The organism is Phycicoccus jejuensis, assembly GCF_000720925.1.
Classification (GTDB): domain Bacteria; phylum Actinomycetota; class Actinomycetes; order Actinomycetales; family Dermatophilaceae; genus Phycicoccus; species Phycicoccus jejuensis.
In genome coordinates, this window is record NZ_JOEE01000001.1 from 729,354 (window position 1) to 785,252 (window position 55,899).

Consider the following 55,899-nt stretch of genomic DNA (forward strand, 5'->3'; position numbering starts at 1 on the left):
GGGCGAGCCCGTCACCGTCGAGGCCCCGCCGGCCAGCGAGGTCGGCACCTTCGAGATGCCGACGAGCTGACCGCTCGACGCGAACCGCACCCCCGCACCACCCGCCGCGGCGCCCCGGGACCTCCCGGGGCGCCGCGGGCGTGCGGGGACCCGGGACGGCCCCGGCCGCGATTTGGGGCGGGGCGCGACGTCCCGTACGCTGGTGCACGACCACAGACCGCCGGTCGTCGCGTGCACCCGCACGTGACCGAAGGTTCCACCGCGAGTGGGCGACCAGCGCAGGCCACGAAGTTCCGGAACGCCACGACCCGTCGTGCTGCCCGAGCCCCGTGCCCTGCGCCGGGGCTCGTTCTCGTTCCTGGCCCTTCCCGTGCGGTCCGACCCGACGGAAGGAGGCCCGAATGTCACGTCCCGACAAGGCCGCGGCGATCGCCGAGCTCTCGGAGAAGTTCCAGAGCAGCAACGCCGCCGTCCTCACGGAGTACCGGGGACTCTCGGTGAAGCAGATCACCGACCTGCGCAACACCCTGCGTGGCAACGCGACCTACGCCGTGGTCAAGAACACGCTGACCCAGCTCGCCGCCAAGGACGCCGGGGTGACCGCGTTCGACGGTCAGCTCGTCGGCCCGTCCGCCATCGCCTTCGTCGAGGGCGACCCGGTGGAGGCGGCCAAGGGTCTGCGCGACTTCGCCAAGGCCAACCCCCTCCTGGTGATCAAGGGCGGCGTGCTCGAGGGCAAGACCCTCTCCGCCGAGGAGATCACCAAGCTCGCGGACCTCGAGTCCCGCGAGGTGCTCCTGGCCAAGCTGGCCGGCGCCATGAACGCGTCGCTCAGCCAGGCCGTCTACCTCTTCGCCGCTCCGCTCTCGAAGGCCGCTCGCACGGTCGACGCGCTGCGGGCCAAGGTCGAGACCGAGGGCCCGGTGGACACCGCCGCTGCCCCGGCCGCGACCGAGGAGACCCCCGCCGAGGCTGACGCCCCGGCCACCGACGTCGCCGAGGGTGGCGACGAGAGCTGACCCCCGCGGGTCCGCTCACCACACAATCCGCCACTCACGGCACAGTGCAGCAACGAAAGGACGCCATCATGGCCAAGCTCAGCACCGACGAGCTCCTTGACGCCTTCAAGGAGATGACCCTCATCGAGCTCTCCGAGTTCGTCAAGGAGTTCGAGGACACCTTCAACGTCACCGCCGCCGCGCCCGTCGCGGTCGCCGCCGCCGGCGCCCCCGCCGGTGGTGCGGGCGACGCCGCCGCCGCCGAGGAGCAGGACGAGTTCGACGTCGTCCTCGAGGCCGCCGGCGACAAGAAGATCGCCGTCATCAAGGAGGTCCGCGCGCTGACCTCCCTCGGCCTCAAGGAGGCCAAGGACCTCGTCGACGGCGCCCCGAAGCCCGTCCTCGAGAAGGTCGACAAGGCCGCGGCCGAGAAGGCCAAGGAGCAGCTCGAGGGCGCCGGCGCCACCGTCACCCTCAAGTGAGCCCGTCCCCGTGAGGGGACTCGCTTCGCACCAGCGGGGCCCGACCGTTCGCGGTCGGGCCCCGCTCGCGTGTCCGCACCCATCCGCCCGGGGGGAGGGCTCCGAACCCGTCTGCGTGGCCGGGTCCGGGCGCCGACGCGGGCATTCGTCCACCTGAGAAAACCCATAGGTGCTCAAAGCGCCGACCTCGTCCCTCCCATGGTCTGATGGTGCGGCGCCGGGGGCCTACCACTGGGTAACTTCGGCGCCCACGCACGGAAGCGCCACACGACGAAGGGCCGACATGGGTGTCGAGATCGCGGTGAGCGGCCTGACCAAGAGGTTCGGGAGCCAGCTCATCTGGGACGACGTGACCCTCACCCTCCCCGCCGGCGAGATCTCCGTCCTCCTCGGCCCCTCGGGTACCGGCAAGTCGGTCTTCCTCAAGACCCTCGTCGGCCTCATCCGTCCGGACCGCGGTTCGATCGTCATCGACGGCCGCGACGTCGTGCAGCTGCGCGGCGACGACCTCTACGAGGTGCGCAAGCTCTTCGGGGTGCTCTTCCAGGACGGCGCGCTCTTCGGCTCGATGAGCCTGTTCGACAACGTCGCCTTCCCGCTGCGCGAGCACACCCGCAAGAGCGAGAAGGAGGTCGCCTCCATCGTGCGCGAGAAGATGGAGCTCGTCGGCCTCGCGGGCGCCGAGGAGAAGCTCCCCGGAGAGATCTCCGGCGGGATGCGCAAGCGCGCCGGCCTGGCCCGCGCCCTCGTCCTCGACCCGCAGATCCTCCTCATCGACGAGCCGGACTCCGGCCTGGACCCGGTGCGCACCAGCTACATCAACCAGCTGTTCGTCGACCTCAACGCGCAGATCGACGCGACGTTCCTCATCGTCACGCACGACATCAACACGGCCCGGACCGTGCCGGACAACATCGGGCTGCTCTACCACAAGCACCTCGCGATGTTCGGGCCCCGCGAGATGCTCCTGTCCTCGGAGGAGCCGGTCGTGCGGCAGTTCCTCAACGCGCAGACGGTCGGCCCGATCGGGATGTCCGAGGAGAAGGACGCCGACGAGCTCGCGGCCGAGTCCGGCCAGGAGCTGCCGCCGCTGCCGCCGATCCCGCTCCAGCTGCCGACGAGCGACGGCCGACCCCGCCGCGCCGAGCGCACCGCGGGGGAGTGGTGCCGCGCGCACGACGTCACCCCACCGCCCGGCAGCTTCGCCTCGACGACGGCCGGCATCGTCGGCGTGCGCCCGGGGGCGGACGCATGACGGTCGTGACCAACGGCCTGCGCCAGGCCGGGTCGTTCTTCGGGCTCGTGCTCGACGTCGCGAAGGCGCTGCCCAAGCGGCCCTTCCAGCTGAAGGAGCTCATCCAGCAGGCCTGGTTCGTCGCGTCGGTGACGATCGTGCCGACCGCGCTCGTCTCGATCCCCTTCGGCGCCGTCATCGCCCTCCAGCTCGGCACGCTGACCCGCCAGCTCGGGGCGCAGTCCTTCACGGGGGCGGCCTCGGTGCTCGCGGTCGTGCGCGAGGCCTCGCCGCTCGTCACCGCACTCCTCGTCGCCGGCGCCGGCGGCTCGGCCATCTGCGCCGACCTCGGCTCGCGCAAGATCCGCGAGGAGATCGACGCGATGGAGGTGCTGGGCATCTCGCCGATCCAGCGTCTCGTCGTGCCGCGGGTGCTCGCGACGATGCTCGTCGCCGCCCTCCTCAACGGCCTCGTGTCGGTCGTCGGGGTCGCCGGTGGCTACGTCTTCAACGTCCTGGTCCAGGGCGGCACCCCCGGCGCCTACGTCGCGTCGTTCACCGCCCTCGCGCAGACGGCCGACCTCGTCACGGCCGAGATCAAGGCCCTGCTCTTCGGGATGCTCGCAGCCCTCGTCGCCTCCTACAAGGGGCTCACCGCCGGGGGCGGCCCGAAGGGCGTCGGCGACGCCGTCAACCAGGCCGTCGTCATCACCTTCATGCTCCTGTTCGTCGTCAACTTCGTCATCAGCGCCGTGTACTTCCAAGTCGTCCCGCAGAAGATCTGACGCCGATGTCCCGTCTCTCCTCCGTGACGCGCGCCCCGCTGCGGCTCCTCGACGAGCTGAGCGGCCAGATGCGCTTCTACGTGCAGTCCGTCGGCTGGGTCCCGCGCACCCTGCGCCGCTACCGGCGGGAGGTCGTCCGCCTGCTCGCGGAGGTCTCGCTCGGCACCGGAGCGCTCAGCGTCATCGGCGGCACCGTCGGCGTCCTCACCTTCCTCGCCTTCTTCACCGGCAGCCAGGTGGGCCTGCAGGGGTACAGCTCGCTCGACCAGCTCGGCACCGGCGCGTTCGCCGGGTTCGTCTCGGCCTACCTCAACACCCGCGAGATCGTCCCGCTCGTCGCCGGGCTGGCGCTGGCCGCGACCGTCGGCTGCGGCTTCACCGCGCAGCTCGGCGCCATGCGGATCAGCGAGGAGGTCGACGCGCTCGAGGTCATGGGCATCCCGAGCCTGCCCTTCCTCGTGACGACCCGGATGATCGCCGGTTTCGTCGCGGTCATCCCGCTCTACGTCCTCGGGCTGCTCTCGTCGTACGCGGCGACCCGCTTCATCGTCACCGACTACTTCGGGCAGTCCAAGGGGACCTACGACCACTACTTCCACCTGTTCCTGCCCCCCGGAGACATCCTCTGGTCCTTCGCCAAGGTCCTCGTCTTCGCCGTCGTCATCATCGGCATCCACTGCTACTACGGCTACACCGCGAGCGGCGGCCCGGCCGGGGTCGGTGTGGCCGTCGGCCGGGCGGTGCGCACCTCGATCGTCGCCGTCAACGTCATCGACTTCTTCCTCAGCCTCGCGATCTGGGGCGCCACGACGACGGTGAGGATCGCCGGATGAGTGGCGGGTTCCTCGCGGGGCTGCGGGAGCGGGCGTACGGCGTCGCGTTCCTGCTCGTCGCCGTGCTCGGTGTCGCGGCCTCCGTGGCGACCTTCGAGAAGGTCTTCACGAAGGTCGTGACCGTCACCCTGCGCACCGACCGGATCGGCAGCCAGCTCCAGGAGGCCGCCGACGTCAAGATCCGCGGCGTCGTCGTCGGCGAGGTCCGCTCGATCGCCTCGAGCCCGCAGGGCGCGACCCTCACCCTGGCGCTCGACCCCGCCTCCACCGACCTCGTCCCCGCGTCGGTCAGCGCCCGCCTCCTGCCCAAGACCCTCTTCGGCGAGCGCTTCGTCGACCTCGTCGCGCCGAGCGGCGACCCCGGCCGCGCGATCCGCGACGGCGACGTCATCCCGCAGGACCGCACGTCCGTCGCCATCGAGCTCGAGCGCGTCTTCGACGAGCTGCTCCCGCTGCTGCGCACCGTCAGGCCGGAGAAGCTCGCCGCCACCCTCAATGCGCTCGCGACCGCGCTGGACGGCCGCGGGACGAGGCTCGGCGAGAACCTCGTGCTCGTCAACCGCTACTTCACCGAGCTCAACCCGAGCCTGCCGCTCATCCAGGAGGACATCAGCGGGCTGGCCGACCTCGCGAGCACCTACGCCGAGGCGGCTCCCGACCTCCTGCGCGCCGCGAACGCGCTGCGCACGACGAACACGACGATCGTCGAGAAGCAGGACCAGCTCTCGGGCTTCCTCGCCGGCACGGCCGGCTTCGCCAACACCACGGCGTCCTTCCTCGAGCAGAACGAGGACCGGATCATCCAGGTCGGCCGCGTCCAACGCCCGACGCTGCAGGTCCTCGCCAAGCACGCGCCCGTCTACCCCTGCCTCGCGCGAGGCCTCGTCGCCTGGATCCCGCGGGCCGAGGGGATCTTCGCGGGCGGCCAGTTCCACATCACCGTCGAGACGCCGCCGCAGCGCAGCGCCTACCGGCCGGGGCAGGAGCCGGCCTGGCAGGACGACCGCGGGCCGTCCTGCCGCGGCCTGCCGTCGCCCGGCGGGAGCCAGAAGGACCCGCGCCGCGCGGTCACCTTCGCCGACGGCACCGGGGGCAGCGCCCGCTCCGCCCTGCCCTCGGCCCTCCTCGCGCCCGGTGGGGTCGCCGTCGGCAACGTCGACTCCGGCCTCGCGGGGACGCAGGCCGAGCAGGAGGTCGTCGCCATCGCGCTCGCCTCCGAGGGGCACGGCGAGCCGTCGGCGCTCACGACCCTCCTCGCCGGGCCGATGCTGCGGGGGGCGGTGGTCGACCAGTGAGGACCGGACCCAGCCTCGTCAAGCTCCTCGCCTTCGTCGTCGTCACCGTGCTCGCCACGGGCGTGCTCGCGGCGACGATCGCCAACGTCCTGCCGGGCGACAAGGCCACCTACCGCGCGCTGTTCACGGACGTCACGGGCCTGAGCAGCGGCCAGGACGTCCGCATCGCCGGCGTGCGCGTCGGGACCGTGAGGGACATCCGGGTCGCGACGGACCGGGTCAGCGCCGAGGTGACCTTCGAGGTGCTGCGCAGCTCGACATTGACGCAGGGGACGGCGGCGACCATCAAGTACCGCAACCTCGTCGGCGAGCGGTACGTCGCGCTGACCCAGGAGCCCGGGGACGCCACGCCGCTGCCCGAGGGCGGCACGATCCCCCTGGCCCGCACCCACCCGGCGCTCGACCTCACCGTCCTGTTCAACGGGTTCAAGCCGCTCTTCGCCGCGCTCTCGCCGCAGGACGTCAACGAGCTCTCCGCGCAGATCATCTCCGTCCTCCAGGGCGAGGGCGGTGACATCAACAGCCTCCTCGGCCAGACCGCGTCCCTGACCAAGGCGCTCGCGGACCGCGACGCGGTGATCGGCCGGACGATCGACAACCTCAACACCGTGCTCGGGAGGGTGGAGTCCAACGACACCGCGTTCGCCGACCTCCTGCGCCAGCTCCAGCGGTTCGTGTCCGGGCTCGCCGAGGACCGCACGGCCATCGGCGACTCGCTGACGAACATCAACGCGCTGACCGGTGACACCGCGAGCCTCCTGCAGGCGGCCCGGCCCGACCTCCGGAGCGACATCGCGAACCTCGGGGACCTCGCGAGCACGCTGAACGAGCCGGCCAACACGAAGGAGTTCGAGCGGTTCATCGGGCAGGCGCCGACGAAGATCTCGACGATCACCCGGACGGCCACCTATGGCTCGTGGTTCAACTTCTACCTTTGCCGCTTCGACGTGCAGAACCTGCTGCTGCCGACCGGCAAGACGCCCGGCGGGCTGGGGTACGACGTGGCGGCGGCGAGGTGCCGGTCGTGAGGGCGCCCCGGCTGCGGGTGCCGCGCCTGTCCGCCCGCCACGCGCGGTCCGGGCGACCCCCGCGCGACCGCAACACGCTGCGCCTCGGCCTCGCCGGCATCACCGCCATGGTCGTGCTCATGGTGCTCGCGTTCAACGCGTCGAGCCTGCCGTTCATCGGTGGCGGTGACGACTACAGCGCGGCCTTCACCGAGGCCGGCGGGCTGCGCGACGGTGACGACGTCCGCATCGCCGGCGTGACCGTCGGCAAGGTCACCGGCGTCGACCTCGAGGGCTCGCACGTCCGCGTGGACTTCCGGATCACCGAGGACGTCGCCTTCGGCCCCTCGACCGGGGCGTCGGTACGGATCAAGACCCTGCTCGGCGAGAAGTACGTCGGCCTCGAGCCGCGGGGGACCGGGCGGATGAAGGTCGGCGCGCAGATCCCGCTGTCGCGCACCGTCTCCTCCTACGACGTGGTCACGGCGTTCTCCGACCTCACCCGCACGACCGAGCGGATCGACACCGACCAGCTCGCGCGTTCCCTCGACGTCCTCGCGACCGAGTTCAGGGACACCCCCGAGAACGTCCGGGGCGCGCTCGACGGCCTGGGCCGGCTGTCCTCGACCATCGCGAGCCGGGACGAGAAGCTGCGCGAGCTGCTCCGGGCCGCCGACTCCGTCACCGGGACCGTCGCCGAGCAGAACGCGGTCGTCGACAAGCTCATCAAGGACGCCGACCTCCTCGTGGCCGAGCTCGAGACGCGGCGCGAGGCCATCCACACCCTCTTCACGAACACGAGCGCCCTCGCGGAGCAGGTCACCGGCCTGGTCGAGGACAACCGGGCCGAGCTGCGGCCGGCGCTCGAGCAGCTCAAGGGCGTCCTCGCGACGCTCCAGGCCCACGAGCAGGACCTGCGCGACACCATCCGCGCGATGGCCCCGTTCACCCGGCTCTTCGCGAACACGCTCGGCACCGGGCCGTGGTTCGACACCTACATCCAGAACCTCACCAACCCCGTCGGGGGGGTGGGGCGCGGATGACCCGACGCACGCTCCCCGGTGGCGCCCGCCTGGCCGCCGTCGCCCGCCGCACTCCCCGCCGCGTCGCGCTCGCGGCCGGCGTCCTCGTCCTGGCGCTCGTCGCGGTCGTGGCGGTCGCCTGGCCACGGCCCCAGCCGATGCACCTGAGCGCCGAGTTCGTCCGGGCCGTCGGGCTCTTCCCCGGCTCGGACGTCCGGATCCTCGGCGTCAAGGTCGGCCAGGTGACGGCGGTCGAGCCGCGCGGCGAGACCGTCCGGGTCGACCTCGACGTGACGACCGACCACCCGGTGCCCGCCGACGCGCAGGCCGCGATCGTCGCGCCCTCGCTCGTCAGCGACCGGTACGTCCAGCTGCTGCCGGTCTGGACCGACGGACCGCGGATGCGCGACGGCGCACGGATCCCGTTGGAGCGCACCGCCGTCCCCGTCGAGCTCGACCGCGTGAGCCAGAGCCTCGATGACCTGATGGTCGCCCTCGGGCCGCAGGGGGCCAACGCCGACGGCGCGCTCTCGCGGGTGCTCGAGACCGGCGCCGTCAACCTCGACGGCAACGGGCAGACGCTGCACGACACGACGGTCGACCTGTCGCGCGCCGTGCAGACGTTCGCCGAGGGGCGCGGCGACCTGTTCTCGACCGTGAAGAACCTCAACACCTTCACCGAGACGGTCGCGGCCAACGACAAGCAGGTGCGGCGGCTCAACGACAACCTGGCCTCGGTCACCACCGCCCTCGACGACGAGCGCGACGACCTCGCCTCGGCGCTGGCCAACCTCGCGGTGGCCCTCGACCAGGTCACCTCGTTCGTCCGCGACAACCGGGCCGTGCTCACGGACGACGTCGGGCGCCTCACCGACGTCACCTCCGCCGTCGCGCAGGAGCGCAAGGCGCTCGCCGAGACCCTCGACGACGCCCCCGTCGCGCTCTCCAACCTCCAGCTCGCCTACGACGAGAGGACGGGCACGCTCGACACCCGGGCGACCATCCAGGGCACCGACCGGCCCGGCCTGCTGCTCTGCTCGCTCATCACCGGGCCGACGGGGACCGGCAACACCGACCTGTGCAAGAGCTCCGGCCTCCTCGACCTGAAGCTGCCCGACGTCCTCGGCGGGCTCACCGGCTCGCGGGGCGAGACGGGCGGGCTGCTCCGCGGGGCCGACCCCACCCTCGGAGGGCTGCTCGGATGACCACGACCCGCCGCCGCCTCACCGCCGCCGTCGGCGCGCTCACCGCGCTCGTCCTCGCGGGCTGCACGAGCGTCTACGACCTTCCGCTGCCCGGGGGTCCGAAGACCGAGGGCCGCCAGATCACGGTCCGGGCCGAGTTCGCCGACGTCCTCGACCTCGTCCCGCGCTCGTCGGTCAAGATCGACGAGGTGACCGTGGGGGAGGTGACGGCCATCGATCTCGACGGCTGGACCGCCCGCGTGACGATGCGGGTGCCGGCCGCCAGCGACCTGCCCGACGACACCCGCGCCGAGCTCAAGCAGACCTCGCTGCTCGGCGAGAAGTACGTCGCCCTCGAGCGTCCCGAGGGTGGTGGCACCGGCCGGCTCGGCGACGGCGACCTCATCCCGCTCGAGCGCACCGGGCGCAACCCCGAGGTCGAGGAGGTGCTGGCCGCCCTCTCGATGCTGCTCAACGGCGGGGGAGTGGGCCAGCTCAAGGTCATCGAGACCGAGCTGAACAACGCCCTGCGCGGCCGGACCGACGACATCCGCAGCCTCGTCACGCAGCTCGACACCTTCGTCGGCGGCCTCGACGACCAGAAGGCCGAGATCGTCCGCGCCATCGACGGCATCGACCGGCTGAGCGCGAGCCTCGCGCAGCGCCGCGGCGAGCTCGAGGGCGTGCTGCGCGAGCTGCCGAAGGGTCTCGCGATCCTCGCCGACCAGCGCGAGCAGCTGACGACGATGCTCACCTCCCTCGACCGGCTCGGGAAGGTCGGCACGCGGGTCGTCCGGGCCTCGCGCGAGGACACGCTGGCGAACCTCGCCGCGCTGAAGCCGGTTCTCGCGCAGCTGAACGAGGCCGGCGACGACCTGCCGAAGAGCCTCCAGCTGCTCCTCACCTACCCCTTCCCCGACTCCTCGCTCCAGGCGATCAAGGGCGACTACACGAACCTGCACGTGACGGCCGACCTCGACCTCCGGGGCCTCACCCTGCCCCTGCCGACCGCGCTGCCGACGATCCTCCCGACGTCGCTGCCGACGGTCCTGCCGACGTCGCTGCCGACGGTCCTGCCGACGTCGCTGCCGACGGTCCTGCCGACCGTCACGGTGCCGGTGCCGACCATCCTCCCAAGCCTGCCGCTGCCGACGCGCTCGGGCGGCCCGCTCTGCCCGCCGGTCTGCCTCGGGGGCGGCGCGGCCGACGACGCCTCGTGGACGACGCTCTACACCGGGGGGCAGCCGTGATCCGTCGCCTGACCCGGGTCCAGCTCGGGCTCTTCCTCGTCATCACCGTCGTCGCGACGTCGATCCTCTCGGCGAGCTACGTCGGGCTGACCGAGCGCGTCTTCGGCACCGGTCCCACCGTCGTCATCGACCTCGCGAGCTCCGGCGGCATCTTCGAGGGCGCCGAGGTGACCTACCGCGGCGTGCGGGTCGGCCGCGTCGAGGACCTGACGCTCAGCGCCGACGGCGTCCGCGCCCACGCGAAGCTCGAGAGCGGGGTCGAGGTGCCGACCGACACCCGCGCCGTCGTCGAGAACCGCTCGGCGGTGGGGGAGCAGTACCTCGACCTCCAGCCGCGGGCCGAGGGCGCCCCCTACCTCGCGGACGGCGACGTCATCGCGCGCGACGACACCGCCACCCCGCTGCGCGTCGACCAGCTGCTGCTTGACGTCGACCGCACCGTGCGCTCGGTGCCCAAGGACGACCTCTCGACCGTGGTCGACGAGCTCGGCACCGGCTTCGAGGGCACCGGCGACGACCTCGGCCGGCTCATCGACGGCGGGGACGCGTTGACGCGCAGCGCGATCGAGGCGCTGCCCGACACCGTGGCCCTCCTGCGCTCCGGCAAGGTCGTGCTCGACACCCAGCGCGACGGCGCCTCGCAGATCAGGACGTTCTCGGGGAACCTGGCCCGGATCTCCGAGACGCTGCGCGACTCCGACCCCGACCTGCGTGTCGTCCTCGACCGCGGTGCGGTGGCGTCCGCCGAGCTCGAGGCCGTCGTCGCCGAGAACCGCACCTCGCTCGCCACGCTCCTCGCCAACCTCGTGACGGTCGGGCAGGTGACGAGCGCCCGCGTCGACGGCATCGACCAGCTGCTCATCACCTACCCGGAGGTCGTCGCGGGTGGCTACACCGTCGTCCCCGGCGACGGCACCGCGCACTTCGGGCTCCAGCTCTCGCAGTCGCCCGGCCCGTGCACGCAGGGCTACGGGGGCACGACGAGGACCGACCCCAACCGGACGAGCGGGCTGCCGAAGGCCAACACCGACGCCCGGTGCTCGCTGCCGCGCGGCTCGGCCTCGACCGTCCGCGGCGCCCAGAACGCGCCGGGGGCCCGCCCGACCGGCAGCGCGAGCTACGCCATGGCGTACGGTTCCGAGCCGGTCCCGCTGGGGACCACCGCCTACGGGGCGCCGGCCACGGTCTCGGCGCCCGTCGCCCCGGCCGCCGGCGGCGGCCTGTCCTGGATCATGGAGGAGGCCACCCGATGACCCGCACCGTCCGCGTCCTGTGGGCCCTCGTCGCGCTCGTCGTCGTCGCGACGGTCGTGCTCGGCGCGACCCGCGGCCGCGCCTGGTACGAGGGCCGGCAGCTCGAGCAGGCCCAGCGCGACGCGCTCGCGGCCGGCCGGCAGCTGGCCGTCAACTTCGCGACGCTCGACTACCGGCAGGTCGACGCCGACACCAAGCGAGTGGAGGACGGGGCCACGGGGGAGTTCCTCGACAGCTACGGCAAGAGCCTCGCCGACCTGCGCAGCGTCGTCGTCGAGAACAAGTCGACCTCACGGGTCGAGCGGGCCGAGGCCGCCCTGGTCTCGGGAGACCGCGACTCCGCGCAGGTCATCGTCGGCATCGTCGCGCCGACGACCAACACCAACGTCCCGGACGGCGAGACCAAGACCTACCGGGTCAAGCTCGGCCTGCGGGAGCTCGGCGGCACGTGGAAGGTGGAGCGCCTTGAGTTCGTCGGATGACCGTCGTCGCCCCCGGGTCGCGGGCCAGCGCCGCCGGCACGGCCGCCCGTCGGGGAAGCCGCCCGCGCCCGCGACGACACCGGCCCAGGAGCCCGAGGTCGTCGAGCCGGAGGTGCTCGGGCCCCAGACCGTCGAGCCGGAGGTCGTCGAGCCGGAGGTGCCCGAGGCCTCGGCGGAGCCCGAGCCGGCCGACCCGGTCGGGACGGTGGGGCCCGACGACGACGCCGGGCGCCGCGGCCGCCTGCTGGCCGGTGCGGCGACCCCGCTGACCCTCCTCGTCCTCGCCCTCGTCGCCTTCGCGCTCGTCCTCACGGTGTCGCTGCGCGACCCCGGGGACCGCGAGCGCGACGCCCGCGCGGCGACCGCGGCCGCGCGCACCTCCCTCGAGCAGCTGCTCTCCTACAGCTGGAAGACCCTCGACGCCCAGGCGCAGCGCAACGCCGGCCTGCTCACCGGCTCGTTCCGGACGGAGTACGCCACGACGATGGCCGGGGCCATCGCCCCGGTCGCCGAGAAGCAGAAGGTGACGGTCCAGGCGCGCAGCTACGAGGCCGGCGTCATGGGGCAGACCCCGGACACCGTCACCGTCCAGGTCTTCCTCAACCAGGCCAAGACGGCCGAGGGCGAGGAGCAGCCGTCGGTGGACCAGAACAGGGTCATCGCGACGATGCGCAAGGTCGACGGACGCTGGCTCGTCGAGCGGCTCTCGGCCTACTGACACGACCCGCCGGGGCGCCCTGCGGGCCCGTCCGGCGCGGCGCGGCACGCCGGGAACGGCGGTTTCGCTTGACGCGGGCACCCGGCGGCGTCATCCTGTTGCGCGTCACCCGCTCACGCGGGGGGCCGCACCGGGAGCCTGGGGGCTTGACGCGGTTGGACGGTGCTGCCTTCTTCGGGTATGCTATCTCTTTGCGCTGCCCCTAACCTTCCCTCGCTCGTCGTCGAGTCGTCTCATCGCCATGCCCCCGGCTGTCCCGGGTGGACCCGCGTGGGCACGGCACACGGTGGTCGGAGGGGTCGGGAGCGGCCAGTTCGCACAACAGACCAGGCCCGTGGAAGGAACCCTCCTTGGCTGCCTCGCGCACCACGTCCAAGATGACCACCGCTCTGACGGCTTCGGGCCGTCTCTCGTTCGCCAAGATCCGTGAGCCGCTGGAGGTCCCGGACCTCCTCGCCCTGCAGACCGAGAGCTTCGACTGGCTGCTCGGCAACGAGCGCTGGCAGGAGCGCGTCGCCGCCGCGCTCGAGGCCGGCCGCGACGACGTCCCGGAGCGCTCCGGCCTCGAGGAGATCTTCGAGGAGATCTCCCCGATCGAGGACTTCAGCGGCTCGATGTCGCTGAGCTTCCGCGACCACCGCTTCGAGGACGTCAAGTACTCGATCGAGGACTGCAAGGAGCGCGACCAGACCTACTCCGCGCCCCTGTTCGTCACCGCCGAGTTCATGAACAACACGACCGGCGAGATCAAGAGCCAGACGGTCTTCATGGGCGACTTCCCGCTCATGACCGAGCGCGGCACCTTCATCATCAACGGCACCGAGCGCGTCGTCGTCTCGCAGCTCGTCCGCTCCCCGGGCGTGTACTTCGAGCGCACCCCGGACAAGACCTCCGACAAGGACGTCTACTCCACCAAGGTCATCCCGAGCCGCGGCGCCTGGCTCGAGTTCGAGATCGACAAGCGCGACATGGTCGGCGTGCGCGTCGACCGCAAGCGCAAGCAGTCCGTCACGGTCCTCCTCAAGGCCCTCGGCATGTCCGAGGCCGAGATCCTCGAGGAGTTCGGCGACTACGAGTCGATGCGCATGACCCTCGAGAAGGACAACACGACGGGTCAGGACGACGCGCTGCTCGACATCTACCGCAAGCTGCGCCCGGGCGAGCCGCCGACCAAGGAGGCCGCGCAGACCCTGCTCGACAACCTCTACTTCAACGGCAAGCGCTACGACCTCGCCAAGGTCGGCCGGTACAAGATCAACAAGAAGCTCGGCCTCGACACCGAGCTGTCGACCTCGACCCTCGGGCTCGAGGACATCGTCGCCACGATCAAGTACCTCGTCGCGCTGCACGCCGGCGAGGAGACGATGCCGGGCACCCGCCGCGGCGAGACCGTCGACATCCGCGTCGAGACCGACGACATCGACCACTTCGGCAACCGCCGCCTGCGCAACGTCGGCGAGCTCATCCAGAACCAGGTCCGCACCGGCCTGTCCCGGATGGAGCGCGTCGTCCGCGAGCGCATGACGACGCAGGACGTCGAGGCGATCACGCCGCAGACGCTCATCAACATCCGCCCGGTCGTGGCGTCCATCAAGGAGTTCTTCGGCACCAGCCAGCTCTCCCAGTTCATGGACCAGAACAACCCGCTCGCGGGCCTGACGCACAAGCGGCGTCTGTCGGCCCTCGGCCCGGGTGGTCTCTCCCGTGACCGCGCCGGCATGGAGGTCCGCGACGTCCACCCGTCGCACTACGGCCGCATGTGCCCGATCGAGACCCCTGAGGGCCCGAACATCGGCCTCATCGGCTCGCTCGCGTCCTACGGGCGGATCAACTCCTTCGGCTTCATCGAGACCCCGTACCGCAAGGTCGACAAGGGTCGCGTGACCGACGACGTCCACTACCTCTCCGCCGACGAGGAGGACGAGCACGTCATCGCCCAGGCGAACGCGACGCTCTCCGAGGACGGCACCCACTTCGCCGACGAGCGCGTGCTCGTGCGCGTCAAGGGTGGCGAGGTCGAGTACGTCCCGGCGGCCGAGGTCGACTACATCGACGTCTCCCCGCGCCAGATGGTGTCCGCGGCCACTGCGCTCATCCCGTTCCTCGAGCACGACGACGCCAACCGCGCGCTCATGGGCTCGAACATGCAGCGCCAGGCCGTCCCGCTTGTGCGGGCCGAGGCCCCGCTCGTCGGCACCGGCATGGAGTTCCGCGCCGCGGTCGACTCCGGTGACGTCGTCGTCGCCGAGAAGGCCGGTGTCGTCACCGAGGTCTCCGCCGACCTCGTGACCGTCGCCGCCGACGACGGCACCTCGCGCACCTACCGCATCGCGAAGTTCGACCGCTCCAACCAGGGCAACAGCTACAACCAGGTCGTGCGCGTCGACGAGGGCCAGCGCCTCGAGGCCGGCCAGCTCATCGCCGACGGTCCCGCGACCGACGGTGGCGAGATGGCGCTCGGGCGCAACCTCCTCGTGGCGTTCATGCCGTGGGAGGGCCACAACTACGAGGACGCGATCATCCTCAGCCAGCGCCTGGTCCAGGACGACGTCCTCTCCTCGATCCACATCGAGGAGCACGAGGTCGACGCCCGCGACACCAAGCTCGGCCCCGAGGAGATCACCCGGGACATCCCGAACGTCTCCGAGGACGTCCTCGCCGACCTCGACGAGCGCGGCATCATCCGCATCGGTGCGGAGGTCCGCGACGGCGACCTGCTCGTCGGCAAGGTCACGCCCAAGGGCGAGACCGAGCTGACCCCGGAGGAGCGCCTGCTGCGCGCGATCTTCGGCGAGAAGGCGCGCGAGGTCCGCGACACCTCCCTCAAGGTCCCCCACGGCGAGACCGGCACCGTCATCGGCGTCAAGGTCTTCGACAAGGACGAGGGCGACGAGCTGCCCCCGGGCGTCAACCAGCTGGTCCGCGTCTACGTGGCGAACAAGCGCAAGATCACCGACGGCGACAAGCTCGCCGGCCGCCACGGCAACAAGGGCGTCATCTCCAAGATCCTCCCGGTCGAGGACATGCCCTTCCTCGAGGACGGCACCCCGGTCGACGTCGTGCTCAACCCGCTCGGTGTCCCCGGCCGCATGAACGTCGGGCAGATCCTCGAGCTCCACCTCGGCTGGGCCGCCAGCCGCGGCTGGGAGATCGAGGGCAAGCCCGAGTGGGCCGAGCTCATCCCCGAGGACGCGCGCCAGGCCCCGGCCGGCACCCGCGTCGCCTCGCCGGTGTTCGACGGTGTCCGCGAGAACGAGATCGTCGGTCTGCTCGACAGCACGCGCAAGACCCGCGACGACGTCCGCCTCATCGCCGGCTCGGGCAAGGCCCGCCTCTTCGACGGCCGCTCCGGCGAGCCGTTCCCGGAGGCCGTCTCGGTCGGCTACATGTACATCCTCAAGCTGCACCACCTCGTGGACGACAAGATCCACGCGCGCAGCACCGGTCCCTACTCGATGATCACCCAGCAGCCGCTCGGCGGTAAGGCCCAGTTCGGTGGCCAGCGCTTCGGTGAGATGGAGGTCTGGGCCCTCGAGGCCTACGGCGCGGCCTACGCGCTGCAGGAGCTGCTCACCATCAAGTCCGACGACGTCAACGGCCGCGTCAAGGTCTACGAGGCGATCGTCAAGGGCGACAACATCCCCGAGCCCGGCATCCCCGAGTCCTTCAAGGTGCTCATCAAGGAGATGCAGTCCCTCTGCCTCAACGTGGAGGTCCTGTCCAGCGACGGGTCCACCATCGAGATGCACGACGCGGAGGACGACGTCTTCCGCGCCGCCGAGGAGCTCGGCATCGACCTGTCCCGGCGCGAGCCGAGCAGCGTCGAAGAGGTCTGACAGGTGCGGGGCCGGGGCGCCGTGCGCGCCCCGGCCCACCACCCGCTCGACACACCACCTGACAGACCACGACTGACGTAAGAAACGAAAGAAGGAACCACGTGCTCGACGTCAACTTCTTCGACGAGCTCCGGATCGGCCTCGCCACCGCGGACTCGATCCGCGCCTGGAGCCACGGTGAGGTCAAGAAGCCCGAGACGATCAACTACCGCACCCTCAAGCCCGAGAAGGACGGCCTCTTCTGCGAGAAGATCTTCGGCCCGACCCGGGACTGGGAGTGCGCCTGCGGCAAGTACAAGCGGGTCCGCTTCAAGGGCATCATCTGCGAGCGCTGCGGCGTCGAGGTGACCCGCGCTGCCGTGCGTCGTGAGCGGATGGGCCACATCGAGCTCGCCGCCCCCGTCACCCACATCTGGTACTTCAAGGGTGTCCCGAGCCGCCTCGGGTACCTGCTCGACCTCGCCCCGAAGGACCTCGAGAAGGTCATCTACTTCGCGGCCTACATGATCACGTCCGTCGACGAGGACCAGCGGCACGCCGACCTGCCCTCGCTCGAGGCCCAGATCCAGGTCGAGAAGAAGGAGATCGAGAACCGCCGCGACGCCGACGTCGAGGGCCGCGCCAAGAAGCTCGAGGACGACATCGCCGCCCTCGAGGCCGAGGGCGCCAAGTCCGACGCCAAGCGCAAGGTCCGCGACTCCGCCGAGCGCGAGATGAACGCGATCCGCCGTCGCGCCGACCAGCAGGTCGAGCGCCTCGAGCAGGTCTGGGACCGCTTCAAGAACCTCAAGGTCCAGGACCTCGAGGGCGACGAGGTCCTCTACCGCGAGATGCGCGACCGCTTCGGTCTCTACTTCGAGGGCGGGATGGGCGCCGCGGCGATCCAGAAGCGCCTCGAGACCTTCGACCTCGACGCCGAGGCCGAGGCGCTGCGCGAGATCATCGCCACGGGCAAGGGCCAGCGCAAGACCCGCGCCCTCAAGCGCCTCAAGGTGGTCTCCGCCTTCCAGACGACGACGAACCAGCCGGCCGGCATGGTCCTCGACGCGATCCCGGTCATCCCGCCGGACCTGCGCCCGATGGTGCAGCTCGACGGTGGCCGCTTCGCGACCTCGGACCTCAACGACCTGTACCGCCGCGTCATCAACCGCAACAACCGCCTCAAGCGGCTGCTCGACCTCGGTGCGCCCGAGATCATTGTCAACAACGAGAAGCGGATGCTCCAGGAGGCCGTCGACAGCCTCTTCGACAACGGCCGTCGTGGCCGCCCGGTGACGGGCCCCGGCAACCGTCCGCTCAAGTCGCTGTCCGACATGCTCAAGGGCAAGCAGGGCCGGTTCCGCCAGAACCTGCTCGGCAAGCGCGTCGACTACTCCGGCCGCTCGGTCATCGTCGTCGGCCCGCAGCTCAAGCTGCACCAGTGCGGCCTGCCGAAGCAGATGGCGCTCGAGCTCTTCAAGCCCTTCGTCATGAAGCGGCTCGTCGACCTCGACCACGCCCAGAACATCAAGTCGGCCAAGCGCATGGTCGAGCGTCAGCGCCCCCAGGTCTGGGACGTCCTCGAAGAGGTCATCACCGAGCACCCGGTGCTGCTCAACCGTGCGCCCACGCTGCACCGCCTCGGCATCCAGGCCTTCGAGCCGCAGCTCGTCGAGGGCAAGGCCATCCAGATCCACCCGCTCGTCTGCACCGCGTTCAACGCGGACTTCGACGGTGACCAGATGGCCGTGCACGTGCCGCTGTCGGCGGAGGCCCAGGCCGAGGCCCGCATCCTCATGCTGTCCTCGAACAACATCCTCAAGCCGGCCGACGGCCGTCCCGTGACCATGCCCACCCAGGACATGATCATCGGCCTCTACCACCTCACCTCCGAGGTCGAGGACGGCAAGGGCGCCGGTCGGGCGTTCTCGACGGTGTCCGAGGCCCGCATGGCCTTCGACGCCGGCCAGATCGAGCTCGGTTCGCTCGTGAAGATCCGTCTCGAGCACCTCGTGCCCACGCCGATGACCGAGCTGCCCGAGGGCATCGAGCTCGACGCCGAGGGCTACGTGCCGGCGATGACGGTCGAGACCACCCTGGGTCGCGCGCTCTTCAACGAGACGCTTCCGATGGACTACCCGTTCGTCAACGACCAGGTCGACAAGAAGCGCCTCTCGACGATCGTCAACGACCTCGCCGAGCGCTACAGCAAGGTGCAGGTCGCGGCGAGCCTCGACGCGCTCAAGGAGTACGGCTTCCACTGGGCGACCCGCTCGGGCACCACGGTCGCCATCTCCGACGTCGTGACGCCCCCGCGCAAGCTCGAGATCCTCGACGGCTACGAGACCAAGGCCACGAAGGTCCAGACGCAGTACGAGCGCGGTCTGATCACCGACGACGAGCGCCGCCAGGAGCTCATCGAGATCTGGACGCAGGCCACGAACGAGGTCGCCAAGGAGATGGAGGCGAACATCCCGAGGACGAACACCATCTTCAAGATGGTCTCCTCCGGTGCGCGCGGTAACTGGATGCAGCTGCGCCAGATCGCCGGCATGCGTGGCCTGGTGTCGAACCCGAAGGGCGACATCATCCCGCGGCCGATCCGCGCGAACTTCCGCGAGGGCCTCACCGTGCTCGAGTTCTTCATCTCGACCCACGGCTCCCGCAAGGGCCTGGCCGACACCGCGCTGCGCACGGCGGACTCGGGCTACCTGACCCGTCGTCTCGTCGACGTGTCGCAGGACGTCATCATCCGCGAGGACGACTGTGGCACCGAGCGTGGCCTCAAGATGCCGATCGCGAGCACCGACGAGCGCACCGGCGCCCGCGCGGTCCACGACGACGTCGAGACCTCGGTCTACGCCCGCTCGCTCGCCGAGGACGTCGTCAAGGACGGCGAGGTCCTCGCCGAGGCCGGCATCGACCTCGGGGACGTCGTCATCGGCGCGCTGTTCGCGGCCGGTGTCGACTCGGTCAAGGTCCGCTCGGTCCTCACCTGCGACTCCAAGGTCGGGACCTGCGCGAAGTGCTACGGCCGCTCGCTGGCCACCGGCAAGCTCGTCGACATCGGTGAGGCCGTCGGCATCATCGCGGCGCAGTCCATCGGTGAGCCCGGCACCCAGCTGACGATGCGTACCTTCCACACCGGTGGTGTGGCCGGTGACGACATCACGCAGGGTCTGCCGCGTGTCGTCGAGCTCTTCGAGGCCCGCACGCCCAAGGGCGTCTCGCCGATCGCCGAGGCCTCCGGCCGCGTGACGATCGAGGAGACCGACAAGGCGCGTCGACTCCTGCTCACGCCGGACGACGGCTCCGAGGAGCACGCCTACCCGGTGACCAAGCGTGCGCGCCTGCTCGTGCAGGACGGCCAGCACGTCGAGGTCGGTGCGCAGCTGACGCAGGGGTCCATCGACCCCAAGCAGGTGCTGCGCATCCTCGGCCCGCGCAAGACGCAGGAGCACCTCGTCGACGAGGTGCAGAACGTCTACCGCCAGCAGGGTGTGTCCATCCACGACAAGCACATCGAGGTCATCGTCCGGCAGATGCTGCGCCGGATCACGATCATCGAGTCGGGCGACGCGGACCTGCTCCCGGGCATGCTCGCCGAGCGCGGGCGCTTCGAGGAGGAGAACCGTCGCGTCGTCGCCGAGGGCGGCAAGCCGGCCTCGGGTCGTCCCGAGCTCATGGGCATCACCAAGGCCTCGCTCGCGACCGAGTCGTGGCTGTCGGCGGCCTCCTTCCAGGAGACCACCCGCGTCCTCACCGAGGCCGCCATGGAGGGTCGTTCCGACTCCCTCCTCGGCCTCAAGGAGAACGTCATCCTCGGCAAGCTCATCCCGGCCGGCACGGGGCTGACCCGCTACCGCAACATCGCGGTGGAGCCGACCGAGGAGGCCAAGGCCGCCATGTACTCGATGCCGAACTACGAGGACTACGCGTTCTCCTTCGGCCCGGGTTCCGGCGAGGCCGTCCGCCTCGACGACAGCGAGCTCGGTCTCGACCGGCTCTGAGCCGCCGCACCGCCGCACGGGCGGGCACCACGTGGGAGACCACGGGTGCCCGCCCGTCGGCGTTCCCGGGGACCGCCGCCTAGGGTGACCGCATGGACGAGCCGCCGGTGACGCTCGCGCGGGGCGGCACGCCGGCGGGCGAGGTGGTGCTGCGTCGGCACGAAGGGGTCCTCCAGCTCGTCGTCGACGGGGTCTTCGCGATGGACACCGCCGACCCGTCCACCGAGCGGGTGCTGGCCGACGAGGCGCTGCGGCACCACCCGTCGCCGGCCCGCGTGCTCGTCGGGGGGCTCGGCCTGGGGTTCACCACCCGGGCCGTCCTCGCCGACCCGCGGGTGCGCCAGGTCGACGTCGTCGAGCTCGCGGCCCCCCTCGTGGGCTGGGCCAGGGCGGGTCTCGTCGAGGAGCTGGCCGGTCTCGAGGGGGAGCGGTGCACCCTCCACGTGGCCGACGTCGCGGACGTCCTCGCACGGAGGACCGCCCCCGACGGGCCGTGGGACCTCGTGCTGCTCGACGTCGACAACGGCCCGGACTTCCTCGTGCACGCCGCCAACGCGGCTCTCTACCAGCCGGGTTCGCTGGCGGCGGCCCGGCGGGTGCTGCGCCCGGGAGGCCGGCTCGTCGTGTGGTCCTCGCACCGGGCGCCGGCCCTCCTCGAGGCCTTGCGCTCGGTGGTCGGGCCCGGTGACGTGGTCGACGAGCTGGTGCTCCCGGTCCACCGGGACGGTCGTGAGCTCGAGTACGCCCTGTACTCGTTCGCGTCCGGGGCGCCCGCCGGGGGAGGATGACCCGGTGCGCCGCGATCTCGTCATCCGCCCGGAGCGTCCCGAGGACGCCGGGCCGGTCCGCGACCTCGTCCTCGCCGCCTTCGCGACGACGGACTTCTCCGACGGCGTGCCGGAGGCCCGGCTCGTCGACGGGCTGCGGGCCGACGGCGACCTGCTGCCCGCGCTGACCTTCGTCGCCGAGCTCGACGGCGGTGTCGTCGGCAGCGTCGTGTGCAGCCGGGCCTCGATGGGGGAGGGGCCCTCGGTGGGGCTCGGGCCGCTCGCGGTGCGCCCGGACCACATGGGGCAGGGCATCGGCTCGGCCCTCGTCGCGTCGGTCGTCGCGACCGCCGAGCAGCTCGCCGAGCCCTCGGTCGTGCTCCTCGGCGACCCGGGGTTCTACGGCGCGTTCGGGTTCGAGACCGCCGCCGCCCACGGGGTGGCCTCGCCCGGGCCGTGGGAGGACCGGTTCTTCCAGCTGCTGCGGCTGCGGGCCTGGCACCCGGGGCTCGCGGGCCCCTTCCGCTACGCCCCGGCGTTCGACCGGCTCTGAGGCGGGAGGGCGCCGGCAACCGATTTGGGTGGCCACGCGCGGCCCGGTATCCTTGGGTGTTGTGTCTGGCTAGGACCAGACCCAGGAGCCGGGACCGGCGCCGCGAGGCGACGGGCACGGCCTCGCCCACCTCCTGCCGGGCGCCCCACCACACCACATCCCCCCGGGGAATGGCGCATGGGGAGTGCAGGGAGGAGCAGCCGGTGCGACACACCCGAACGCGGGGGTCGAGCAGCGGCCATGACAAGGAGTGACGGCGCGACCGCCGTCGCTTGACCAGACCAGACCGAAGGATCCAGGTTGCCTACCATCAACCAGCTGGTGCGCAAGGGCCGGCAGGACAAGGCCGTCAAGGCCAAGACCCCTGCCCTCAAGGGCTCCCCGCAGCGCCGCGGCGTGTGCACGCGTGTGTACACGACCACCCCCAAGAAGCCGAACTCCGCCCTCCGCAAGGTTGCCCGCGTGCGCCTCACGAGCGGCATCGAGGTCACCGCCTACATCCCCGGTGTCGGCCACAACCTCCAGGAGCACTCGATGGTGCTCGTCCGCGGCGGTCGTGTGAAGGACCTCCCCGGCGTGCGCTACAAGATCATCCGCGGCGCCCTCGACACCCAGGGCGTCAAGAACCGTCAGCAGGCGCGCAGCCGCTACGGCGCGAAGAAGGGTAAGAGCTGATGCCGCGCAAGGGTCCCGCTCCGAAGCGGCCGCTCGTCATCGACCCGGTCCACCAGTCCCCGCTGGTGACCTCGCTGGTCAACAAGGTCCTCCTCGACGGCAAGAAGTCCACCGCCGAGCGCATCGTCTACGGCGCGCTCGAGGGCTGCCGCGAGAAGACCGGCACCGACCCGGTGCAGACGCTCAAGCGCGCGCTCGACAACATCAAGCCGACGCTCGAGGTCAAGTCCCGCCGCGTCGGCGGTGCGACCTACCAGGTCCCGATCGAGGTCAAGCCGAACCGCGCCACGACGCTGTCGCTGCGCTGGCTCGTCGGCTACTCGCGCCAGCGTCGTGAGAAGACGATGACCGAGCGCCTCATGAACGAGATCCTCGACGCGTCCAACGGCCTCGGCGCCGCGGTGAAGCGTCGCGAGGACACGCACAAGATGGCCGAGTCCAACAAGGCCTTCGCGCACTACCGCTGGTGACCCCGTCCGGGGAGCCGCGCCGCCCCGCGGCCGGCTCCCCGGGCCACCGGTGCACGACCGCACCACCCCGCACCACCCCCGACGCGACGAGACGAGAGCACAGAACGTGGCACAGGACGTCCTGACGGACCTCAAGAAGGTCCGCAACATCGGCATCATGGCGCACATCGACGCCGGCAAGACCACGGCGACCGAGCGCATCCTCTTCTACACCGGTGTCAACCGGAAGATGGGCGAGACGCACGACGGCGCCTCCACCACCGACTGGATGGAGCAGGAGAAGGAGCGGGGGATCACCATCACCTCCGCCGCCGTCACCTCCTTCTGGGAGGGGTCGCAGATCAACATCATCGACACCCCCGGTCACGTCGACTTCACGGTCGAGGTCGAGCGTTCGCTGCGCGTCCTCGACGGCGCCGTCGCCGTCTTCGACGGCAAGGAGGGCGTCGAGCCCCAGTCCGAGACGGTCTGGCGCCAGGCGGACAAGTACAACGTCCCCCGCATCTGCTTCGTCAACAAGATGGACAAGCTCGGCGCGGACTTCTACTTCACCGTCGACACCATCAAGGACCGTCTCGGTGCGGAGCCGCTCGTGCTCCAGCTGCCGATCGGCGCCGAGAACGACTTCGTCGGTGTCGTCGACCTCATCTACAAGCGCGCGCTCGTGTGGGAGGGCGACGCCAAGGGCGACGTCACCATGGGTGCCAAGTACGACATCCAGGACATCCCGGCCGACCTCGTCGACCGCGTGGAGGAGTACCGCCACCAGCTCATCGAGCGGGTCGCCGAGTCCGACGACGCCCTCATGGAGAAGTACCTCGAGGGTGGCGAGCTCACCCCCGAGGAGATCAAGGCCGGCATCCGCCGCCTGACCATCGCCTCCGAGGTCTACCCGGTCCTGTGTGGCTCCGCGTTCAAGAACCGCGGCGTCCAGCCGATGCTCGACGCGGTCGTCGACTACCTCCCCTCGCCGCTCGACGTGCCGGCGATGGAGGGTCACGCCCCGGGCAACGAGGACGAGAAGGTCGAGCGCAAGCCCAGCAAGGACGAGCCGTTCTCCGCGCTCGCCTTCAAGGTCGCCTCGCACCCGTTCTTCGGCACGCTGACCTTCATCCGCGTCTACTCCGGACACATCTCCGCCGGCACCCAGGTGCTCAACAGCACCAAGGTGAAGAAGGAGCGCATCGGAAAGCTCTTCCAGATGCACGCCAACAAGGAGAACCCGGTCGAGGACGCGATGGCGGGCCACATCTACGCCGCCATCGGTCTGAAGACGACGACGACCGGTGACACCCTCTGCGACATCGACAAGCCGGTCGTGCTCGAGTCGATGACCTTCCCGGAGCCCGTCATCCAGGTCGCCATCGAGCCCAAGACCAAGGGCGACCAGGAGAAGCTCGGCACCGCGATCCAGAAGCTGGCCGAGGAGGACCCGACCTTCCAGGTGCACCTCGACGAGGACACCGGCCAGACGATCATCGCCGGCATGGGCGAGCTCCACCTCGACATCCTCGTCGACCGCATGCGTCGCGAGTTCAAGGTCGAGGCCAACGTCGGCAAGCCGCAGGTCGCCTACCGCGAGACCATCAAGCGGACCCTCGAGCGCTACGACTACACCCACAAGAAGCAGACGGGTGGCTCGGGCCAGTTCGCGAAGGTCCAGATCGCGCTGGAGCCGCTGGACACCGCCGAGGGCGAGCTCTACGAGTTCTCCAACAAGGTCACCGGTGGCCGCATCCCGCGTGAGTACATCCCGTCGGTCGACGCCGGCATCCAGGACGCCATGCAGTACGGCGTGCTCGCCGGCTACCCGCTGGTCGGCATCAAGGCGACGCTCCTCGACGGTGCGTACCACGACGTCGACTCCTCGGAGATGGCGTTCAAGATCGCCGGCTCGATGGCGCTCAAGGAGGCCGTCCGCAAGTGCGAGCCGGTCCTCCTCGAGCCGATGATGGCCGTCGAGGTCCGCACCCCCGAGGACTACATGGGTGAGGTCATCGGCGACATCAACTCGCGGCGTGGCCACATCCAGGCGATGGAGGACATCTCCGGCGCCAAGGTCGTCCGCGGCCTGGTCCCGCTGTCGGAGATGTTCGGGTACGTCGGCGACCTGCGGTCCAAGACCCAGGGTCGCGCGAACTACTCGATGGAGTTCGACTCCTACGCCGAGGTCCCCAAGTCGGTGGCCGAGGAGATCATCAAGAAGACCCGGGGCGAGTGACCGCTACAGTGGTCGCTGATCTCGCCTGAGAGAAGCACTTCCAACCAACCCCCAGACGACGCCACGTCCTGCCCGGTCGTAACGGCGTTACCGAGAAATCAGTCCTGAGGAGGACATCAAGTGGCGAAGGCAAAGTTCGAGCGGACCAAGCCGCACGTCAACATCGGCACCATCGGTCACATCGACCACGGTAAGACGACGCTGACTGCTGCGATCTCCAAGGTCCTGCACGACAAGTACCCGGACCTGAACCCCCAGTTCGCGTTCGACGACATCGACAAGGCGCCCGAGGAGAAGCAGCGCGGTATCACGATCTCCATCGCGCACATCGAGTACCAGACCGAGGGCCGTCACTACGCCCACGTCGACTGCCCGGGCCACGCCGACTACGTGAAGAACATGATCACGGGTGCGGCGCAGATGGACGGCGCGATCCTCGTCGTCGCCGCCACCGACGGTCCGATGCCGCAGACGAAGGAGCACGTCCTTCTGGCCCGCCAGGTCGGCGTCCCCTACGTCGTCGTGGCGCTCAACAAGGCCGACATGGTCGACGACGAGGAGATCCTCGAGCTCGTCGAGATGGAGGTCCGCGAGCTGCTGAGCTCCTACGAGTTCCCCGGTGACGACCTCCCCGTCGTCAAGGTCTCGGCGCTCAAGGCGCTCGAGGGCGACGCCGAGTGGGGCCAGACCGTCCTCGACCTCATGGACGCCGTCGACAACTACATCCCGGAGCCGGAGCGCGACACCGACAAGCCGTTCCTCATGCCCGTCGAGGACGTCTTCACGATCACCGGTCGTGGCACCGTCGTCACCGGCCGCATCGAGCGCGGTGTCCTCAAGGTCAACGAGGAGGTCGAGATCGTCGGCATCCACACCGGCCCGCCGACCAAGACCACGGCCACCGGCATCGAGATGTTCCGCAAGCTCCTCGACGAGGGCCGTGCGGGCGAGAACGTCGGCCTGCTCCTGCGTGGCATCAAGCGCGAGGACGTCGAGCGCGGCCAGGTCGTCGTCAAGCCGGGCTCGATCACGCCGCACACGGCGTTCGACGCCAACGTCTACATCCTGTCCAAGGACGAGGGTGGCCGTCACACCCCGTTCTACGACAACTACCGTCCGCAGTTCTACTTCCGGACCACGGACGTCACCGGCGTCGTCACGCTGCCCGAGGGCACCGAGATGGTCATGCCCGGCGACAACACCGAGATGGCCGTCGAGCTCATCCAGCCCATCGCGATGGAGGAGGGCCTCAAGTTCGCCATCCGCGAGGGCGGCCGCACCGTCGGCGCCGGCCGGGTCACCAAGATCACGAAGTGACCTGACGCCGGTCGCCTGACCGGCAGCCCGTCGAAGGGCCCGCACCCCCAGAGGGTGCGGGCCCTTCGCCGTGCGCGCGGTCGGCGGGTCAGCAGGTGAGGACGAGGTGGAAGATCGTGTCCTCGGCGGCGCCCGTGGCGGAGTTCTTGACCGAGACGTAGACGGTGCTGTCGTGCGAGAAGTCGCTGTCGACCGAGATCTCGTGCACCGCCCCGAAGAGGTAGTCGGTGGCGGCCGGGGTGCAGCGGCTGACGTTGCGGTCGAAGGTCACCCGGTACGAACCCGTCCCGTCCTTGACGACGCCGACGAACCCGGACGAGGCGCCGGCGTGGACGGTCGGTGGCGCCGTGGTCGCGTCGACCGAGACGTACAGCGGCATGACCCAGTACCCCGCGACGTCGGCGAAGACGTGGGCCGAGCCCGGGGTCCTGAGCGTCAGCCGGCCGCTGGTGTCGACGGGCACGGTGACCATGTTGGCGACCGGGCCGGACGGGTTGTAGTTGACGAGCGAGGCGGTCGGCTCGGTCGTGCCCGTCGCCCAGCCCTTGAGGTCGCTCGTGCTCCCGCTCTGCGAGATCGCCCCGAGGTTGAGCTGCACCGCCGTCGCGACGGCGCTGACGTCGCACGACTCGGCCTTGCCGCCCTGGGCGGCGTAGCTCGTCGCCGTGGTGTCGAAGGTGCGGGCGGCGGCCGTGAGCCGACCGCCGGCGACGCGGGTGTCGATGATCCGGCAGGGGGCGACCGCGACGAAGCGCAGCTCGGAGCCCGCGGCGGTCGACGGGGTGACGAGGGCCGGCCGGGGCGCGGCCGACCGGCTCTGCGCGGTGCCCGGCTGCGGACCACCCGCGTCGGCGCCGGCGGCGCCGAGGACGAGGAGGGCGGCGCCGGCGGCGGCGACGGCCGCCCGGCGCAGGAGGGGTGACGTGCGCACGGGGGGAGCACCTTTCCGTGGGGTGGGCGCCGGGGACCCGTCGCGTGCTCCTCAGGAGGGCGGCACGGCCCGCGGTGATACGCCGTGACGCCGCCACGCCGCTCAGGCCGGGGTCAGCCGCTCCGCACCGACGCGCGCGAGCTCCTCGCGGACCCGGGCGATGGCGGGCGAGGGGGCCATGCTCCGGCGCCACGTCATCATGACGCGGCGGGTCGGCACGGGGTCGGTCAGCGGGACGGCGACGACCGACGCCGGCAGCTGCTCGCGCCCGAGGCGGGGGACGAGGCTGACGCAGACGCCCTCGGCGACGAGGCCGACGTGCGAGGCGAACTCCCACGACCAGTGCCGGATGCGCGGGCGGGCGCCGTGGAGGTCGAACATGTGGGTGAGCCAGCCGTGGCAGACCGAGCCCTCGGGGGCGCAGACCCAGTCGTCGGCGACGAGGTCGAGGGCGGTCGCGCCGGCGGCGCCGGCGAGCGGGTGGTCCCGGTGGACGAGCACGTCGGCGGTGTCGACCCCGAGCGTGACGACCTCGACGTGCTCGGGGAAGGGCAGGGGGAGGTCACCCCAGTTGTGGACGAGGGCGGCGTCGGCCCCGCCGGCGGCGACGAGGTCGATCGCCTCGTGCGGGTCACGCTCGACGAGGGTGACGGTGAGGTCGGGCTCGTCGACGCCGAGCGTGCGCAGCGCCGGGGCGAGGAGCCCGCGCACGGCCGTCGAGAACGCGACGAGCCGGACCCCGCCGGCGACCGGGCCCCCGGTCACCCGCCCGAGCCCGGACTCCAGCCGCTCGAGGCGGGCGAGGATGTCGCCGCCCTCGTCGACGAGGTGGCGACCCAGCTCGGTGAGCATCACGCCACGCCCGACGCGTTCGAGGACCGGGCCGCCGACCCGTCGCTCGAGCCGCTTGACCTGCTGCGAGACGGCCGAGGGGGTGTAGCCGAGCTCGGCCGCGGCCCCGCCGACCGACCCGGTGCGTCGGACGGCCGCGAGGGTGGCGAGGTGCTCGAGCTCGATCATGTAGCGACGCTACACGGAGCGTGGCACGATCGTGCGCTGGTGCTGAACGGAGCTCCGGCGCGAGGATGGGGGCATGCCGCTGCGCGACACGCTTTCCGCCGTCCTCGTCATGCTCGTCTGGGGGATGAACTTCGTCGTCATCGAGCGCGGGCTCGACGGTGTCCCGCCGCTGCTCTTCGTCGCACTCCGCTTCGCCGTCGTCCTCCTCGCCCTGCCCTTCGTCGCACGGCCCGACGCCCCGCTGCGGCGCGTGCTCGCCGTGGGCGCCTGCATGAGCCTGGGGCAGTTCGGCCTCCTGTACTCCGCCCTGGCCCTCGGCATGCCGCCGGGCCTGGCCTCGCTGGTGCTCCAGGCGCAGGCGGTCCTCACCGTCGGGCTCGCCGCCCTCGTCCTCGGCGAACGACCGCTGCGCGTGCAGCTGGCCGGTGTCGGGGTCGGCGCGCTCGGCCTCGGGGTGGTCGCGCTCGGGCGCGGTGGCAGCGTGCCCGTCGTCGCCCTCGTCGTCTGCGTCCTCGCGGCGCTGTCGTGGGCGACCGGCAACGTGCTCGTGCGCCGGCTCGGGGTGCCCGGCGGGCTGGGCCTCACGGTGTGGTCGGCGCTCGTCGTGCCGGTGCCCGCGCTCGGCCTCAGCCTCCTCGTCGACGGGCCGGCCGCGGTCGGCACGGCCCTGACCCACCTCTCGGCCGTCAACTGGCTCTCGACCGCCTACACCGCGGTGCTCGCGAGCCTCGTCGGCTACGGGATCTGGAACCGCCTCCTCGAGCGGCACCCGGCCTCGGACGTCGCGCCGTTCACGCTGCTCGTCCCGCCCATCGGCATCGCGACGGCGTGGGTCGCCGACGGCGAGGTCCCCACCGCGCTGGTCGTCGGCGGGGGCGTCCTGCTCGTGCTCGGCGTCGCGCTGGTCACCCTGGGGCCACGGTGGCGGGGTCGGCCGCGCCGTGGGGTGACGGCGCGCGTGGCAGGCGGCGCACGTCGGGTGACGCCAGCGTCGCCAGCGCGATGACGGCGACGGCGAGCCCGCCCGCGAGGACCACGGGCGCGAGGCCGAACCGCTCGGCGACCGGCCCCGCGACGAGCTGCCCGACGGGCACGAGCGCCATCGAGCCCAGCGCGTCGTAGGAGTAGGCCCGGGAGAGCTGGGCCGGCTCGACGTGCTCCTGCACGGCGAGGTTCCAGCCCATGCCGAACACCTCGAGCCCGACGCCGGCCACGACCGCGGCGAGCACGAGCAGCCACGCCGGGGACCCCCCGCCGAGCAGGACGAGCGGGAGGCCGAGCAGGGCGACGGCCGGCATGCCGCCCCGCAGCGGCCGGCCGAGCGGGACGCGCAGCAGGACGGCGGTCGCGACGAGCGCGCCGGCCGCCTCGGCCGACAGCACCCAGCCCCAGGCGGGTCGACCGACCGTGTCCTCGGCCAGGGCCGGACCGAGCGTCAGCCACGCACCGCCCCAGACCGCGTTGAGGAGCGCGAAGGCGGTGACGACGACCCACAGCCACGGGGTGTCCCGGAAGGTCTGCCACCCCTCGCGCAGGTCGCGGACGACCGAGGGGCGGGAGGTCGGCGGGGCCGGCCGGGCCGCGGCTCGGCGGGGACGAGGGTCGGCACCATGCCGGCCATCGCCGGAAAGCCCGTCCCGGACGCCGCGCCCTGGAGCGCCTGGAGGACAGCGACGGGCCAGAGCTCGCGCACCCCGGCGAGGAGCAGCGCCGCCGTGAGCCCCTGCAGCAGCGCGCTCGCGAGGTTCGAGCCCTGGAGGACGAGCGAGCGGGGGAGCCGGTCGGCGAGCACGCCCCCGAAGAGCAGGAGCGCGGTCATCGGCACCACCCGTGCGGCGAGGACCTGGCCCAGGGCGGTGGCCGAGCCGCCGAGGTCGAGGACCGCGAAGGCGAGGGCGACGGTCGCGGCCGAGGTGCCCGACGAGGTTCGCCGTCCGTGAGGCGAGGTACCACGAGAACCCGCGCACGCGCAGCGGCGCGAGGGCGGCGCCGCCGGCGCTCACCGTGGGTCCATCGCGAAGGCGAACAGCGAGAGGTTGACGAGCGTCGTGCCCTCCGCACGCGGCGCCCTCGCCCACACGGCCGCCGCGGATGCTCTCCTCCCCGGCGACGACGAGCTCGCCCGCATCGCGCAGGAGGCGCAGGTGGTAGGAGGCGTTGGCGTGCGTGAGCCCGAGCTCTCGCGCGACGTCCGCAGCGGTGAGGGCGCTGCCGGTGAGCAGGGACAGGATGCGCAGCCGGGTGGGGTGGGCGAGGGCCCGCGCAGGTGGCCGGGGTCGGTCATCACTACCTCCAAAGGGTTCTTGGGGCGTGTGACACCGCGGCGCACGAAGTGTCAAAGAGCTGTTGGGGAGTCCTCGACGCGCCACGGCGGCGGGGGTGCCGGGGGAGGGGGCCCCGGCGGTGTAGCGGCCGATTTGGTCAGGCGCGAGGGCTCTGGCAGACTAGCCGGGTTGCTTGGCGTGCCCCCGCGTCCCAGACCGGGACCGGGAGCCCACCGCGACGAGGTACTGAACCGCCGGACGGCGGGGCGGCTCGTCGGCGAAGAGCCAGGCCCGGTTCCACCGGACAGCCGGACCCACGGACGAACGCGAGAGATCGCCTGCGCCCGAACTGCGGAACAAGGGCGACACGCCCGACCGCGGGGGTCGGAGGTCCACGGGCCGGCACTTTGACAGATGGACGGCGAGAGAGAGACGGAACAACAGATGGCGGGACAGAAGATCCGCATCCGGTTGAAGTCGTATGACCACGAGGTCATCGACAGCTCGGCGCGCAAGATCGTCGACACCGTGACCCGCGCGGGTGCGACCGTGGTTGGCCCCGTGCCGCTGCCGACGGAGAAGAACGTCTTCTGCGTCATCCGGTCGCCGCACAAGTACAAGGACAGCCGCGAGCACTTCGAGATGCGCACGCACAAGCGCCTCATCGACATCATCGACCCGACGCCGAAGGCCGTCGACTCGCTGATGCGTCTCGACCTCCCGGCTGACGTCAACATCGAGATCAAGCTCTGAGGCTCGCGATGACTACTGCCACGAAGACCCAGAAGGGTCTGCTGGGCACCAAGCTCGGCATGACCCAGGTGTGGGACGAGAACAACCGACTCGTGCCCGTCACCGTGATCCAGGCCGGCCCGAACGTCGTGACCCAGGTCCGCGCGGCCGACGTCGACGGCTACGCGGCCGTCCAGCTCGGCTACGGCGCCATCGACCCCCGCAAGGTCACCAAGCCGCTGGCCGGCCACTTCGAGAAGGCCGGCGTGACCCCGCGCCGCTTCCTCATCGAGATCCGCACCGCCGACGCGGGCGAGTACTCGCTCGGCCAGGAGCTCGGCGCCGACACCTTCGAGTCCGGCTCCTCGGTCGACATCAGCGCGACCACCAAGGGCAAGGGCTTCGCCGGTGTCATGAAGCGTCACGGCTTCCACGGCGTCAGCTCCTCGCACGGTGCGCACAAGAACCACCGCAAGCCCGGCTCCATCGGTGGCTGCGCCACCCCGGGCCGCGTGTTCAAGGGCATGCGCATGGCCGGCCGCATGGGCGGCGTGCGCCACACCACGCAGAACCTCACGATCCACGCCGTGGACGCCGACAAGGGCCTGCTGCTCGTCAAGGGCGCCGTCCCCGGTCCCCGCGGTGCGGTCGTCCTCGTCCGCTCGGCCGCGAAGGGGGCCTGACCATGGCTACCACGACGCTCGACGTCACCCTCCCCTCGGAGATCTTCGACGTCCAGACCAACGTCCCGCTGATCCACCAGGTCGTCGTCGCGCAGCTCGCGGCGGCCCGTCAGGGCACGCACGCCACCAAGACCCGCGGCGACGTCCGCGGCGGTGGCAAGAAGCCCTACCGCCAGAAGGGCACCGGCCGCGCCCGCCAGGGCTCGACCCGTGCGCCGCAGTTCGCCGGCGGTGGCACCGTGCACGGCCCGCAGCCGCGTGACTACAACCAGCGCACCCCCAAGAAGATGAAGGCCGCCGCCCTGCGCGGTGCCCTCTCCGACCGGGCGCGCCACGGCCGCATCCACGTCGTCGAGTCCATCGCCACCGGCGAGGCCCCCTCGACCAAGGACGCCAAGGCCCTGTTCGCCGGCCTCACCGAGCGCCCGAACCTGCTCGTCGTCCTCGACCGCAGCGACATCGTGTCGCTGAAGTCGGTGCGCAACCTCGCCGAGGTCCACGTGCTCGCGGTCGACCAGCTCAACACCTACGACGTGCTCTGCGCCGACGACGTCGTCTTCACCCAGGCCGCCTACGAGGCGTTCACCGGTGAGACCGTCGCCGCCGCGAAGCCCGCCAAGAAGGCCGCGGCGAAGAAGGCTCCGGCCAAGAAGGCCGCCGAGGCCGATGTGGAGGACGAGAAGTGAGCCAGGGCAAGAACCCCCGCGACATCCTGATCGCGCCGGTCGTGTCCGAGAAGTCGTACGGCCTCCTCGACGAGGGCAAGTACACCTTCCTCGTCGACCCGCGGTCGAACAAGACCGAGATCAAGATCGCCGTCGAGGAGATCTTCAAGGTCAAGGTCGACTCCGTGCACACGATGAACCGCCAGGGCAAGTCCCGTCGCACGCGGTTCGGCACCGGCAAGCGCAAGGACACCAAGCGCGCGATCGTCACCCTCCGCGAGGGCTCGATCGACATCTTCGGCAGCGCCGGCGCCTGAGGAAGCTGAGGACTACACCATGGGTATCCGCAAGTACAAGCCGACGACGCCGGGGCGTCGCGGGTCGAGCGTGGCCGACTTCGTCGAGGTCACCCGCTCCACCCCCGAGAAGTCCCTCGTCCGTCCGCTGACCAAGAGCGGTGGTCGCAACAGCAACGGCCGCATCACCACTCGTCACATCGGTGGTGGCCACAAGCGCGCCTACCGCGTCATCGACTTCCGTCGCCACGACAAGGACGGCGTGCCGGCCAAGGTCGCTCACATCGAGTACGACCCCAACCGCACCGCCCGCATCGCGCTGCTGCACTACGCGGACGGCGAGAAGCGCTACATCCTGGCCCCCAAGGGCCTCGAGCAGGGCGCGACGATCGAGAACGGCCCGTCGGCCGACATCAAGCCGGGCAACACGCTGCCGCTGCGCAACATCCCGACCGGTACGGTCATCCACGCCGTCGAGCTCAAGCCCGGTGGCGGCGCGAAGATCGCCCGCTCCGCCGGTGTCCGCGTGCAGCTCGTCGCCAAGGACGGCCCCTACGCGCAGCTGCGCATGCCGTCCGGTGAGATCCGCAACGTCGACGTGCGCTGCCGCGCCACCGTCGGCGAGGTCGGCAACGCCGAGCAGTCGAACATCAACTGGGGCAAGGCCGGCCGCATGCGCTGGAAGGGCAAGCGCCCGACCGTCCGTGGTGTCGTCATGAACCCGGTCGACCACCCGCACGGTGGTGGCGAGGGCCGCACCTCCGGTGGTCGTCACCCGGTGAGCCCCTGGGGCCAGCCCGAGGGCCGCACCCGCCGCCCCGGCAAGCCCAGCGACAAGCTCATCGTGCGTCGCCGTCGTACTGGCAAGAAGCGCTGATAAGGAGCCTGTGGAATGCCTCGTAGCCTGAAGAAGGGCCCCTTCATCGACGACCACCTTCAGAAGAAGGTGGATGTCCAGAACGAAGCGGGCACCAAGAACGTCATCAAGACCTGGTCGCGCCGTTCGGTCATCAGCCCGGACATGCTCGGCCACACCTTCGCCGTCCACGACGGCCGCAAGCACGCCCCGGTGTTCGTCACCGAGGCGATGGTCGGCCACAAGCTCGGCGAGTTCGCACCGACCCGCACCTTCAAGGGTCACGTGAAGGACGACAAGAAGGGGCGTCGTCGCTGATGGCCACCGACAACACCACGCTGGAGTCGCGGGCGACCGCCCGCCACACCCGCATCACGCCGATGAAGGCGCGTCGCGTCGTCGACCTCATCCGCGGCAAGGCTGCGCCCGACGCCGTGTCGGTCCTGCGCTTCGCGCCCCAGGCGGCGAGCGAGCAGGTCCTCAAGGTCCTCGAGTCCGCGATCGCCAACGCCCGCGTCCGCGCCGACAAGACGGCCGAGCGGTTCGACGAGCGCGAGCTCGTCGTCTCCGCGGCCTTCGTCGACGAGGGCCCGACCATGAAGCGGTTCCGTCCGCGCGCCCAGGGCCGCGCCGGCCGCATCAACAAGCGCACGAGCCACATCACGGTGGTCGTCGCTCCCAAGCCCGCCAAGACCACGAACGGAGGCACCCGCTGATGGGTCAGAAGGTCAACCCGCACGGCTTCCGTCTCGGGATCACGACGGAGCACAAGAGCCGTTGGTTCGCCGACTCCACCAAGGAGGGTCAGCGTTACCGCGACTACGTCAAGGAGGACGTGGCGATCCGCAAGCTCATGTCCACGGGCATGGACCGCGCCGGTATCGCCCGTGTCGACATCGAGCGCACGCGTGACCGCGTCCGCGTCGACATCCACACCGCCCGCCCGGGCATCGTCATCGGCCGCCGCGGCGCCGAGGCCGACCGCATCCGCGGTGAGCTCGAGAAGCTCACGGGCAAGCAGGTGCAGCTGAACATCCTCGAGGTCAAGAACCCCGAGCAGGAGGCCCAGCTCGTCGCGCAGGGCATCGCCGAGCAGCTGTCGGCCCGTGTCTCGTTCCGTCGCGCCATGCGCAAGGGCATGCAGTCCGCCACCCGCGCCGGCGCCAAGGGCATCCGCGTGCAGGTCTCCGGCCGCCTCGGCGGCGCGGAGATGAGCCGCACCGAGTTCTACCGCGAGGGTCGCGTGCCGCTGCACACCCTCCGCGCGCAGATCGACTACGGCCTGTACGAGGCCAAGACCACGTTCGGGCGCATCGGCGTCAAGGTGTGGATCTACAAGGGCGACATGACCGCTCGCGAGCTCGCGGCCCAGCAGGCCACGGCTCCGCGCCAGGGTCGCGGCCCGCGTCGTGACGGCGCCGACCGCCCGGCCCGCGCCCGTCGCACCGAGGCCCCCGCCGCCCAGGCCCAGCAGGAGCAGGCCCCGGCCGCTCCGAGCACCGAGGAGTCCTGACCCATGTTGATTCCCCGTCGAGTCAAGCACCGCAAGCAGCACCACCCGGGTCGCTCGGGTATGGCCAAGGGCGGTACGACCATCGCGTTCGGTGACTACGGCATCCAGGCCCTCGAGCCCGCCTACGTCACCAACCGCCAGATCGAGTCCGCGCGTATCGCGATGACCCGGTACATCAAGCGTGGCGGAAAGGTCTGGATCAACATCTACCCGGACCGCCCGCTGACCAAGAAGCCGGCCGAGACCCGCATGGGCTCCGGCAAGGGGTCCCCCGAGTGGTGGATCGCCAACGTCAAGCCGGGTCGGATCATGTTCGAGCTCTCCGGTGTCCCGGAGGACGTCGCGCGCGAGGCCCTGCGTCTCGCGATGCACAAGCTGCCGATGAAGTGCCGCTTCGTCCGGCGTGAGGGTGGTGACTTCTGATGGCAGTCGGTTCCAAGGACCTGAGCCCCAAGGAGATGCGGGGCTTCGACGACGAGCGTCTCGTCGACGAGCTGCGCAAGGCCAAGGAGGAGCTGTTCAACCTCCGCTTCCAGTCCGCCACCGGGCAGCTGGACAACCACGGTCGGCTCCGCGCCGTCCGCAAGGACATCGCCCGGATCTACACCGAGATGCGTGAGCGTGAGCTCGGCATCGGCGTGAAGGGTGAGGCCAAGTGAGCGAGAAGAAGGACGAGACCGTGACCACCGTCAGCCGCAACGACCGCAAGACCCGCCAGGGCTACGTGGTGAGCGACAAGATGGACAAGACCGTCGTCGTCGAGGTCGAGGACCGCGTCAAGCACGCGCTCTACGGCAAGGTCATGCGCCGCTCGAGCAAGGTCAAGGCCCACGACGAGGCCAACGCCGCCGGCATCGGCGACCGCGTCCTCATCATGGAGACCCGGCCGCTGTCCGCGACGAAGCGCTGGCGCGTCGTCGAGATCCTCGAGAAGGCCAAGTAAGCCTCTGCCGCAAGGCAATCCAGTCAGTTCGGCCAGGCTCGCCCCCGGCGAGAACCAGCACGACGAGTAGGAGTTAGACAGTGATCCAGCAGGAGTCGCGACTGCGTGTCGCCGACAACACCGGTGCGAAGGAGATCCTCTGCATCCGTGTTCTCGGTGGTTCCGGTCGCCGGTACGCCGGCATCGGCGACACCATCGTCGCCACCGTCAAGGACGCGATCCCGGGCGGCAACGTGAAGAAGGGCGACGTCGTCAAGGCCGTCATCGTCCGGACGCGCAAGGAGCGCCGTCGTCCCGACGGTTCCTACATCCGCTTCGACGAGAACGCCGCGGTCATCCTCCGCAACGACGGTGACCCCCGTGGCACGCGCATCTTCGGCCCGGTCGGGCGCGAGCTGCGCGAGAAGAAGTTCATGAAGATCATCAGCCTGGCCCCGGAGGTGCTCTGAACCATGGCCTCGAAGATCAAGAAGGGCGACACCGTCCAGGTGCTCGCCGGCAAGGACAAGGGCCAGACCGGCAAGGTCATCGCGGTCAACCGCGAGACCGGCCGCGTCACGGTCGAGGGTGTCAACCGGGTGACCCGGCACACCAAGGCCGGCGAGTCGACCCGGGGCAGCCGCACCGGTGGCCTCGTCGTCCAGGAGGCGCCGATCCACGTGAGCAACGTGGCCATCGTCGACCCCTCGGACAAGAAGCCCACCCGGATCAAGACCCGCGTCGAGACCGTCGAGCGTGACGGCCGTCAGAAGACGAGCCGTGTCCGCGTCGGCGCGCGCTCGGGCAAGGACCTGTGAGAGAGATGGCCGAGACCGCTACCAAGCCCCGCCTCAAGGCGCGCTACCAGGACGAGATCAAGGGCGCCCTGCGTGACCAGTTCGGCTACGCCAACGTCATGCAGGTCCCGGGTGTCGTCAAGGTCGTCGTCAACATGGGTGTCGGCGACGCCGCCAAGGACAGCAAGCTCATCGAGGGTGCCGTCCGCGACCTCACCGCCATCACCGGCCAGAAGCCGGTCGTGACGAAGGCCCGCAAGTCCATCGCCCAGTTCAAGCTGCGTGAGGGCATGCCGATCGGCACGCACACCACGCTGCGCGGCGACCGGATGTGGGAGTTCCTCGACCGGCTCGTCACCATCGCGCTGCCGCGCATCCGCGACTTCCGCGGCCTCTCGCCGAAGCAGTTCGACGGCCGCGGCAACTACACCTTCGGCCTCACGGAGCAGTCGATGTTCCACGAGATCGACCAGGACAAGATCGACCGCGTCCGCGGCATGGACATCACGGTCGTCACCACGGCGACGAACGACGACGAGGGACGCGCGCTGCTCAAGGCGCTCGGCTTCCCGTTCAAGGAGAACTGACATGGCCAAGACCGCCCTGGTCAACAAGGCGAACAAGAAGCCGAAGTTCGCGGTCCGCGGCTACACGCGGTGCCAGCGCTGCGGGCGCCCGCACTCGGTCTATCGCAAGTTCGGCCTGTGCCGGATCTGCCTGCGGGAGATGGCCCACGCGGGCGAGCTCCCCGGTGTGACCAAGTCCAGCTGGTAAGTCCTCACCTCCGCCGCCCCCGGGCGGCACCCCATCCACAGACCATCTACATCGCAGGTCCGCCGGGATCCCCGGCAGAAACCACGGTGAGAGAGGGCGGAGAAGCCCAATGACCATGACCGACCCGATCGCGGACATGCTGACCCGCGTCCGGAACGCCAACTCGGCGCACAAGGACGCAGTCTCCATGCCGTTCTCGAAGCTCAAGAGCCACGTCGCCGAGATCCTCGAGGCCGAGGGTTACATCGCCGGCTGGTCCGTCGAGGACGCCGAGGTGGGCAAGACCCTCACGGTGAACCTCAAGTACGGCCCCAACCGTGAGCGTTCCATCGCCGGCCTGCGCCGCGTGAGCAAGCCCGGGCTGCGCGTGTACGCCAAGTCCACCAACCTTCCCAAGGTGCTCGGTGGTCTCGGTGTCGCGATCATCTCGACGTCGTCCGGCCTGCTGACCGACCGTCAGGCCGCCAACAAGGGTGTGGGTGGGGAAGTCCTCGCCTACGTCTGGTAAGGGGTAGCAGACATGTCTCGAATCGGACGTCTCCCCGTCACCGTCCCCTCGGGTGTCGACGTGACCGTCTCCGGTCAGCACGTCACCGTGAAGGGCCCGAAGGGTGAGCTCTCGCACACCGTCGCCGAGCCGATCACCGTCGAGCAGACCGACGGCGTGCTCGAGGTCAAGCGCCCCGACGACGAGCGCACCTCGCGCTCGCTCCACGGCCTGACCCGCTCGCTCATCAACAACATGGTCCTCGGTGTCACCGAGGGCTACGAGAAGAAGCTCGAGATCCACGGCACCGGTTACCGCGTGCTGGCCAAGGGCTCGAACCTCGAGTTCGCCCTCGGGTACTCGCACTCGATCACCGTCGAGCCGCCGGCCGGCATCACCTTCGCGGTGGAGAACCAGACCCGGTTCTCGGTCCAGGGCATCGACAAGCAGCTCGTCGGCGAGGTCGCCGCGAACATCCGCAAGCTCCGCAAGCCCGACCCGTACAAGGGCAAGGGCGTCCGCTACGCGGGCGAGCAGATCCGCCGCAAGGTCGGAAAGGCTGGTAAGTAACCGATGGCCATGATCGTCAAGCGCGCCAAGGGCAAGACGGCCGCGCGCACGCGCCGTCACACCCGACTCCGCAAGCTGGTCACCGGCACCGCCGTCCGGCCCCGGCTCGTCGTCTCGCGCTCCTCGCGCCACGTCTTCGTCCAGGTCGTCGACGACACCGTCGGCAAGACCGTCGCGTCGGCGTCGACCATGGAGGCCGACGTGCGCGCCCTCGAGGGCGACAAGCGCGAGAAGGCCAAGAAGGTCGGCGAGCTCGTCGCCTCGCGCGCCAAGGCCGCGGGTGTCGAGGCCGTCGTGTTCGACCGTGGTGGCAACAAGTACCACGGTCGCGTCGCCGCCATCGCGGACGGCGCTCGGGAAGGCGGGCTGGCCCTGTGACCCACGCTGCTCGTACCACCACGAACGTCGAGAAGAGGAACATCTGATGCCAGGACCCCAGCGTCGAGGCACCGGGACCGGCGGCGCCGAGCGCGGCGACCGTCGTGGAGGCCGCGACGACCGTCGCGGCGGCCGTGACTCCCGCGAGGCCGAGAAGAACCAGTACCTCGAGCGCGTCGTGACCATCAACCGCGTCGCCAAGGTCGTCAAGGGTGGCCGCCGCTTCAGCTTCACCGCGCTCGTCGTCGTCGGCGACGGCGACGGCACCGTGGGCGTCGGCTACGGCAAGGCCAAGGAGGTGCCCGCGGCGATCGCCAAGGGTGTCGAGGAGGCGAAGAAGAACTTCTTCCGCGTCCCGCGCATCCAGGGCACCATCCCCCACCCCGTCCAGGGTGAGGCCGCCGCCGGTGTCGTCATGCTCCGCCCCGCCAGCCCCGGTACCGGTGTCATCGCCGGTGGCCCGGTGCGTGCGGTGCTCGAGTGCGCCGGCATCCACGACGTGCTGTCCAAGAGCCTCGGCTCGGACAACGCGATCAACATCGTGCACGCGGCCGTCGAGGCCCTGCGCGGCCTGGAGCGCCCGGAGGCCGTCGCGGCCCGCCGTGGCCTCCCGGTCGACCAGGTCGCGCCCGCCGCGATGCTCCGCGCCCAGGCCGCCGGCCTGGCCGAGGCGAAGGCCGGTGCGTGATGGGACGGCTCAAGGTGACCCAGACCCGTTCCGGGATCGGGGGCAAGCAGAACCAGCGTGAGACGCTGCGCACCCTCGGTCTGAAGCGCATCGGCGACGTCGTCGTCAAGGAGGACCGCCCGGAGATCCGTGGCATGGTCCGGACGGTGACGCACCTCGTCGCCGTCGAGGAGGTTGAGTGATCATGGCCGACACCACGAAGGCCGCCAAGGCCGCGGCGTCCGAGGGCGCCTCGGCGCTCAAGGTCCACCACCTGCGTCCGGCGCCCGGCGCCAAGCAGGCCAAGATCCGCGTCGGTCGCGGTGAGGGTGGCAAGCGCGGGAAGACCGCGGGTCGCGGTACCAAGGGCACCAAGGCCCGGTACCAGGTGCCTGCCGGCTTCCAGGGCGGCACCACGCCGCTGCACATGCGGTTCCCGAAGCTCCGCGGCTTCAAGAACCCGTTCAAGACCGAGTACCAGGTCGTCAACCTCGACTGGCTTAACACGCACTACCCGCAGGGTGGCGACGTGACGGTCGAGGACCTGGTCGCCAAGGGCGCCGTCCGCGACGGGCACCTCGTGAAGGTGCTCGGCAGCGGCGAGATCACGTCGGCCGTCAACGTCACGGCCCACGCGTTCTCCGGCAGCGCCAAGGAGAAGATCGAGGCGGCAGGCGGCTCGGCGACGACCGCCTGACGCCCCCGCATGACCGCGTGTCGCAGGGCCGGCTCCGGGACATCCCCCGGAGCCGGCCCTGCCGCGCGTTCACCCCACCCGTGCATCCCGGCCCCCGCCGGGTCACCGGGTATGTTGTGACGGATCGCTGACCGACGCGGCCACCACCTTCCGGCCGCCACCTACGGAGGACCCTGTGCTCACCGCCTTCGGCCGCGCGTTCAAGACGCCCGACCTGCGCAGGAAGCTGCTGTTCACGCTGTTCATCATCGTGCTCTTCCGGCTCGGCTCGCACGTGCCGACCCCCGGGGTCAGCTACCCGCTCGTCCAGCGCTGCATCGCCGGCGCCGACAACAGCAACCAGCTGCTCGGGCTGATCAACCTCTTCAGCGGGGGAGCGCTCCTCCAGCTGTCGATCTTCGCGCTGGGGATCATGCCGTACATCACGGCCAGCATCATCATCCAGCTGCTGACGGTGGTCATCCCGCGGTTCGAGGCCCTCAAGAAGGAGGGCCAGGCCGGGCAGACGAAGATGACGCAGTACACGCGCTACCTGACGATCGGTCTCGCGATCCTCCAGAGCTCGACGCTCATCACCTTCGCGCAGAACCCGCAGACGCTGTTCAACAACCCGTCGTGCACGAACATCCTGTCCGACAGCTCGGTCGTGACGATCCTCATCATGGTCCTCACGATGACCGCCGGCACCGGTGTCATCATGTGGATGGGCGAGCTCGTCACCGACAAGGGCGTCGGCAACGGCATGTCGCTCCTCATCTTCACCTCGATCGCCGCGCAGTTCCCGACCTCGCTGTGGGACATCCAGCAGCGCAGCGGCTGGGGCGTCTTCCTCCTCGTCATCCTCCTGGGCCTGGTCGTCATCGCCCTCGTCGTCTTCGTCGAGCAGAGCCAGCGGCGCATCCCGGTGCAGTACGCGAAGCGGATGGTCGGGCGCCGCGTCTACGGCGGCACCTCGACGTACATCCCGCTCAAGGTCAACATGGCCGGCGTCATCCCGGTCATCTTCGCGAGCTCGCTGCTGACGCTGCCCACGCTCGTCGCGCAGTTCAACCAGGGCCCCAACGGCGTCAACCCGGGCTGGGTCGACTGGATCCAGAGCTACCTGACCCGCGGCGACCACCCCATCTACATGGCGCTCTACACCGCGCTCATCCTGTTCTTCACGTTCTTCTACGTGTCGATCACGTTCAACCCCACCGAGGTCGCCGACAACATGAAGAAGTACGGCGGCTTCATCCCGGGTATTCGTGCCGGGCGACCCACGGCCGAGTACCTCAACTACGTCCTGACCCGGATCACCGTGCCCGGCGCGATCTACCTCGCGCTCATCTCGCTCCTCCCGCTCGTCGCGCTGGTCCTCGTCAACGCCAACCAGAACTTCCCGTTCGGTGGCACGTCGATCCTCATCATCGTCGGTGTCGGACTCGAGACCGTGAAGCAGATCGAGGCCCAGTTGCAGCAGCGTCACTACGAAGGGTTCCTCCGTTGATGACACCCCACGACGTTCTCCCTCCGCTCCGCTCCCCCCGATACGTCGCGGGGTCCCCGTCATGATGCGCCTGATCATCCTGGGTCCGCCCGGTGCCGGTAAGGGCACGCAGGCCTCCCGCATCGCCGAGCACTTCGGCATCCCCGCCATCTCCACCGGCGACATCTTCCGCGCCAACATCAAGAACGAGACCGAGCTCGGGCAGCAGGTCAAGGCGATCCTCGCCGCCGGCGGCTACGTCTCGGACGAGATCACCAACGCCATCGTCGAGGACCGCCTCGGCCAGGACGACTGCGCACGGGGCTTCCTGCTCGACGGCTACCCGCGCACCCTCGCCCAGGTCGAGGCCCTCGACGGGATGCTCGCCGCGTCCGGCGGCTCCCTCGACCGCGTGCTCGAGCTGACCGTCGACGACGACGTCGTCGTGGGCCGGCTCCTGAAGCGCGCCGAGATCGAGGGTCGCGCCGACGACACCGAGGAGGTCATCCGCGAGCGGATGGCCATCTACCACCGCGAGACCAAGCCGCTGTCCGACACCTACCGGGAGCGTGGCCTCCTCGTCGAGGTCGACGGCGACGGCGAGGTCGACGCGGTGACGGAGCGGATCACCTCCGCCCTCGCCTGACCCCCGTCACGCAGGAGCTCCCGCGGCACCCGGAACCACCCCGGAGCCGCGGGAGCTCCTGCGTTCGGCCTTGTCACGGTCCAGCCCTCTCACCCGTCGAGTGAACAGAACACGCCGTCCGAGCCCATGTGCAGACGGCGTGTTCTGTTCACTCGACGGGGTGCTGTGGAGAAGTTCGCGGTCGTGCCGCCGGATTTCGGCACCCTCCGGGCATGGAGCCCGCGACCTTGCCTGCCGCCCTCGTGGCTGGTCCGTTCAGCACCGCGGCCGCGCGTGAGGCCGGAGTCACGTCGGCGCGCCTGCGGCGGGGCGACCTCGTGCATCCCACTCGTGGTGTCCACGCGCGGGTGGTGCCCGTCGGTCTCGTCGACCGAGCTGCGGCGTTCGCCGTCGGACTGCCGAGCGACCGTGCCTACTCCCACGTCACGGCCGCGGCCCTTCTCGGCATCCCGCTGCCGTCACGTCTCGAAGCCCTGGCCCTCGAAGGCCCGCTGCACGTCATTGCTCCCACTGCTGACGGACAGGCGCGACGTCGTGGCTGCCTCGGCCACCGTGGCCTGGAGTCCAGACGCCTCGCGGTCGTGCACGGGGTGACGGTGGTGGCGCCGGAAGAGACGTGGTGCGACCTCGGTGAGCTGGGTCGGCGGCACCTCACCGTGGACGACCTGGTCGTGGCGGGCGACGCCGTCGTCGCGTCGGTGACGACCGGGACCAGGGACGCGCAGTGGATGCTGCGGCAGCCACTGGAGCAGCGGGTGCGCCCGCGCGGGAAGGTGATGCTGCTGCAGGCGCTCGAGGACGTGAGGCCGGGGGTCAGGTCTCCGATGGAGAGCCGCGCCCGCCTGATGTTCGCGCGGGCCGGCTTCCCGGAGCCGGAGGTCAACGCCGACATCGTCGACCGGGCCGGGGAGTGGTTGGCCGAGGGAGACCTCGTGTGGCGGGAGTCCCGGGTCGTCGGCGAGTACCAGGGGGCGCACCACGCGAGCAGGCGGCGTCGGAGCATGGACGCCGCCCGTCGTGCGGCGCTCGAGGACGAGGGGTGGTCGGTGCTGGAGATCTGGGCGGAGGACGTCCAGGTCGGCGGGCGACGCACGGCGTGCCTCCTGCGCTTCGCCCGCGCTCTCGGGCTCGACCCGCGCGGTCTGGCCATCTGACCCGTCGAGTGAACAGAACACGCCGTCCCAGGCGGGGTGCCGACGGCGTGTTCTGTTCACTCGACGGGTGGAGGTGCGCGATTCCGGGGGTGCGGCGGGGCGCGGGTAGGGTTCGCGCCATGGGTTTGTTCAGCCGTGACCGCGTCGAGGGCAAGACCCCGGAGCAGCTCGCGAAGATGCGGACGGCCGGCCTGCTCGTCGCCCGCACCCTCGAGCTCGTTAGCGCGCAGGTCCGCCCGGGGATGACGACGCTCGACCTCGACGCCCTCGCCGAGGCGCACATCCGCGACCACGGGGGCATCCCCAACTTCCAGCTCGTCCCCGGCTACCGCCACACGCTCTGCACGAGCGTCAACGACGAGATCGTCCACGGCATCCCGCGCGGCCGCGTGCTCGAGGCCGGCGACCTCCTCTCGGTCGACTGCGGCGCCGAGGTCGACGGCTGGAACGGTGACGCCGCGCTCACCCTCGTCGTCGGCGGCCGCGAGGCCGGGCGCCCCGAGGACCTCGAGCTGAGCGACGACACCGAGACCTCGCTCTGGGCCGGCATCGCCGCGCTGCGGGTCGGCCGCCCGCTCTACGACGTCGGCGCCGCCGTCGAGGACTCGCTGACCACCTCCGGTGACGCCCGCGGCCGCGAGTACGGCATCGTCGAGGACTACGTCGGCCACGGCATCGGCACCTCGATGCACATGGACCCGCAGGTCCCGAACTACCGGGTCGACGGCCGCAGCCCGTCCGTCGTCGACGGGATGACGATCTGCATCGAGCCGATGGTGACCCTCGGCGACCAGGACAACACGGTGCTCGAGGACGAGTGGACCGTCGTCACCCGCGACGGCTCGCGCGCCGCCCACTGGGAGCACTCCGTCGCCGTCACGACGGTCGGCACCTGCGTCCTCACGGCCCTCGACGGCGGCCGCGAGCGGCTCGCCGCGCTCGGCGTCCCCTTTGCCGACATCACGCCCGTCTGACGGCGCTCGGGCCGGGCGCCGGGTGACCGACGTCTCGGTGAGCCGGACCCTGCCGCTGGCTAGGGTGGAGGTGGAGCAGACCACCGACCCCAGGAGTGCCCGATGACGACGTCGTCGCCTCCGCAGGGCCACCTGCCGCTCGCCGAGGGGTTCGACCCCCGCACGCGCGAGGACTGGCAGCGGCTCGTCGCGGACGTGCTGGACAAGCGCCGGACCGACGACGCGCGGACCGAGCCGGAGGCAGCCGAGGCGGCGCTCGTCACGGCGCTCGACGGCGGGCTCACGACGGCCGGGCTCTACCTCCGCGAGGACCGCCCGCTCGGGGTGCCCGGGGCGATGCCCTTCACCCGCGGACGCGCCCTGCGCGAGGCCACCCTGCCGTGGGACGTCCGTCAGCTGCACGACGACCCGGATGCCGCGCGCAGCCGCACGAGCGTCCTCGACGACCTCGAGCACGGCGTCACCTCGGTGTGGGTGCACGTCGGTGACGACGGCGTCGCGCCCGCGGACCTCGCCGAGGTCCTCGCCGACGTCCGGCTCGACCTCGCACCGGTCGTCGTCTCGTCGGCCACCGACCAGCCCGGCGCCGCCCGGGCGCTGCTCGACGTCGTCGGCGACGGTGGGTCCGTCGGCGGCAACCTCGGCCTCGACCCGGTCGGTGCGGCCCTGCGCACCGGCACCGCCCCGGACCTCGAGCCGATGGCCGGCCTCGTCGCCGCGCTCGACGGCCGCGACGGCTGGCGCGCCGTCACCGTCGACGCGCGCGTGCTGCACGACGCCGGGGCCAGCGAGGTCGACGCCCTCGCGGTGGCCCTCGCGACCGGCGTCGAGTACCTGCGCCACCTCGAGCAGGCCGACATCGACGTGGCAACAGCGTTCCGGCACATCGAGTTCCGGGTCAGCGCCACCGCCGACCAGTTCCTCACCGCCGCCGTCCTGCGCGCGCTCCGCCGGACCTGGGCGCGCATCGGCGAGGCGGTCGGTGTGCCCGAGGCCGACCGCGGCGCCCGCACCCACGCGGTGACGAGCCTGCGGATGGCCACCCGCGAGGACCCGTTCGTCAACGTCCTGCGCAACACCCTCGCGACCTTCGGCGCCTCGATCGGCGGCGCCGACGCCATCACGGTGCTGCCGCACGACACGGTGGCCGGTCTCCCGGAACGGTTCTCGCGCAGGCTCGCCCGCAACACGCAGATCCTCCTCGCCGACGAGTCCAACGTCGGCCGGGTCACCGACCCCGGTGGCGGCTCGTGGTACCTCGAGTCGCTGACCGACGAGGTGGCCGAGCGCGCCTGGGCCCGCTTCCAGGAGGTCGAGCGCGCCGGGGGAGTGCTCGCCGCCCTGCGCGACGGGCTCCTGCGCGAGTGGGTCGACGCCGCCACGGCCGAGCGCGACCCGCTCCTCGCCACCCGTCGCCGTCCCATCACCGGCGTCTCGATGTTCCCCAACCTCGCCGACACCGCGCCCGAGCGGCGCCCCCGCGCCGGGCTCGCGACGTCCGACGGCGCCTTCGTCCCGCGCCGCGACGCCGCCGTCTTCGAGGCGCTGCGCGACCGCGCCCGCACGCTCGACGCCCCGCAGGTCACCGTCCGGACGCTCGGCGCCCAGCGCGACTTCGGCGCCCGGCAGGGCTTCGTCCTCAACCTCCTCGCGGCCGGCGGCCTCGCCGCCACCGACGCGGTCGGCCCGGTGGCCGTCCTCGCGAGCAGCCGCGAGCAGTACGCCACGCACGGCGCCGAGGCCGTCGCGGAGCTGCGGGCCGCCGGCGCCGAGCGCGTCCTGCTCGCCGGCCGCGCCCGCGAGCTCGGCGACGACGCCGGCCTCGTCGACGGCGAGGTGTACGACGGGATGGACGTCGTCGCCCTGCTCACCGACCTGCTCGACCGGCTCGGCGCCCCGACCGAGGGAGAGACCCGATGACGACCGTCCCCGACTTCACCGGCCTCGACCTCGGCCCCGCGACCCCGCCGGACGGAGCCACCGCCCCGGCGACCCCGGCCGACGCCCCCGCCTGGACCACCCCCGAGGGCATCGAGGTCCCGCCGCTCTACACCGAGCACGACCTCGAGGGCCTCGACTTCCTCGACACCGTGCCCGGCGCCCCGCCGTTCCTGCGCGGCCCCTACCCGACGATGTACACGACCCAGCCGTGGACGATCCGCCAGTACGCCGGCTTCAGCACGGCCGAGGAGTCGAACGCGTTCTACCGGCGCAACCTCGCCGCCGGCCAGAAGGGCCTGAGCGTCGCGTTCGACCTCGCGACCCACCGCGGCTACGACTCCGACCACCCCCGCGTCGCCGGCGACGTCGGGATGGCCGGCGTCGCCATCGACTCCATCTACGACATGCGCACCCTCTTCGACGGCATCCCGCTGGACCGGATGTCGGTGTCCATGACGATGAACGGCGCCGTCGTGCCGGTCCTCGCGCTCTACGTCGTCGCGGCCGAGGAGCAGGGGGTGAAGGCGGAGCAGCTGACCGGGACCATCCAGAACGACATCCTCAAGGAGTTCATGGTCCGCAACACCTACATCTACCCGCCCGAGCCCTCGATGCGGATCATCAGCGACATCTTCGCCTTCACGAGCCAGGAGATGCCGCGCTTCAACTCGATCTCGATCTCCGGGTACCACATGCAGGAGGCCGGGGCGACGCAGGACCTCGAGCTCGCGTACACCCTCGCCGACGGCGTCGAGTACCTGCGCGCGGGGCAGGCGGTCGGCCTCGAGGTCGACCGGTTCGCGCCCCGGCTGTCGTTCTTCTGGGCGATCGGGATGAACTTCTACATGGAGGTCGCGAAGATGCGGGCCGCGCGCCTGCTCTGGGCGCGGCTCGTGCGCGAGCAGGGGGCGACCAACCCCAAGTCGCTCAGCCTGCGCACCCACAGCCAGACCTCCGGCTGGAGCCTCACGGCGCAGGACGTCTTCAACAACGTCGTGCGCACGTGCGTCGAGGCGATGGCCGCGACGCAGGGCCACACGCAGTCCCTCCACACCAACGCCCTCGACGAGGCGATCGCGCTGCCGACGGACTTCTCGGCCCGGATCGCCCGCAACACCCAGCTCGTGCTCCAGCAGGAGTCCGGCACGACCCGCACGATCGACCCGTGGGGCGGCTCGGCCTACGTCGAGCGGCTGACCCTCGACCTCGCCGAGCGCGCGTGGCAGCACATCGAGGAGGTCGAGGCGGCCGGCGGGATGGCCAAGGCGATCGAGGCCGGCATCCCGAAGATGCGCATCGAGGAGGCGGCCGCCCGCACCCAGGCGCGCATCGACTCCGGGCACCAGCCGGTGATCGGCGTCAACACCTACCCCGTCGACGAGGACGAGCCGATCGAGGTGCTCAAGGTCGACAACGCCGCCGTGCGCGCCAGCCAGGTCGCCAAGCTCGAGCGGCTGCGCGCCGAGCGCGACGAGGACGCCTGCCGCGCCGCGCTCGCCCGGATGACCGAGGCCGCCCGGGCCGGCTCCGACGGGACGATGGCGACCAACCTCCTGGCGCTCGCCATCGAGGCGGCCCGTGCCAAGGCCACGGTCGGCGAGATGTCGCTCGCGATGGAGGAGGCGTTCGGTCGCTACACCGCCCAGATCCGTACGATCGGGGGCGTGTACAGCGCCGAGGCGGGGGAGGACGCGACCGTCCGCGAGGCCCAGGCCGCCGTCGAGGAGTTCGAGGAGGAGCAGGGCCGCCGCCCGCGCATCCTCGTCGCGAAGATGGGCCAGGACGGCCACGACCGCGGCCAGAAGGTCATCGCCACCGCGTTCGCCGACCTCGGGTTCGACGTCGACGTGGGCCCGCTCTTCCAGACGCCGGAGGAGGTCGCCCGGCAGGCCGTCGAGGCCGACGTCCACGTGGTCGGCGTCAGCTCGCTCGCGGCCGGCCACCTGACCCTCGTCCCGGCGCTGCGCGCCGCCCTGGACGACCTCGGCCGCGACGACCTGATGATCGTCGTCGGCGGCGTCATCCCCGACCAGGACCACGAGGCCCTGCGCGCGGCCGGCGCCGACGCGATCTACCCCCCGGGCACCGTCATCAGCAAGGCGGCCGTCGCCCTCGTCCACGAGCTGCGCGAGCGGCTCGGGTGAAGCCCGTCGACGTCGACGACCTCGTCGCCGGCGTGCGGGAGGGCTCGCGCCAGCACGTGGCGCGGGCCATCACCCTGCTCGAGTCGCGGCGCCCGGACCACCGCGAGAGCGCCCGGGCACTGCTCGGGCGCCTCGCGGACCGCACCGGGGGAGCGGTGCGGGTCGGCATCAGCGGGGTCCCCGGCGCCGGCAAGTCGACGTTCATCGACGCCCTCGGCGTGCGGCTCGTCGAGCAGGGGCACCGCGTCGCGGTCGTCGCGGTCGACCCCAGCTCCCGGCGCACCGGCGGCTCCATCCTCGGCGACCGCACGCGGATGGCGCGGCTGGCCGCCTCCGACGACGCGTTCGTGCGCCCGAGCCCCTCGGGCCGCCACCTCGGCGGCGTCGCCCGGGCCACCCGCGAGTCGATGCTCGTGCTCGAGGCGGCGGGCTTCGACGTCGTCGTCGTCGAGACGGTCGGGGTGGGTCAGAACGAGATCGCGGTGTCCGAGATGGTCGACACCTTCCTCCTGCTCACCCTCGCCCGCGCCGGCGACCAGCTGCAGGGCATCAAGCGCGGCATCCTCGAGCTCGCCGACGTCATCGCGGTCAACAAGGCCGACGGCGACGGCGAGCTCCCGGCCCGGGCCGCGGCGCGCGAGCTCATGGGTGCGATGCGCCTGATGATGCCGGGCCGCGACGTACGCCGCCCCCCGGTGCTCACCTGCTCGGCCCTCACCGGGGCGGGGCTGGACGAGGTGTGGCAAGCGGTGCTCGAGCACCGCGCGCACCTCGAGGAGCGGCACTCGCTGGCCGCCCGCCGGGCGCAGCAGCAGCAGGACTGGATGTGGGCGCTCGTCGACGCCGAGCTGACCGACGGCGTGCGGTCCGCGCCGGCGGTGCAGGCCGAGCGCGCGGCCATCGAGGAGGCCGTGCGCGCCGGGACGACGAGTGCGGTCGAGGGCGCCGCCCGCGTGCTCTCCCTGTACGCCGCGCAGCTGCGCGCCGCCGAGGACCCGCCCACGGCTCGTCCGAACGGCTGATGGCGGCCCGGCCGGTCGTCCGTGACCGCGGGGCCGAAAAGGCACGCGGGACGCGTGGGGTTGGTGGGTCGTTGACAAAGAGGGAAGAGTCTTCCTCGCACCCCGGTGACGCCGGACCTCGAGTCCAGGCCCCTGTCCACCGGGGCGTGGAGACGGGAGTCCACCCCTGCACCGGACGCCCACTCGAACAGCCCACCGGGCCGGCCACCCCCCTGCATCGGCCGGCCCGGTGGCGTGTCTCCGGGCTTCCCACGGCGTCCCCGCGGATTTCGTGATGTGCCCCCTCCTCGCGTAACATTGAACGTCGGTCACGTGTGCGTTCTGCATGGTGCGTCCTGCGAAGCAGCACGGGGCCGATTTCCATGGGCGGTCCGACCTGACGAAGGGCTGCCCAACGGCGGATTGAGAGGGTATGGCCAAGAAGGACGGCGTCATCGAGATCGAGGGCACGATCGTCGAGGCACTCCCGAACGCGATGTTCCGGGTTGAGCTCACGAACGGTCACAAGGTGCTCGCGCACATCTCCGGCAAGATGCGGCAGCACTACATCCGGATCCTCCCCGAGGACCGTGTGGTGGTGGAGCTGAGCCCGTACGACCTGACTCGCGGCCGCATCGTCTTCCGCTACCGCTGAGACACATCGACGAGACAGCAAAGGCGACATGAAGGTTCAGCCGAGCGTCAAGAAGATCTGTGACAAGTGCAAGGTGATCCGCCGCAACGGCCGGGTCATGGTGATCTGCGAGAACCTGCGCCACAAGCAGCGCCAGGGCTGACGCGAGTCAGACGCACCACCGCCCGCGAGGGCCGCACGGGTCGACGATCCGAGCACGCAGAAGAGAAGCACGCAGCACCCGACCCCCGACGGGTCACCTGGATGGCAGGTGGACGCGGGACGTCACCCCCGGCCCGGAGGCCGGGGACCGGACCAGGATGGCCGGACCGGTGCTGCTCCAGACCTCCGGACACCACGAGAAGGAACATCCCCACATGGCACGTCTGATGGGCGTCGACCTCCCGCGCGACAAGCGCGCCGAGGTCGCACTGACCTACATCTTCGGAGTCGGGAAGACCAGCGCGCAGAAGGCCCTCGCGGCCACCGGCGTCTCCGCCGACACCCGGGTCAAGGACCTCGGTGACGACGACCTGGTCAAGCTCCGCGACTGGATCGAGGAGAACCTCAAGGTCGAGGGTGACCTGCGGCGCGAGGTCGCCGCGGACATCCGCCGCAAGGTCGAGATCGGGTCCTACGAGGGCCTGCGTCACCGCCGGGGCCTCCCCGTCCGGGGCCAGCGGACCAAGACCAACGCGCGGACCCGCAAGGGCCCCAAGCGCACCGTGGCCGGCAAGAAGAAGGCCGGTAAGTGACCTGCGCCTGACGCGCGTCACGCCACCACCGCTTCCGAAGACTTCGTAGGAGAAACACATGCCTCCCAAGGGACGCAACACCGGCGCCAAGAAGGTGCGCCGCAAGGAGAAGAAGAACGTCGCCGTGGGCCAGGCCCACATCAAGAGCACGTTCAACAACACGATCATCTCGATCACCGACCCCACCGGTGCCGTCATCTCCTGGGCCTCCGCCGGCCAGGTGGGCTTCAAGGGGTCGCGCAAGTCCACGCCGTTCGCCGCGCAGACCGCCGCCGAGGCCGCTGCGCGCCGTGCCATGGAGCACGGGATGCGCAAGGTGGACGTCTTCGTCAAGGGCCCGGGGTCCGGTCGCGAGACCGCCATCCGCTCCCTGACCGCGGCCGGCCTCGAGGTCGGCTCGATCCAGGACGTCACCCCCCAGCCGCACAACGGCGTCCGTCCGCCCAAGCGCCGCCGCGTCTGAGCGACACAAGACTTCGCGAAAGGTAAGAGAGAGACATGGCCCGTTACACCGGTCCCATCACCAAGAAGTCGCGTCGCCTGAAGACCGACCTCGTCGGCGGTGACAAGAACTTCGACCTCCGCCCGTTCCCGCCCGGCCAGCACGGCCGTCGCCGGATCCAGGAGAAGGAGTACCTGACCCAGCTCCAGGAGAAGCAGAAGGCCCGCTTCACCTACGGGGTCATGGAGAAGCAGTTCCGTCGGTACTACAAGGAGGCGGCCAACCGCCCCGGCAAGACCGGCGAGAACATCCTGACGATCCTCGAGTCCCGTCTCGACAACGTCGTCTACCGTGCCGGCCTCGCCCGCACCCGTCGTCAGGCGCGCCAGCTCGTGACGCACGGCCACTTCGAGGTCAACGGCGTGCGCGTCGACGTCCCGAGCTACCGGGTCGAGCAGTTCGACATCATCACCGTGCGCAAGCAGTCGGTGGAGTCGTTCCCGATCCAGCTGGCCCGCGAGACCTTCGGCGAGCGTCCGACCCCGGCCTGGATGCAGGTCGTCCCGGGCTCGCTGCAGATCCTCATCCACTCGCTGCCGACCCGTGCGCAGATCGACACGGTGCTCACCGAGCAGCTCATCGTCGAGTTCTACTCGAAGAACTGACCTGACGTCCGCGGCTGCCGGCCCCTCCTCGCGAGGGGCCGGCGACCGCGGACGAAGCCCGTCCCGGGGACCGAGCCGGGGCGGGTGCCGGGATGGTGCCCGGCGTTCACGCGGCGTCATATGGCGGTCGCCCGTGGGAAGGAAGAACCACCGTGCTCATCGCACAGCGTCCCGTCCTCTCCGAGGACGTCGTCTCCGAGTACCGGAGCCGTTTCAGCATCGAGCCCCTCGAGCCCGGCTTCGGCTACACGCTCGGCAACAGCCTCCGTCGCACCCTGCTCTCGAGCATCCCGGGTGCCGCGGTCACGAGCATCCGCATCGACGGCGTGCTCCACGAGTTCTCCACGATCCCCGGGGTCAAGGAGGACGTCACCGAGATCATCCTCAACGTCAAGAGCCTCGTCGTCTCCTCGGAGCACGACGAGCCGGTCGTCATGTACCTGCGCAAGCAGGGTGCGGGCGCCGTCACCGCCGCGGACATCGCGCCGCCGGCCGGTGTCGAGGTGCACAACCCCGACCTGCACATCGCGACGCTCAACGACAAGGGCACCGTCGAGATGGAGCTGACGGTCGAGCGCGGCCGCGGCTACGTCTCCGCCGTGCAGAACAAGGCCGGCGACCAGGAGATCGGCCGCATCCCGGTCGACTCCATCTACAGCCCGGTCCTCACCGTGACCTACAAGGTCGAGGCCACCCGTGTCGAGCAGCGCACCGACTTCGACCGCCTCGTGGTCGACGTCGAGACCAAGTCCTCGATGGCCCCGCGCGACGCGCTCGCCTCGGCGGGCAAGACCCTCGTCGAGCTCTTCGGCCTGGCCCGTGAGCTCAACGTCGAGGCCGAGGGCATCGACATGGGCCCGTCGCCGACCGACGCCGCCCTGGCCGCCGACCTCGCGCTGCCGATCGAGGACCTCGACCTCACCGTCCGGTCCTACAACTGCCTCAAGCGCGAGGGCATCCACACCGTGGGTGAGCTCGTGGGCCGCAGCGAGGCCGACCTGCTCGACATCCGCAACTTCGGTGCGAAGTCGATCGACGAGGTCAAGGCCAAGCTCGCCGGCATGAGCCTGGCGCTCAAGGACAGCCCCCCCGGGTTCGACCCGAGCATGATCGCCGACCGCTACGACGACTTCACCTTCGGTGAGGGCGAGGACGACTCGGCGTTCGCCGAGGACGAGCAGCTCTGACCTAACGCCTCCCGGCACGTCACTCAAGGAGAACAGCAATGCCTACCCCCACCAAGGGTCCCCGTCTCGGAGGCGGTCCCGCTCACGAGCGGCTCATCCTCGCCAACCTCGCGACGTCGCTCTTCGAGCACGACCGCATCACGACGACGGAGGCCAAGGCCAAGCGCCTGCGCCCCCTCGCCGAGCGCCTCGTCACCTTCGCCAAGCGCGGTGACCTCTCGGCCCGCCGTCGCGTGCTGACCGTCGTCCGCGACAAGGGCGTCGTCCACCGCCTCTTCGTCGAGATCGCCCCCGACATGGCGGAGCGCAACGGCGGCTACACCCGCATCACCAAGGTCGGCCCGCGCAAGGGCGACAACGCCCCGATGGCGGTCATCGAGCTCGTCCGCGAGCCCGTCGCCAAGAAGGCCACCGTCAAGGAGGCCGAGGCCGCCACCAAGCGTGCGGCCAAGGACGCGGCGAAGGCCGAGGAGGCTCCCGTCCAGGAGACCACCACCGAGGAGACCGCTGCGGTCGAGCTCCCCGAGGGTGCCGTCGCCGCGAACGAGGACGGCTCGGGCCCCGAGGGCTACACCGTCAAGGGCAACGCGGACTCGGGCAAGTACCACGTCGAGGGCTCGCAGTGGTTCGAGCAGACCGTCGCCGAGTTCTGGTTCCAGGACGCCGCGGCCGCCGAGGCCGCCGGCTTCGAGCCGGCCGGTGGCGCCGCGGCGCAGCAGGTCGAGGACGAGGCCTGAGCCTCCCCACGACTTGACCGACGAGGGCCGTCTCCCGTGAGGGAGGCGGCCCTCGTCGTGTCCCGGGCGCCCGTACGCTGGACGGCGTGACGGTGCGCCTGCGGATCGACCTCGCCTACGACGGCACCGACTTCTCGGGGTGGGCGGCGCAGCCGGGGCTGCGGACCGTCGAGGGGGAGCTGTCGGCCGCGCTCACCACGGTCCTGCGCGCCGACGCGCCGGTGCGCGTCACCGTGGCGGGACGGACGGACGCGGGGGTGCACGCGCGGGGGCAGGTGGTGCACGCCGACGTCGACCGGGCGGCCTTCGAGCGGCTGCCGGGGCGCTCGGACCGCTCGCCGGAGGAGGCGGCGCGGACCCGGCTCGGGGGAGTGCTGCCGGCGGACGTCGTCGTGCAGCACGTCCGGGTCGCGCCCGAGGGGTTCGACGCGCGCTTCTCCGCATTGCAGCGGCGCTACCGCTACCGGGTCTGCGACGACGCCGGGGGGATGGACCCGCTCCGGCGGCGCGACACCGTGCTCGTCCGCGACCGGCTCGACGTGGCCGCGATGGACGCCGCCGCCGGCTCGCTCGTCGGGCTGCACGACTTCGCCGCGTTCTGCAAGCGGAGGGAGGGGGCGAGCACCGTGCGCACGCTGCTCCACTACGCCTGGGAGCGCGGGGCGGACGGCGTCCTGGAGGCGACGGTCGTGGCCGACGCGTTCTGCCACTCGATGGTGCGGGCGCTGGTGGGCGCGGTCGTGCCCGTGGGGGAGGGGCGCCACCCCGTGGCGTGGTCGCGCGAGGTGCTGCTCGCAGGGGTGCGGGACCCGCGGGTGAAGGTGATGCCGGCGCACGGCCTCTCGCTCGAGGAGGTCACCTACCCCGACCACGACTTCCTCGCGGCGCGGGCGGAGGAGGCCCGCGCGGTGCGCGTGCTGCCGGGTCAGACCGGCTGACCTGCACGGACGTCCTGGGGGAGGACCTCGGCGGCCAGCGACCGGGGAGTGGATTTGTGTTCTGCGCGAGGAGTCATCTACTGTTCTCGACGTCAGCCCGAGAGGGAGGAACGGACACCGCAGGGAGACCTCGCGGAGGCCGGTCCCGGGGTTGGCTCCCACCAGCTCCACCCGCACGAGGTCCGCACGGACCGGGGTGAGTGGAGAAGGGCCCGGAACGGGTGCTACAGTGTGGGACACACCGCAGAGATCCAAGCGCGATCAACACCGGCCGCTCCAAGAGCGGGTCACGGATTTGACGCCCAAGCATGGACGCGGGTAAGTTTGAACAGTTGCCTCAGCGCGACTGGGACAACACGGAACAGCCCCGGCGAGATGTTTGCAGAACAGATCGTGGGTGCGCGTCCGGACCTTGAGAACTCAACAGCGTGTCAAGAATCGATGCCAATTTTTACCTCGTCGCATCGCTTTTTTTCCTTGCCCGTTCGGGTGGGGGTGGGAGTGGTGCCGAGTTTTTCCTTTGGTTGATGACGAACAAACAGCTTTTGCTGGTTGTTCGTGCTCAGCCGGGTTTCACACGATCTCGTGTG

62 protein-coding genes and 2 pseudogenes (1 of these 64 cut by a window edge) are annotated in these 55,899 nt (G+C 70.9%); 59 read left to right on the forward strand and 5 right to left on the reverse strand.

What is annotated here, in order from left to right; genetic code table 11:
* From IG69_RS0103570 to tuf, 22 genes are all read left to right on the forward strand, one after another.
* Positions 1-70 carry the 3' end of an SCO4651 family lipoprotein gene (locus IG69_RS0103570; RefSeq protein WP_030526803.1) on the forward strand. Its footprint begins 758 nt before the window's first position, so 70 of the gene's 828 nt are visible here — the last part of the coding sequence; the start codon falls outside the window, past its left edge; the stop codon is at positions 68-70.
* A gap of 331 nt (positions 71-401) precedes the next feature.
* Positions 402-1,019: a 50S ribosomal protein L10 gene (gene rplJ, locus IG69_RS0103575; protein WP_030526804.1), complete on the forward strand. Its 618-nt coding sequence runs from the start codon at positions 402-404 to the stop codon at positions 1,017-1,019.
* Positions 1,020-1,087: 68 nt separating this feature from the next.
* Positions 1,088-1,480, forward strand: a complete 393-nt coding sequence (rplL, locus tag IG69_RS0103580) for a 50S ribosomal protein L7/L12 (protein ID WP_030526805.1) — start codon at positions 1,088-1,090, stop codon at positions 1,478-1,480.
* Positions 1,481-1,763: 283 nt separating this feature from the next.
* Positions 1,764-2,735 carry an ABC transporter ATP-binding protein gene (locus IG69_RS0103585; RefSeq protein WP_036828735.1) on the forward strand — a complete coding sequence of 324 codons (972 nt, stop codon included), beginning with the start codon at positions 1,764-1,766 and terminating at the stop codon, positions 2,733-2,735.
* A complete protein-coding gene (locus tag IG69_RS0103590) occupies positions 2,732-3,499 on the forward strand; it encodes an MlaE family ABC transporter permease (RefSeq protein ID WP_030526807.1) in 768 nt (255 codons plus the stop codon). Before IG69_RS0103585 ends, IG69_RS0103590 begins: the two co-directional genes overlap by 4 nt.
* A gap of 5 nt (positions 3,500-3,504) precedes the next feature.
* Positions 3,505-4,332 carry an MlaE family ABC transporter permease gene (locus IG69_RS0103595; RefSeq protein ID WP_030526808.1) on the forward strand — a complete coding sequence of 276 codons (828 nt, stop codon included), beginning with the start codon at positions 3,505-3,507 and terminating at the stop codon, positions 4,330-4,332.
* Positions 4,329-5,627 (forward strand): MCE family protein, encoded by a 1,299-nt coding sequence (locus IG69_RS0103600; RefSeq protein WP_030526809.1) that lies wholly within the window; start codon positions 4,329-4,331, stop codon positions 5,625-5,627. The genes IG69_RS0103595 and IG69_RS0103600 overlap by 4 nt, the downstream gene beginning before the upstream one ends.
* A complete protein-coding gene (locus tag IG69_RS0103605; RefSeq protein ID WP_030526810.1) occupies positions 5,624-6,655 on the forward strand; it encodes an MCE family protein in 1,032 nt (343 codons plus the stop codon). The genes IG69_RS0103600 and IG69_RS0103605 overlap by 4 nt, the downstream gene beginning before the upstream one ends.
* Entirely contained in the window at positions 6,652-7,677 is a 1,026-nt protein-coding gene (locus tag IG69_RS0103610; protein ID WP_051750195.1) for an MCE family protein, read from the forward strand. The genes IG69_RS0103605 and IG69_RS0103610 overlap by 4 nt, the downstream gene beginning before the upstream one ends.
* Complete coding sequence (locus IG69_RS0103615) at positions 7,674-8,861, forward strand: MCE family protein (protein WP_084696543.1); 1,188 nt, start codon at positions 7,674-7,676, stop codon at positions 8,859-8,861. Before IG69_RS0103610 ends, IG69_RS0103615 begins: the two co-directional genes overlap by 4 nt.
* Complete coding sequence (locus tag IG69_RS0103620; RefSeq protein WP_030526813.1) at positions 8,858-10,090, forward strand: MCE family protein; 1,233 nt, start codon at positions 8,858-8,860, stop codon at positions 10,088-10,090. The genes IG69_RS0103615 and IG69_RS0103620 overlap by 4 nt, the downstream gene beginning before the upstream one ends.
* Complete coding sequence (locus IG69_RS0103625; RefSeq protein WP_030526814.1) at positions 10,087-11,343, forward strand: MCE family protein; 1,257 nt, start codon at positions 10,087-10,089, stop codon at positions 11,341-11,343. Before IG69_RS0103620 ends, IG69_RS0103625 begins: the two co-directional genes overlap by 4 nt.
* Entirely contained in the window at positions 11,340-11,825 is a 486-nt protein-coding gene (locus IG69_RS0103630; protein WP_030526815.1) for a hypothetical protein, read from the forward strand. The genes IG69_RS0103625 and IG69_RS0103630 overlap by 4 nt, the downstream gene beginning before the upstream one ends.
* The gene (locus IG69_RS0103635; RefSeq protein WP_157577321.1) at positions 11,809-12,543 is read left to right on the forward strand and encodes a hypothetical protein; all 735 of its coding nucleotides are present in this window, start codon (positions 11,809-11,811) and stop codon (positions 12,541-12,543) included. Before IG69_RS0103630 ends, IG69_RS0103635 begins: the two co-directional genes overlap by 17 nt.
* A 350-nt stretch (positions 12,544-12,893) precedes the next feature.
* On the forward strand, positions 12,894-16,379 hold the full coding sequence (gene rpoB / locus IG69_RS0103640) for a DNA-directed RNA polymerase subunit beta (protein ID WP_030526817.1): 3,486 nt from the start codon (positions 12,894-12,896) through the stop codon (positions 16,377-16,379).
* Between the two features lie 101 nt (positions 16,380-16,480).
* The gene (locus IG69_RS0103645) at positions 16,481-20,368 is read left to right on the forward strand and encodes a DNA-directed RNA polymerase subunit beta' (RefSeq protein ID WP_030526818.1); all 3,888 of its coding nucleotides are present in this window, start codon (positions 16,481-16,483) and stop codon (positions 20,366-20,368) included.
* A gap of 92 nt (positions 20,369-20,460) precedes the next feature.
* Entirely contained in the window at positions 20,461-21,156 is a 696-nt protein-coding gene (locus IG69_RS0103650; RefSeq protein ID WP_030526819.1) for a spermidine synthase, read from the forward strand.
* Between the two features lie 4 nt (positions 21,157-21,160).
* A complete protein-coding gene (locus IG69_RS0103655) occupies positions 21,161-21,688 on the forward strand; it encodes a GNAT family N-acetyltransferase (protein ID WP_030526820.1) in 528 nt (175 codons plus the stop codon).
* A 300-nt stretch (positions 21,689-21,988) separates the two neighbouring features.
* Positions 21,989-22,363: a 30S ribosomal protein S12 gene (gene rpsL / locus IG69_RS0103660; protein WP_030526821.1), complete on the forward strand. Its 375-nt coding sequence runs from the start codon at positions 21,989-21,991 to the stop codon at positions 22,361-22,363.
* Positions 22,363-22,833: a 30S ribosomal protein S7 gene (gene rpsG / locus IG69_RS0103665; protein WP_030526822.1), complete on the forward strand. Its 471-nt coding sequence runs from the start codon at positions 22,363-22,365 to the stop codon at positions 22,831-22,833. Before rpsL ends, rpsG begins: the two co-directional genes overlap by 1 nt.
* Before the next feature lie 106 nt (positions 22,834-22,939).
* Positions 22,940-25,054 carry an elongation factor G gene (fusA, locus tag IG69_RS0103670; RefSeq protein WP_030526823.1) on the forward strand — a complete coding sequence of 705 codons (2,115 nt, stop codon included), beginning with the start codon at positions 22,940-22,942 and terminating at the stop codon, positions 25,052-25,054.
* 120 nt (positions 25,055-25,174) lie between these two features.
* Positions 25,175-26,371: an elongation factor Tu gene (gene tuf, locus IG69_RS0103675; RefSeq protein WP_030526824.1), complete on the forward strand. Its 1,197-nt coding sequence runs from the start codon at positions 25,175-25,177 to the stop codon at positions 26,369-26,371.
* 88 nt (positions 26,372-26,459) lie between these two features.
* On the opposite strand, the gene IG69_RS21990 is transcribed toward tuf, so the two are convergent.
* Together IG69_RS21990 and IG69_RS0103685 are read right to left on the reverse strand one after the other, a co-directional pair.
* The gene (locus IG69_RS21990; RefSeq protein ID WP_030526825.1) at positions 26,460-27,302 is read right to left on the reverse strand and encodes a hypothetical protein; all 843 of its coding nucleotides are present in this window, start codon (positions 27,300-27,302) and stop codon (positions 26,460-26,462) included.
* Between the two features lie 102 nt (positions 27,303-27,404).
* Complete coding sequence (locus IG69_RS0103685) at positions 27,405-28,322, reverse strand: LysR family transcriptional regulator (protein ID WP_030526826.1); 918 nt, start codon at positions 28,320-28,322, stop codon at positions 27,405-27,407.
* A gap of 73 nt (positions 28,323-28,395) precedes the next feature.
* On the opposite strand from IG69_RS0103685, the gene IG69_RS0103690 reads away from it, so the two are divergent.
* Positions 28,396-29,328: an EamA family transporter gene (locus IG69_RS0103690; RefSeq protein WP_051750120.1), complete on the forward strand. Its 933-nt coding sequence runs from the start codon at positions 28,396-28,398 to the stop codon at positions 29,326-29,328.
* Here the strand turns inward: IG69_RS0103690 and IG69_RS21995 are convergent.
* From IG69_RS21995 to IG69_RS22005, 3 genes and pseudogenes are all read right to left on the reverse strand, one after another.
* The gene (locus IG69_RS21995) at positions 29,228-29,704 is read right to left on the reverse strand and encodes an MFS transporter (RefSeq protein ID WP_030526828.1); all 477 of its coding nucleotides are present in this window, start codon (positions 29,702-29,704) and stop codon (positions 29,228-29,230) included. The genes IG69_RS0103690 and IG69_RS21995 overlap by 101 nt on opposite strands.
* A 53-nt stretch (positions 29,705-29,757) precedes the next feature.
* Positions 29,758-30,228, reverse strand: a pseudogene (locus IG69_RS23245) (MFS transporter); the annotation flags it as partial.
* A gap of 226 nt (positions 30,229-30,454) precedes the next feature.
* Positions 30,455-30,691 (reverse strand): annotated as a pseudogene (locus IG69_RS22005) (helix-turn-helix domain-containing protein); the annotation flags it as partial.
* Between the two features lie 339 nt (positions 30,692-31,030).
* On the opposite strand from IG69_RS22005, the gene rpsJ reads away from it, so the two are divergent.
* The 36 genes from rpsJ to truA all read left to right on the forward strand — a co-directional run bounded on the left by rpsJ (position 31,031) and on the right by truA (position 55,309).
* Positions 31,031-31,339, forward strand: a complete 309-nt coding sequence (gene rpsJ, locus IG69_RS0103710) for a 30S ribosomal protein S10 (RefSeq protein WP_012867945.1) — start codon at positions 31,031-31,033, stop codon at positions 31,337-31,339.
* An 8-nt stretch (positions 31,340-31,347) separates the two neighbouring features.
* Complete coding sequence (rplC, locus tag IG69_RS0103715; RefSeq protein ID WP_030526830.1) at positions 31,348-32,001, forward strand: 50S ribosomal protein L3; 654 nt, start codon at positions 31,348-31,350, stop codon at positions 31,999-32,001.
* Between the two features lie 2 nt (positions 32,002-32,003).
* Positions 32,004-32,687, forward strand: coding sequence for a 50S ribosomal protein L4 (gene rplD / locus IG69_RS0103720; protein WP_051750122.1), 684 nt, complete (start codon positions 32,004-32,006; stop codon positions 32,685-32,687).
* Complete coding sequence (gene rplW / locus IG69_RS0103725) at positions 32,684-32,983, forward strand: 50S ribosomal protein L23 (protein WP_030526831.1); 300 nt, start codon at positions 32,684-32,686, stop codon at positions 32,981-32,983. Before rplD ends, rplW begins: the two co-directional genes overlap by 4 nt.
* Before the next feature lie 19 nt (positions 32,984-33,002).
* The gene (rplB, locus tag IG69_RS0103730) at positions 33,003-33,839 is read left to right on the forward strand and encodes a 50S ribosomal protein L2 (RefSeq protein WP_030526832.1); all 837 of its coding nucleotides are present in this window, start codon (positions 33,003-33,005) and stop codon (positions 33,837-33,839) included.
* Between the two features lie 15 nt (positions 33,840-33,854).
* Positions 33,855-34,136, forward strand: coding sequence for a 30S ribosomal protein S19 (gene rpsS, locus IG69_RS0103735; protein WP_030526833.1), 282 nt, complete (start codon positions 33,855-33,857; stop codon positions 34,134-34,136).
* Positions 34,136-34,534 carry a 50S ribosomal protein L22 gene (rplV, locus tag IG69_RS0103740; protein WP_030526834.1) on the forward strand — a complete coding sequence of 133 codons (399 nt, stop codon included), beginning with the start codon at positions 34,136-34,138 and terminating at the stop codon, positions 34,532-34,534. The genes rpsS and rplV overlap by 1 nt, the downstream gene beginning before the upstream one ends.
* On the forward strand, positions 34,534-35,331 hold the full coding sequence (gene rpsC, locus IG69_RS0103745) for a 30S ribosomal protein S3 (protein WP_030526835.1): 798 nt from the start codon (positions 34,534-34,536) through the stop codon (positions 35,329-35,331). The genes rplV and rpsC overlap by 1 nt, the downstream gene beginning before the upstream one ends.
* A gap of 3 nt (positions 35,332-35,334) precedes the next feature.
* The gene (rplP, locus tag IG69_RS0103750; RefSeq protein ID WP_030526836.1) at positions 35,335-35,754 is read left to right on the forward strand and encodes a 50S ribosomal protein L16; all 420 of its coding nucleotides are present in this window, start codon (positions 35,335-35,337) and stop codon (positions 35,752-35,754) included.
* The gene (gene rpmC / locus IG69_RS0103755; protein WP_030526837.1) at positions 35,754-35,990 is read left to right on the forward strand and encodes a 50S ribosomal protein L29; all 237 of its coding nucleotides are present in this window, start codon (positions 35,754-35,756) and stop codon (positions 35,988-35,990) included. Before rplP ends, rpmC begins: the two co-directional genes overlap by 1 nt.
* On the forward strand, positions 35,987-36,274 hold the full coding sequence (gene rpsQ, locus IG69_RS0103760) for a 30S ribosomal protein S17 (protein WP_051750125.1): 288 nt from the start codon (positions 35,987-35,989) through the stop codon (positions 36,272-36,274). The genes rpmC and rpsQ overlap by 4 nt, the downstream gene beginning before the upstream one ends.
* 80 nt (positions 36,275-36,354) lie before the next feature.
* A complete protein-coding gene (rplN, locus tag IG69_RS0103765) occupies positions 36,355-36,723 on the forward strand; it encodes a 50S ribosomal protein L14 (protein WP_030526839.1) in 369 nt (122 codons plus the stop codon).
* A 3-nt stretch (positions 36,724-36,726) separates the two neighbouring features.
* Positions 36,727-37,071 (forward strand): 50S ribosomal protein L24, encoded by a 345-nt coding sequence (rplX, locus tag IG69_RS0103770; protein WP_030526840.1) that lies wholly within the window; start codon positions 36,727-36,729, stop codon positions 37,069-37,071.
* Between the two features lie 5 nt (positions 37,072-37,076).
* On the forward strand, positions 37,077-37,637 hold the full coding sequence (gene rplE, locus IG69_RS0103775) for a 50S ribosomal protein L5 (protein ID WP_030526841.1): 561 nt from the start codon (positions 37,077-37,079) through the stop codon (positions 37,635-37,637).
* A gap of 1 nt (position 37,638) precedes the next feature.
* The gene (locus IG69_RS0103780; protein WP_030526842.1) at positions 37,639-37,824 is read left to right on the forward strand and encodes a type Z 30S ribosomal protein S14; all 186 of its coding nucleotides are present in this window, start codon (positions 37,639-37,641) and stop codon (positions 37,822-37,824) included.
* A 109-nt stretch (positions 37,825-37,933) separates the two neighbouring features.
* Positions 37,934-38,332, forward strand: coding sequence for a 30S ribosomal protein S8 (rpsH, locus tag IG69_RS0103785; protein ID WP_030526843.1), 399 nt, complete (start codon positions 37,934-37,936; stop codon positions 38,330-38,332).
* Positions 38,333-38,344: 12 nt separating this feature from the next.
* A complete protein-coding gene (rplF, locus tag IG69_RS0103790) occupies positions 38,345-38,881 on the forward strand; it encodes a 50S ribosomal protein L6 (protein ID WP_030526844.1) in 537 nt (178 codons plus the stop codon).
* Between the two features lie 3 nt (positions 38,882-38,884).
* Positions 38,885-39,259 carry a 50S ribosomal protein L18 gene (rplR, locus tag IG69_RS0103795; RefSeq protein ID WP_030526845.1) on the forward strand — a complete coding sequence of 125 codons (375 nt, stop codon included), beginning with the start codon at positions 38,885-38,887 and terminating at the stop codon, positions 39,257-39,259.
* Between the two features lie 46 nt (positions 39,260-39,305).
* Positions 39,306-39,947, forward strand: a complete 642-nt coding sequence (gene rpsE / locus IG69_RS0103800; RefSeq protein ID WP_030526846.1) for a 30S ribosomal protein S5 — start codon at positions 39,306-39,308, stop codon at positions 39,945-39,947.
* Positions 39,947-40,129, forward strand: coding sequence for a 50S ribosomal protein L30 (rpmD, locus tag IG69_RS0103805; RefSeq protein ID WP_030526847.1), 183 nt, complete (start codon positions 39,947-39,949; stop codon positions 40,127-40,129). Before rpsE ends, rpmD begins: the two co-directional genes overlap by 1 nt.
* A 2-nt stretch (positions 40,130-40,131) precedes the next feature.
* Complete coding sequence (gene rplO, locus IG69_RS0103810; protein WP_051750200.1) at positions 40,132-40,623, forward strand: 50S ribosomal protein L15; 492 nt, start codon at positions 40,132-40,134, stop codon at positions 40,621-40,623.
* A gap of 175 nt (positions 40,624-40,798) precedes the next feature.
* Positions 40,799-42,112 (forward strand): preprotein translocase subunit SecY, encoded by a 1,314-nt coding sequence (gene secY / locus IG69_RS0103815; protein ID WP_030526849.1) that lies wholly within the window; start codon positions 40,799-40,801, stop codon positions 42,110-42,112.
* A gap of 64 nt (positions 42,113-42,176) precedes the next feature.
* Positions 42,177-42,737, forward strand: coding sequence for an adenylate kinase (locus IG69_RS0103820; RefSeq protein WP_030526850.1), 561 nt, complete (start codon positions 42,177-42,179; stop codon positions 42,735-42,737).
* 212 nt (positions 42,738-42,949) lie between these two features.
* Complete coding sequence (locus IG69_RS20835) at positions 42,950-43,891, forward strand: DUF559 domain-containing protein (protein ID WP_051750127.1); 942 nt, start codon at positions 42,950-42,952, stop codon at positions 43,889-43,891.
* A 119-nt stretch (positions 43,892-44,010) separates the two neighbouring features.
* The gene (map, locus tag IG69_RS0103830) at positions 44,011-44,865 is read left to right on the forward strand and encodes a type I methionyl aminopeptidase (protein ID WP_030526852.1); all 855 of its coding nucleotides are present in this window, start codon (positions 44,011-44,013) and stop codon (positions 44,863-44,865) included.
* Between the two features lie 102 nt (positions 44,866-44,967).
* Positions 44,968-46,785 carry a methylmalonyl-CoA mutase subunit beta gene (locus IG69_RS0103835; protein ID WP_030526853.1) on the forward strand — a complete coding sequence of 606 codons (1,818 nt, stop codon included), beginning with the start codon at positions 44,968-44,970 and terminating at the stop codon, positions 46,783-46,785.
* Complete coding sequence (gene scpA, locus IG69_RS0103840) at positions 46,782-48,950, forward strand: methylmalonyl-CoA mutase (protein ID WP_030526854.1); 2,169 nt, start codon at positions 46,782-46,784, stop codon at positions 48,948-48,950. Before IG69_RS0103835 ends, scpA begins: the two co-directional genes overlap by 4 nt.
* Positions 48,947-49,972: a methylmalonyl Co-A mutase-associated GTPase MeaB gene (gene meaB, locus IG69_RS0103845; protein WP_030526855.1), complete on the forward strand. Its 1,026-nt coding sequence runs from the start codon at positions 48,947-48,949 to the stop codon at positions 49,970-49,972. The genes scpA and meaB overlap by 4 nt, the downstream gene beginning before the upstream one ends.
* Positions 49,973-50,384: 412 nt before the next feature.
* On the forward strand, positions 50,385-50,606 hold the full coding sequence (gene infA / locus IG69_RS0103850; protein WP_006946284.1) for a translation initiation factor IF-1: 222 nt from the start codon (positions 50,385-50,387) through the stop codon (positions 50,604-50,606).
* Positions 50,607-50,634: 28 nt separating this feature from the next.
* A complete protein-coding gene (rpmJ, locus tag IG69_RS0103855) occupies positions 50,635-50,748 on the forward strand; it encodes a 50S ribosomal protein L36 (RefSeq protein ID WP_006592630.1) in 114 nt (37 codons plus the stop codon).
* Between the two features lie 214 nt (positions 50,749-50,962).
* Positions 50,963-51,340, forward strand: a complete 378-nt coding sequence (rpsM, locus tag IG69_RS0103860; protein WP_030526856.1) for a 30S ribosomal protein S13 — start codon at positions 50,963-50,965, stop codon at positions 51,338-51,340.
* A gap of 58 nt (positions 51,341-51,398) precedes the next feature.
* Positions 51,399-51,803, forward strand: coding sequence for a 30S ribosomal protein S11 (rpsK, locus tag IG69_RS0103865; protein ID WP_030526857.1), 405 nt, complete (start codon positions 51,399-51,401; stop codon positions 51,801-51,803).
* 35 nt (positions 51,804-51,838) lie between these two features.
* On the forward strand, positions 51,839-52,447 hold the full coding sequence (gene rpsD, locus IG69_RS0103870) for a 30S ribosomal protein S4 (RefSeq protein ID WP_030526858.1): 609 nt from the start codon (positions 51,839-51,841) through the stop codon (positions 52,445-52,447).
* 152 nt (positions 52,448-52,599) lie between these two features.
* Positions 52,600-53,634, forward strand: coding sequence for a DNA-directed RNA polymerase subunit alpha (locus IG69_RS0103875; protein WP_030526859.1), 1,035 nt, complete (start codon positions 52,600-52,602; stop codon positions 53,632-53,634).
* Between the two features lie 38 nt (positions 53,635-53,672).
* Positions 53,673-54,371, forward strand: a complete 699-nt coding sequence (gene rplQ / locus IG69_RS0103880; RefSeq protein ID WP_030526860.1) for a 50S ribosomal protein L17, sunset domain variant — start codon at positions 53,673-53,675, stop codon at positions 54,369-54,371.
* A gap of 92 nt (positions 54,372-54,463) precedes the next feature.
* On the forward strand, positions 54,464-55,309 hold the full coding sequence (gene truA / locus IG69_RS0103885) for a tRNA pseudouridine(38-40) synthase TruA (RefSeq protein WP_030526861.1): 846 nt from the start codon (positions 54,464-54,466) through the stop codon (positions 55,307-55,309).
* Positions 55,310-55,899: the final 590 nt, after the last annotated feature.

Bases quoted from the DNA above. Each gene is read 5' to 3' on its own strand.
- IG69_RS0103615 (WP_084696543.1), top strand. From the start codon at position 7,674: ATGACCCGACGCACGCTCCCCGGTGGCGCCCGCCTGGCCGCCGTCGCC.
- infA (WP_006946284.1), top strand. From the start codon at position 50,385: ATGGCCAAGAAGGACGGCGTCATCGAGATCGAGGGCACGATCGTCGAG.
- rpsS (WP_030526833.1), top strand. From the start codon at position 33,855: ATGCCTCGTAGCCTGAAGAAGGGCCCCTTCATCGACGACCACCTTCAG.
- IG69_RS0103595 (WP_030526808.1), top strand. From the start codon at position 3,505: ATGTCCCGTCTCTCCTCCGTGACGCGCGCCCCGCTGCGGCTCCTCGAC.
- rpsD (WP_030526858.1), top strand. From the start codon at position 51,839: ATGGCCCGTTACACCGGTCCCATCACCAAGAAGTCGCGTCGCCTGAAG.
- rplE (WP_030526841.1), top strand. From the start codon at position 37,077: ATGGCCGAGACCGCTACCAAGCCCCGCCTCAAGGCGCGCTACCAGGAC.
- rplR (WP_030526845.1), top strand. From the start codon at position 38,885: ATGGCCATGATCGTCAAGCGCGCCAAGGGCAAGACGGCCGCGCGCACG.
- IG69_RS0103600 (WP_030526809.1), top strand. From the start codon at position 4,329: ATGAGTGGCGGGTTCCTCGCGGGGCTGCGGGAGCGGGCGTACGGCGTC.
- rpsJ (WP_012867945.1), top strand. From the start codon at position 31,031: ATGGCGGGACAGAAGATCCGCATCCGGTTGAAGTCGTATGACCACGAG.
- rplV (WP_030526834.1), top strand. From the start codon at position 34,136: ATGGCCACCGACAACACCACGCTGGAGTCGCGGGCGACCGCCCGCCAC.
- rplP (WP_030526836.1), top strand. From the start codon at position 35,335: ATGTTGATTCCCCGTCGAGTCAAGCACCGCAAGCAGCACCACCCGGGT.
- rplC (WP_030526830.1), top strand. From the start codon at position 31,348: ATGACTACTGCCACGAAGACCCAGAAGGGTCTGCTGGGCACCAAGCTC.
- IG69_RS0103820 (WP_030526850.1), top strand. From the start codon at position 42,177: ATGCGCCTGATCATCCTGGGTCCGCCCGGTGCCGGTAAGGGCACGCAG.
- rpsC (WP_030526835.1), top strand. From the start codon at position 34,534: ATGGGTCAGAAGGTCAACCCGCACGGCTTCCGTCTCGGGATCACGACG.
- rpsK (WP_030526857.1), top strand. From the start codon at position 51,399: ATGCCTCCCAAGGGACGCAACACCGGCGCCAAGAAGGTGCGCCGCAAG.
- IG69_RS0103630 (WP_030526815.1), top strand. From the start codon at position 11,340: ATGACCCGCACCGTCCGCGTCCTGTGGGCCCTCGTCGCGCTCGTCGTC.
- rpsH (WP_030526843.1), top strand. From the start codon at position 37,934: ATGACCATGACCGACCCGATCGCGGACATGCTGACCCGCGTCCGGAAC.
- map (WP_030526852.1), top strand. From the start codon at position 44,011: ATGGGTTTGTTCAGCCGTGACCGCGTCGAGGGCAAGACCCCGGAGCAG.
- IG69_RS0103650 (WP_030526819.1), top strand. From the start codon at position 20,461: ATGGACGAGCCGCCGGTGACGCTCGCGCGGGGCGGCACGCCGGCGGGC.
- rplB (WP_030526832.1), top strand. From the start codon at position 33,003: ATGGGTATCCGCAAGTACAAGCCGACGACGCCGGGGCGTCGCGGGTCG.
- IG69_RS20835 (WP_051750127.1), top strand. From the start codon at position 42,950: ATGGAGCCCGCGACCTTGCCTGCCGCCCTCGTGGCTGGTCCGTTCAGC.
- rplJ (WP_030526804.1), top strand. From the start codon at position 402: ATGTCACGTCCCGACAAGGCCGCGGCGATCGCCGAGCTCTCGGAGAAG.
- rpsM (WP_030526856.1), top strand. From the start codon at position 50,963: ATGGCACGTCTGATGGGCGTCGACCTCCCGCGCGACAAGCGCGCCGAG.
- rpmD (WP_030526847.1), top strand. From the start codon at position 39,947: ATGGGACGGCTCAAGGTGACCCAGACCCGTTCCGGGATCGGGGGCAAG.
- scpA (WP_030526854.1), top strand. From the start codon at position 46,782: ATGACGACCGTCCCCGACTTCACCGGCCTCGACCTCGGCCCCGCGACC.
- rpmC (WP_030526837.1), top strand. From the start codon at position 35,754: ATGGCAGTCGGTTCCAAGGACCTGAGCCCCAAGGAGATGCGGGGCTTC.
- IG69_RS0103590 (WP_030526807.1), top strand. From the start codon at position 2,732: ATGACGGTCGTGACCAACGGCCTGCGCCAGGCCGGGTCGTTCTTCGGG.
- IG69_RS0103690 (WP_051750120.1), top strand. From the start codon at position 28,396: ATGCCGCTGCGCGACACGCTTTCCGCCGTCCTCGTCATGCTCGTCTGG.
- IG69_RS0103685 (WP_030526826.1), bottom strand. From the start codon at position 28,322: ATGATCGAGCTCGAGCACCTCGCCACCCTCGCGGCCGTCCGACGCACC.
- IG69_RS0103585 (WP_036828735.1), top strand. From the start codon at position 1,764: ATGGGTGTCGAGATCGCGGTGAGCGGCCTGACCAAGAGGTTCGGGAGC.
- rplO (WP_051750200.1), top strand. From the start codon at position 40,132: ATGGCCGACACCACGAAGGCCGCCAAGGCCGCGGCGTCCGAGGGCGCC.
- rpsE (WP_030526846.1), top strand. From the start codon at position 39,306: ATGCCAGGACCCCAGCGTCGAGGCACCGGGACCGGCGGCGCCGAGCGC.
- rplQ (WP_030526860.1), top strand. From the start codon at position 53,673: ATGCCTACCCCCACCAAGGGTCCCCGTCTCGGAGGCGGTCCCGCTCAC.
- rplD (WP_051750122.1), top strand. From the start codon at position 32,004: ATGGCTACCACGACGCTCGACGTCACCCTCCCCTCGGAGATCTTCGAC.
- IG69_RS0103620 (WP_030526813.1), top strand. From the start codon at position 8,858: ATGACCACGACCCGCCGCCGCCTCACCGCCGCCGTCGGCGCGCTCACC.
- rplL (WP_030526805.1), top strand. From the start codon at position 1,088: ATGGCCAAGCTCAGCACCGACGAGCTCCTTGACGCCTTCAAGGAGATG.
- rpmJ (WP_006592630.1), top strand. From the start codon at position 50,635: ATGAAGGTTCAGCCGAGCGTCAAGAAGATCTGTGACAAGTGCAAGGTG.
- IG69_RS0103835 (WP_030526853.1), top strand. From the start codon at position 44,968: ATGACGACGTCGTCGCCTCCGCAGGGCCACCTGCCGCTCGCCGAGGGG.
- IG69_RS0103780 (WP_030526842.1), top strand. From the start codon at position 37,639: ATGGCCAAGACCGCCCTGGTCAACAAGGCGAACAAGAAGCCGAAGTTC.
- rplF (WP_030526844.1), top strand. From the start codon at position 38,345: ATGTCTCGAATCGGACGTCTCCCCGTCACCGTCCCCTCGGGTGTCGAC.
- rpsG (WP_030526822.1), top strand. From the start codon at position 22,363: ATGCCGCGCAAGGGTCCCGCTCCGAAGCGGCCGCTCGTCATCGACCCG.
- rplX (WP_030526840.1), top strand. From the start codon at position 36,727: ATGGCCTCGAAGATCAAGAAGGGCGACACCGTCCAGGTGCTCGCCGGC.